Origin of the sequence: Nitratidesulfovibrio sp., assembly GCF_040373385.1 — a bacterium.
Classification (GTDB): Bacteria; Desulfobacterota; Desulfovibrionia; order Desulfovibrionales; family Desulfovibrionaceae; genus Cupidesulfovibrio.
This window is the reverse complement of the sequence record NZ_JBDXXH010000001.1, coordinates 364,018-420,690: the sequence shown is the minus strand read 5'-3', so window position 1 is coordinate 420,690 and position 56,673 is coordinate 364,018. Positions and strand designations below refer to the sequence as shown.

The window sequence follows — 56,673 nt, the reverse complement described above, 5'->3', positions numbered from 1 at the left end:
GGCCACGGCCGCATACCGCCGTATCGTGGCAGGCAACCTGTTGCTGCGCCTGGGGGGGCACCAGTGATGCCCCGTCTGGCTGCCGCGTTCCTTCTTGTCCTTGTGCTGGCCACCACGTGTCAGGCGGCCCCCGCCCGGCTTGTGCTGCATTGGCTGCCGCAGGCCCAGTTCGCCGGGTATCTGGTCGCCGAGGAAAAGGGATTCTACGCCAAACGCGGCGTGGACCTGACCATCGTCCCGGGTGGACCGGACGTGAACTCCACGCACCATCTGGCCGAGGGCAAGGCCGAATTCGCCACCATGTTCCTTTCCACGGCCATTGCCCGCAGCCCGGAAACCGATCTTGTCCACATCGGACAGGTAGTGCATCAGTCCGCCCTCATGCTGGTGACGCGCAAGGCGTCGGACATCCGCACGCTGCAAGACCTCAACGGCCGCCGGGTGGGCATGTGGGGCAAGGATTTCCAGATCCAGCCCAAGGCGCTGTTCCAGAGACTGGGCATCCGGGTGCAGGTGGTGGAACAGGCTCCGTCCATGGACCTGTTCATGCGCAGCGGGCTCGATGCCGTATCCGCCATGTGGTACAACGAGTACCATACCCTGATGTCCTACGGACTCGACCCGGACGACATGGTCACCTTCTTCTTCCGCGACCTTGACCTGAACTTTCCCGAAGACGGCCTGTACTGCCTGCGCGCAACCTGGCAGCGCGACCCGGCCACGGCGCGCGCCGTGGTCGAAGGCAGCATGGAGGGCTGGGCCTATGCCTTCGCCCACCCGGAAGAAGCGCTGGATATGGTGATCCGCCGCATGAAGGAATACCGGGTAAAGGCCAACCGGGCACACCAGCGCTGGATGCTGGCCCGCATGCGCGACATCATCCTGGCCGGGGAACCCCGTCCCGATCCGGAGCTGACCCGCTCGGACTACGAACGTACGGCGGCAGTACTGGTGGAACAGGGCTTTGCCGCCACCGCTCCCGGCTATGCCGATTTCGTGATGGACGCACGGCCAGACGCGGCGAAAACCGATCCCCTCCCTGGCACCGGTGGCCACCCATGAAGCGCGCAGGCATCGCCACCCGACTGGCCGCGCTGATACTGGCCAGCACTGCCGTCATTCTCTCACTGGTGGTGGGGTATTCATTCATGGTGTCGCGCGAGGGGATGTTGGACCTTGCCCGGCAGAATGGCGCGCTGGTCGCGGAAGCAACGGTACACCGCATCGACGCCCAGTTGCGGGCCACGGCGAAGGTCACCGACACCGTGGCCGCCACGTTGCAGGACGCACCCATGGACGAGGATTTCCTGCGCGATCTTGCCCGCCGCACCCTGTTCACCAACCCCGGCATCTACGGCACGGGCATAGCCTTCGAGCCGCAGGCCTTCGAGCGGGGGCGGCATTTCTTCGCCCCCTATGCCTACCGCAAGGATTTCGCCATCACGTCCACCACCCTGGGCAGCGCGGACTACAACTACTTTGCCATGGACTGGTACCAACTGGCCCGCGAAATGCGGCGGCCGGTGTGGACCGAACCCTACTACGACGAGGGCGGCGGCAACGCCCTGATGGTGGCCTATTCCGCCCCGTTCTCCAGACGGACCGCGCACGGATTGCAACGCGCTGGCGTCGTCACCGCCAACATCGACCTCGTCTGGATGCAGCGCATGATTTCGGAAGTCCGCGTGGCCCGGACGGGCTACGTCTTCGTGCTGTCGCGATACGGCACCTACGTCGCCCATCCCAACCCCGACATGATCATGAACGAGACCATCTTCACCCGCGCGGAGAATCTGGGCATCGCCTCGCTGCGGGACCTGGGGCGGGAGATGGTGGCCGGTATGGGCGGGTTCATGGAATTTTCGGACCTGCCGGGCATCGGGGCGGCCTACGTATCCTACATGCCGCTGCCCGATCAGGGGTGGTCCGTGGGCGTGGTGCTGCCAAGGGACGAAGTACTGGCCGGGGCCAACCGCGCCACCCGCATCATGACCGGCATCGGCGTGGGCGGCTTCTTCCTGCTGGCCGTGGTCATCCTGCTGGTGTCGGGCACCATAACCCGGCCCCTGCGCCTGCTCACGCGGGCGGCGGCAGGTGTTGCGCGGGGCGATCTGGACCATCGCCTGCCCGCCATCCCCACCGGCGACGAGGTAGGCGATCTGGCCGCATCCTTCGGGCGCATGCAGGCCTCGCTCAAGGAGCACATCGCCACGCTTACCGCCACCACGGCGGCCAAGGAACGCATCCAGTCCGAACTGCGCATCGCCCACGACATCCAGATGAGTATCCTGCCCAAGACGTTCCCGCCCTTTCCGGAACGGACGGAACTGGACGTGCATGCCACCATTCTGCCCGCGCGCGAGGTAGGCGGAGACCTGTACGACTTCTTCTTCGTCACGCCCCACCAGTTCTGCTTCCTTGCGGGGGACGTGTCCGGCAAGGGGGTGCCCGCCGCCTTCTTCATGGCAGTGACCAAGACCCTGATCAAGGTGGTGGCCGAGCGGGAGCTGACACCCGGCGACATTCTGGCAAAGGTCAACGACGACCTCGCGGCGGACAACGAGTCGTGCATGTTCGTCACGCTGTTTCTGGCGGTGCTGGATACCCGCACCGGCGAACTGCGCTACGCCAATGCCGGGCACAACCCGCCACTGGTGCTGCGCCGTCACGGCGGGCCGGAGTGGACGCAGGGGATGGAAGAGCCGATGGCCGGGGCAATGCCGGGGATGGAATATTCCACCGGCACGCTCACGCTTCACCCCGGCGATGCCGTTTTCGTGTTCACCGACGGCGTGACCGAGGCCATGGATACCACGGGAGCCCTGTATTCCGAGGAACGGCTGTTCGATACGCTCGCCACCTGCCACGGGGCCGCTGCCGCCGAGATGACCCGTACCGTTTCCGACGCAGTGTCCGCCTGGGCCGAAGGGGCCGAACAATCCGACGACATCACCATGCTGGCCGTGCGCTACCTTGGCCCGGACGGCACGAAACAGGAAGGATGAACCATGGAAATCGCAACGCGGATCGCAGGCTCTGCCGCCATCCTCTCCGTGAACGGGCGCATGGACGCCGTTACCGCTCCCGAATTCGAGAAAGCCTGCTTGGCGCTGCTGGAGCAGGGCCACGCCACGCAGGTGGCGGACCTTGCAGCCCTCGAATACATCAGCTCCGCAGGGCTGCGCAGCATCCTTTCCTCCGCCAAGAAGCTGAAGGCGGCGGGCGGCGGGCTGGCCTTCTGCGGGCTGACCGGCATGGTGGACGAGGTGTTCCGGGTTTCCGGCTTCATGAAGATGTTCCGCGTCCACCCCACGGTGGATGCGGCGCTGGAGGGATAATGGCCGCCCCCGTCTCGTTGCGCATCCCCGCCACGATGGAAAGCCTGGAACGGGCCCGCCTGTTCGTGCACAAGCAGGCCGCCTTGCTGGGCGTTGCTCCGGAACTGGCCGCCCGCCTGGATCTGGTAGTGGAGGAACTGCTGGTGAATGTGGGGAGCTACGCATACCCGGACGGGGGCGGTGATCTGGAGGTGGACTGCGTGTCCGACGAGGACACGGGCCGCTTCTGCCTGATCCTGCGCGACTGGGGCGTGCCCTTCGACCCGCTGGCACGGGAAACCCCCGACATCGAAGCCGGCATCGATGACCGGGACCCCGGCGGGCTCGGCATCTTCCTCGTCCGCGAGATGGCCGACCACTGCGCCTACCGCCGCACGGGCGACACCAACGAATTCATGGCCTGCTTCGCCACCACGTGAGGAAACATGCATCACGATTCCATTCATCTGCGCCTGTACGCCGACATGGCCTGGCTGCCGCTTGCACAGGGCGTGGCCGAACAGGGTGCCGCCGTCTTCGGGCTGGATCACGGCAAGACGCTGCGCCTGACCATGGCCGTGGAAGAGTTGCTGGCCTACCTTGCCGGGCAGTCCCCCGGTGACATGCTGGAAATCACCATCACCCGCCGGGCCTGCCACATACTCACCGAATTTGCCTTCGCTGCGCGCGATGCAGACCTGTGGGCCATGAACATCACGGCCTGCGGCATATCCTGCAGCGAAGAAAGCATGCAGGCCATGGGACTGCTGCTGGCCGCCCGCATGTGCGACGGGTTCGAGGTGCGCCGCCATGGCGGCCAGGTGGTGCTGAGCCTGCGCATGAACCGCTCGTACCCGGGGCTGGATGGCGAGCCCGTGGAGCACGTTGCCGCCCGTGGCGCGTTGCAGGTACGGACGGCGGACGATCCGGCGCGCATCAAGGAGGCCTGCCGACTTGCCTGCGGCCTGTACCCGCCCGCCCTTGTGCCCCCCTCGTTCGCCACGCCGGGCATGGTGGTGGACCAACTGCGCGCGGGCGACCTGCACGCCGCGCTGGCCGAGGACGCCGGGGGCGCCGTGCGCGGCTTCATCGTATGGATGCAGCGGTCCGAAGCCAGTGTCAGTTTTTGCGGCCCCTACGTCTTTGCCCGGGACGACGCACAGACGGCACGTGCCCTGACCGACCACCTTGTGGCTCAGGTGGCCCGCACAACCGCAAACGGCATCATCAGCGACCTGGCCACGGCAGACCTGCCCCCCGGAGAATTCGAGGCGTTGGGGGAACTACCCTTCACCGGCAACGACGACGTGCCCGCCCCGCTACCGGTATGGTACCGCGGCCTGCGCGAGGACAACGGCGTTACCGTATGGGCGCATGCCGGGTTGCGGCCTTTTCTGGAGCAGGCCTATGAACGACTGTTCCTGATGCGCGACATCCGGCCCACCCAGCCGGCGGGTGAACACCGCGACGCGCGCTCCGTCTTCGCAACGTCGCTCCGGCCACAGGCCAGCGTTGCCCTGATCACCCCCATGCTGGACGGCGCCGATGCGGGCGAGAACATCCGGCTGCACGCCGGAATGCTGCGCGCCGAAGGCTACCGCAACATCCTGCTGCATCTCGACCTGTCTGCGGGCTGGCAGGCCGACCTGCCCCCGCTGCTGGAAGAGACCGGATTCGCCCCTGTCATGGTTCTGCCCTTCGCCAGCCGCGCAGACGTGGTGGTGTACCAGCATGTGCGCGTTTGAACGACTGGTGCCGGAACACGTCCGGCGCTTCGAGGCATACACCCCCAGCAGGCCCGACCATGAGCTGATGCGCATGTACCGGGTGGACCACCTGCACCGGCTGAACAACAACGAGAACCCGCTGGGGCCGCCGCCGGAAGCGGCGCGCATCGTGCGCGGCTTTCCGCCGGAGCGGGTGCCCATCTATCCCAACGGCGATGCATGGGACCTGCGCCGCATCCTTGCCGGCCGGTTCGGGCTTGCGCCGGAACAATTCGTGGTGGGCAACGGTTCCTGCGAGCTCATTTCCAGCGTGATCAAGGCGTTCTGCACCACGGGCGACAACATCGTCACGGCGGACAAGACCTTTGCGGTGTACGAATGGGTGGCGGAATTCTCCGGCGTGGAGGCACGGCTGATTCCGTTGCGCGACTTCGGGTTCGATGCCGAGGGCATGCTGGCCGCCCGCGATGCGCGCACCAAGATCCTCTTCGTCTGCAACCCCAACAACCCTACCGGCACATGGTGGGACGCCGCCACGCTGACCCGTTTCCTCGACCGGGTGAACGGCGAGCAGATCGTGGTGCTGGACGAAGCCTACGCCGAATACGTGGACCGGCACGACTTTCCCCATGGCATCAGCCTGCTGGACAGGTATCCGAACCTCGTGATCTTCCGCACCTTCTCCAAGATGTACGCACTGGCCGGGCTGCGCATCGGCTACCTGTGCGGCACGCAGGAAGTGGTGGACATCATCCGCCGCACCCACGTTGTCTACTCGGTCAACTCCCTTGCCCAACAGGCTGCCGCAGCCGCGCTGCATGACGATGCCGCGTTCATTCGGCAGACGCGCGAAATGGTACGCGAGGGCAAAGGCCTGTTGCGCGAACTGTGCGACGGCCTGGGGCTGGATATGCAGTACGGCGAGGGCAACTACGTGATGATCAGGGTGCCGGAAGCAGACACCCTGATCTACCGAAAGCTGATGGCCCGGGGGGTAATGATCCGCACCATGACCGGGTTCCGATTTCCCGGCTGGATACGGGTCAGCGTGGTGCAAACCCCTGTGATGGAAGAGTTCTGCCATGCCTTGCGGGCAGTAGTGGGGGGCCGAAGGTAGGCCCCCCCCCACCCCGAGGCAACCATCGGGCACAGGTCCCCTGCGCTTCCGGTTGGGGACATCGATCCACTCCATCTCCACCCACCTGCGATCGACAAACCTGTCCACCTCGCCTTCGGGCACGCGCAGGCCGCTGCGCAGCCCGAGGCGTACCGCCGCGACTTCACCAGCACGGGTCAGGTTGTAGACGTGCCTGCGGGTGCATCGTCATTTTCCGCGCGTACTCGGACGGGGTGCCGTGGAGCAGGTGGAAGGCGCCGGGGCCTTCCGGTGCCATGGCCAGCCGGGCTGGCAGGCCGTGCTTGAAGCACGCGGAGTCCACCTTCAGCAGGCGCAACCAGCCGGGGATGCGCCTCCGGGAGCCGAGGAAGCATTCCTGCGGGGCGTAGGCCAGCGGAACCGGCTGGCTGCCCTTGCCCTGCGCGAGAAAATACGCCCCTTGCTGGCCGCGCAGAAGGCGTAGACCTCGCGGGTGCGCTGGCCCATGCGCCGGGCATGCTCGCTGCCAATCGAGGAGGGAAAAGAACGAAAAGGCCCGGTCACATCTGCTGCGAAAGGCGGCGCGCCCGGGGTCTCAACGCCGGGCTGGACCGGGCCATCCGCCTGCGGTTCCGCCAGTTCCGATACGTCTACCTCCCGAAGCAGCCGTGGCGAAAACGCCTGCGACTGCCGGTCCAGGTTCACCCGAAGCCGCAATCATCCGCCTGACAAAAGAAGTCCCCGGAACCAATTCCGGGGGCTTCGTGCAGACTGGGAGGTGTGGCAAGCGTTCGAGCAGAAGTAGCAGCCATTGCACTGCGAGTAGTGCTTTTTGGCCTCTTTGACCGCATCCTGGCAGTTCGTGACGTTTCCGAGATACAAGGCATTGGCCCCCTGCGGCATGTACGAACAGCCGTCCTTATGCACCTCGTGGTCCCCGTTGCTCTGCACGTTCTTGTTCACATACTAGGCGAACATGGGCTCCTCTCCGGTTAAGGTTTGGAGCCAGCTACCACATGCACTTACATCTTTATATCTTTGGCTGGGCATTCCCTTCCCTTTTCAATGGGCAACCCGAACGCCCTCGGCACACCTGGCCTGAGATAATCGGACAAGCCAAGTTCCCCAAGGATAGTGCGGCCCGCCAAGTCCCATTCAGCAGTTCTTGGCTCCGTCTGGATATCTGCCGCATCAGGGCAAGATGCAGCGACAACTCATCCGACTCGGAGAATGGAGGGGCTTGCCTTTCGCCGTATCCAAGGCCGGATTCTGACCATGAAACGTTCCACTCGCCGCAACGCGGGAAAGAACTGTGGGAGCATTCGGTATCGGAACATGGAGACGTAGGTTGGCACCCGCAAACGGGAAGGGATGTGCCGTCCTGCCCCGACGACGCTGACGAGGCCCACTTAGAAATCCGTATTATCCACGCGCAATGGATGAAAACGCCAAAGAGGCAGGGCATGGCTGCCCTGCCTCTCCTGGTGAGGTTCCTGGAGTAAACGCCCCTCCTGCGGGAGGAGGTTCCGCAGAAGGAACAGGGTTCCGCTCTGGCGGGGAAGGAGCGAGGCCGCGGGCGGAACCGTGCGGTTTACTTTTGTACCGGGATGACCTCGTTCAGGCAGCGGATGGCGTTCAGGGTGCGGGGGTATCCGACGTACGGCAGGAGCTGGGTCACCACATGCATCAACGTAGCCTTGTCGGTGCCCACGTTCAGGTTGCCCTGGATATGCCCCTTCAGCTGCGGCTCGACGCCCCCCAGTGCCACCAGCAGGGCAAACGTCAGCAGTTCCCGGGTTTTGATGTCGAGACCGTTCCGCGTATAGTAATCGCCGAAGCAGTTCGCCGACAGGAACTGCTGGATATGCATCTGGTCGGGGGGCGACTCCCGGTACATCCTTTCGATGCGCTCGCCGAAAATGGACTTCTGGAGCGCAAGGCCCTTTTCGTGCCGCGTTTCCGACGACGTCGTGGACTGTGGCTCAAGGGGAAGCGCCACCCCGCGCGCCGAAAGCACCTTGTTGGTGGCCGAGATGAAGTCGAAGGCCTGGCCCATGCCCACGTACGGCACCGCCTGGTAGACCACTTCCTTCGCTTCGACCGGCGTTACGCCGGCATTGAGCGCCGCCTCCAGCAGTATCCTGTACTCGTTCAGGGATTGCATGGCGATGAGCGAGGCCAGGATGGCCATGCTTCTCGTTCTGGCGTCCAGCGCTCCGTGCCGCAACACCTCGTCAAAGGCGAAGTTGCCGAATATCTCCACCAGCTCCGGATCAGTGGATGACAGCGGTGACGAGTAGCCAGGCAGAAGTGCCTCATGGTTCCGGACGGCTGCATCGCTCAGGCGTGGCGGCACCGCCTGCCCGGATTGGTAGCTGTGATATTCTTCATCCGTGACCGGTTGTAGCCACTGCACTGGCCCGTCCTGAGGATTGGTGCTGATGGCAAGATGCGCGAACCAACTGTCCGGCGTGGCGCCATGCCAGTGCTCCACTCCGGGTGCGATCTTGACGACGTCGCCGGGGCGCAGCAGCCGGATGGGCGTTCCTTTTGCCTGATAGTACCCCTGGCCCCTCGTCACGAGCAGTAGCTGTCCACCGGGATGCTTGTGCCAACTGTTGCGGCAGCCGGGCTCGAAGGTGACGTTGCCAATGGGGCTGTTGAAGGTCTTGTCTTCATCCACCAGCATGCTGAGCCAGACCCTGCCGGTGAAGTGCGGGCTTTTCAATTCGCTTCCTTTCGGGAACACTCCAACCGGGCTGTCCACGCGCACCTCTCCTGCGGCGTTCGCCTCCGCCGGGCCACATGCGAGAAAAAACATCGCGGCCACGGCCGCCAGAATCGACATCATCATCCCTGTCATACCTCCTGCTGGGCCTGTCACGGGCTAAACGGCGACCAGTTCGTATGTGCCGCTGCCCATGCCCATGATTTTCATGTATTCGAGTTGGCGCAGGCCGCTACGGCTTTCGATGCGCTCCACCAACGTCTGCCTTTGCGGTGCGGGCAGCGCGTACACCATGTCGATGGAGGCCTGATCCACGGCAAGGATATCCGTCGAAGCGAGAATGCCGATGTCCGGAGTGACCACCGGGGCGGCGGTCACTCCCGCGCAATCGCAATCCACGGACATGTTCCGCAGTACGTTGATGTAGGTGATGCGCGGGCCGAAGTGGTCGACAATGGCCTTGCCCCCCTCCACCATGCGCTCCATGAAGTTCGGGCCGCCGGGCCACTGTTCCTGACCTTCGCGATGCAACTGCGCCTTCCCCACCTTGCCGGAGGCGCAGCCGATGGAAATGTTCTTCAGGGAACCGCCGAATCCGCCCATGGTATGCCCCTTGAAATGGGTAAGCACCAGCATTGAATCGTAATTCATGATGTTTCTGCCCACGGCCAGATCCTTGAACCACTTGCCGCCAACAACAGGCAGATGCACGTCGCCATCCGCGTCCATGATGTCCACGGGGCTGAAGTCCCACCCGTTCGTAGCCAGGGTTTGCCGGTGCCCTTCGGTGGTTTGCCGGGGGCTGGGGTACAGCACGTTGCACTCCACGATGGTGGGGCTGGGCACGTCGGGCAGCAGGGCCCTGACCCATTCGCGCGGTATGATGTTCGGCCCGTTGGGCTCACCGGTATGCAGTTTGACCGCCACCTTGCCCGTCATGCCGTGGTTGACCCTGGCGTAGATGTTCCGCAGTCCTTCGGCGCTCAGATCCTTGGTGAAGAAGACCGGCGATGTGCTTTCGGGTGCGGCAAAGGCCACCCCCGTTGCGGCTGCGCCCGACAGGGCCAGGGCCCCCACGGCCAGAGTGCTGCCTTTCAGGAAAGTACGGCGCGAGATATGTCCGGACATGGGCTTCTCCTTGTGCTAACGGGCAACATGGCTCCATTGCCTTGCAGGATAGGCCACGGGCATCCGGGGGAGTAGACATGTTCCTGCCTATTCCTTGCCTGATCCTCCCTTGCGGGCTCCAGGGAAGTCTTTCCCCATCCTCTTCAGCCATCGCTGTCACAGTTGTTGCTTCGCCCACAACAGGCGGCGGTCGACCCCTGGCGCGGGCGGCAAGGCGGTGCTTTCGGCCCGACGCACGAGGCCCCCGGACTTAATGGATGAATCCGGGGGCCAGCAGGGGGTCATGCGTTGCGGGAGTATCAATCAGATTCGCCTGTGTTCAAGGTTGCCCTCCACGTGGATCGCGGCCAAGGGGCGGGCGGGGCAAACGTATTCACACGCGCCGCAACCGTTGCACCGCTCGGCATCCACCACGGGCTTTTTGGGTTCGTCGTCCTTCCCCACGAGCGTGATGGCCCGAGGCGGGCAGTTCCGCGCGCACGCCGTGCAGGCCACCTTGTCCGTGGTCGCGATGCACCGGTCAAGGTTCACCACGGCCCGCCCAATCTGCGTGGCCGTCTTCTCTGCCGCACTGATGGGACGAATGGCCCCAGTGGGGCAGACGGTCGAACATTGCACGCAATTCACTCGGCAATAGCCGCGTTCGAAGGCCAGAGTGGGTTGCAGCATGCCGCTGCCTATGTCGAAAGCCTTCAGAACCTGATTGGGACAGGCGGAAACGCAAAGCTGACACCCGGTGCACCGCGCCGAGAAGGCACGCAGGGATCGCGACCCCGGCGGGGTTATGGGGGTCTGGCGTTCTGGCCCCTGCTTGCGGACCAGGGCCGGGACGCTCTTGTCACGGCTTCTGGCCAGAGCCGGAACGGGCGCGGCAAGGCCGATCGCCGCCGCAAGCATGCTGCGGCGGACGGGGTCTGGCTGTGTGGCCCTTGTGGGCCTGTCGGTCGGCTTCCTCCGTGTCGGCACATAGCTGATGGCCGAGTGGCGGCATGCGCCAATACAATTGAAGCAACTGACGCAACGGCTGCCGTCGATGGTTCCCGAGGTGGCATCGATGCACGAGGCCTTGCATCTCCGGGCGCACAGCCCGCAGTTTGCGCACTTCGCCATATCCAGGCGGGGCCTGATCAGGGCAAGGGGGCTCAAAAGGCCAAGAACGGTGCCCACCGGGCATAGGGTGTTGCACCAGGTACGCCCTAAGCGCCATGCAAGCACCCCGATGACGGCGAGGGTGGCGGTTGCCGCCGTCAGCGCGGCCATCCCCTTCTGCCATACCGGGGTGGGAGCCACATCGTAGTTGCCTGCCCGCTCGGAAGCCCAGGCCAGCGCGTTACTGCCCGTTGCCCAGATGGGGGCCAGAAGGTCCGTGGCGATGCGCCCGAAAGCGCTATATGGCTCAAGGATTGCGAAAACCAGCGGCACACCAGCCAGCAGGGCCAGCACGAAAGTTCCCAACACAAACAGCCGCAACCCTGTCCGTGGGGGCGCGTACCTGAAGCGGTATTTCTTGCCCCGCGCGGCAATGACATCCTGCAACACTCCAAGCGGGCAGAGCACGGAACAGTATACGCGTCCGAATACCAGCGTAAGGGCAAGCAGTCCGGCCACCACCCCCAGGCTGCCAGCAAGCAAGGCCGGGACAAGTTGCATCCGGGCCAGCACGGCAAGCGAAGGTGAAAGCTCTCCGCTAACATCAACGAACAGAAGGCATATTCCGGCAAGACACAGCGTGGCCAGAATCACTCGTATGGTCCTAAGCATGGCTTACCCTTGCCGTATCCTGAGGTTTTCGACGAATTTTCCCAGGCGGGCCATTTCTTCCGGAATGGGGATCATCTGCGGACAGTGCTCCACGCATTTGTTGCACCCGGTGCACCGGGCGGCCTGACGCAATTCCGGCACCGCCCGCCCGTACTCCACAAGGAAGGCGCGGCGGGCCCGCTCATACTCCGGATCGCGCTGCCCTTTGGGTACCTGTTCGTCGTCGAGGCAGCGGTTGTAGTGCGCGAACACGGCGGGAATATCCACGCCATACGGGCAGGGCATGCAGTAGCCACAGGTGGTGCAACGGATATTCGACTGCGTTAGGAAGACATCCAGCGCCTTCTTCAATACCAGGAGTTCCTGCTCGGAAAGCGGCTCCAGCGGCGCGAAGGTGCGCAGATTGTCCTGCAGGTGTTCCATGTAGGTCATGCCGCTGAGAACACTGAGCACGTTGGGCAGGCCCGCAGCATAGCGGAGGGCCCAGGACGCCCCGGTGGCCTGCGGGCGCTCGGCCTGAAGAACGGCCAGGGCCTTCTTGTTCAAGCGCGCCAGCCGCCCCCCCAGCAAGGGTTCCATGACCACCAGCGGCAAACCGCTGGCCAGCATCTTCTCGTATGTCCACTGGATGGGCGCGGGATTCTTGGAGACGAACCGCGCGATGTTGGGCGGCGGGTCGTATTTGTGGAGCAGGTCGTGGTAATTCAACTGTACCTGGGCGAAATCCCATTGCACGGGACGACTCAGGATATACTCCAGCATTTCCTTGTCGCCGTGGAACGACCACCCCAGGTTGCGTATGCGCCCCTGCTTCTTCTGCTCCAGAAGGTAGTCGAGCACTTTTTCTTCTTCGTAGACCTTCTTGTAGTTGTCGACGCTCTGAAGATTGTGCAGCAGATAGTAGTCGAAGTATTCAACTTGGCACCTGCCGAGCTGCGTCTCGAACATCTCCTTGGCCTGCGCCAGGGTGGGGTTAAGCCTGCCCGGCATCTTGGTGGCCAGGTAGAAACGCTCACGGGGGTGCCGCTTCAGGGCTTTGCCGATCATGACTTCGGACATGCCCCGGTGGTAGGTGTAGGCCGTGTCGAAATAGTTGACCCCGTGCGCCAGAGCATAATCCACCAAGCCGAACGCGACGGCTTCATCTATTTCCGTGCCGCTCGGGCCGGATGCATCTGGTAGCATGGGAAAGCGCATGCACCCGAACCCCAGAAGGGACACCTTGTCACCGCTTCCGGGATGTACACGACAGGTCATCCTGTCGGTGGGGGGCTCCGGCAACAGAGCTTCGAAACTGGGCAACAGCCTGAGTTTGTCGAGGCTGTACAGCACGGCCCCGCCTGTTACTCCCGCCCCTGCGGCCTTCAGCAGCGTGCGCCGGGAAACGCCCGGAGCGCGCTCCTTCTGCTTGGCGGCTTTGTTTTCACCATCGACTTTTTTCTTCTGCATCGGCGCCTCTCTCGGACTGGTATGCTCGTCGTCCGTTTCCTCGACTTCATTTGAATGCGGGATGGACTCTTCGTCGGAACCATTGGAAGCCTTGCGACATGTGGACTGCCGGATGCAGCATCCACGTTCGAAGTGGATACGGCGGGATGAAATGGGTGCGTACCCTTCCCCTGCGCCCCGCCGATCAGACGTGAAGGTTCCGCGTGAAGAACTCCGACAGATTTGCAACTGCGGGAGTGACGAATTGGGGCTTGTCGTACATGTCGATGTGCGTCGCGCCATCAACGATGAAAAGTTCCCTGGGGTCTTTGGCCTTTTGGTACGCTTCTTCACTCCAGAACAGGGTGACCGCCTTTGAGCCTGCCATGAGCAGGATCGGGCACGGCGAAATCGTCTCGACCTGTGCCGAAGGGGAAGAAGGCCATCTGCTGGGCCAGACTGGAAAAAATGTACCTGTTGGGTGAATTCGGATGCTGGGCGCGTTTCGTCCGGCAGTATTCGTACCCTTCACGGTAGAGGTCGGACGTGGTTTCAGTGAACTGCGCGTCCGAGTCGGGGACCACCGGCATGTAGCGTACGGCTTCTCCCCGCGCCTCTCGGGTACGTTGCGCCCCGATCTCTCCCAGTCGTTTCATGCGATCTTCATATGAGATGGAACCCATGCCCTCTCGACGCGCGGCCCCCAGATCGAACATGCTGACTGTGGCGACAGCCCTGACCCTGAGTTCCGTCTGCGCCGAACTGATGGCGTAGCCTCCGCCTGCACAGATGCCCAGCGATCCGATGTTGTCCGGTTCGACCTGGGATGGTTGCTCAGGAAGTCTATCGCGGAACTGATGCCCCCGAGGCGAGCGGCGGGAACTTCCATCAGCCGGGGCTCGCCACCGCTCTCCCCCTGGTACGAGGCGTCATACGCAAGGGTGACGAAGCCCTGTTCGGCAAGCTTGAGGGCATACAACCCGGAGGTCTGTTCCTTGACCCCGCCGAAGGGATGGGTGACGACGATGGCTGGGTACTTCTTGCCTGCGTCGAAGCCCGCAGGCTTGAACAGGTTGCCAACTACCTTCGTCCCCAGGTTTCTGTTCGGAAACGTGACGCGTCCATCCCGATGCTTCCGTTGGAATATCCGACCACCATCGGCGCCGTGGGCGTCGGTTGAAGTTCCATGGTCGCGGCCAACGCGTTCGCAGGGACACCCAGTCCGCTGCCCACGGCCACAGCGCCGGTCAGGGCACACAGGGATGCCTTGATGAACGCGCGCCTCTGCATGTCATGCTTGTTGTCGGTATCCATTTTACCTCCGGGGCCTGCCGTTCGCGGGTGTGTTGGCGCTCGGCTGGCTGCGCGGCCCCGTGGGGGCGCGAAAGACGTTCACGGAGTTCCGCGAAGTGGTCGCGATGGCCTCAGGCGGCTGCCATCTTGTCCTCCAGCGCATTCACCAACGAGCGAGGAGCGAGCCCCTCGGCCACGGGCGTCCCTTCAAGGAAATGCGACGGCGGAGACGCCGCTTAAATTCCGCTGCCCAGCGCATGGGCGTGGGACATGGCCCGGCTTCCGACGATATCTCCCTTCTTCCACGCGCCAACGCCAAGAACCACGCCTTGCTCCTCCACCTCATCAAGACAGTAGAGAAAGCCACGAAATTCCTCGATGGTGCGCGCCATCATCATCTCGTCGCCATCAGCTGCGCTGACGATGAAGTAAAAGTCCTTGCCCCTGATCTCGGTGTACTTGGCCACGGTCCTGTCGATGAGGGTCTTCAACTGGCCGTTCATGGTGTAGAAATAGACCGGGGTGGCCAAGACGATCACATTTGCGGCGATCATCGAATCGAGAATGCCCGCCATGTCGTCCTTCAGGATGCATTCTCCGTCGTGTTGGCGGCAATGCTCGCACCCCAGACAATGGCCGATCTTCCTGTCGCGCAAATAGACCGTCTCCACCTCGTGCCCCGCGCCGTGCGCGCCCTGCATGAACTGTTCGCACAGCAGGTCGGAATTTCCGCCCTTGCGGGGGCTGGACGCCAGAATCAGCACCTTCTTCATTGCATACCTCCAGAATTGGCCAGAACGGCTATTTCTGAATTCCCGTCGCACGCAGCCATGCGGCGACCTCGTCTTTCGCGGAGGCAGCCCGGCTGCCCCGGACGGCAAGCCCTTCGACCACCGTCGAATTGGGGCACAGCGCCCTGACATCCCCCATGCTTCTGCCCAAGGCGCTTCCTTCGTGGGTGATGAACGGGGCAACGATCTTGCCCGACAGGTCGTGCTCGGACAGGAAGGTCATCACCGGCGGCGCGATGGTGCCCCACCAGTTCGGTGAACCGATGAACACCACGTCATACGGTGCGATGTTTTCGACCTTGCCGCGCAACGGAGGCTTGTATCCCGCTTCGAGTTCCTTCTTGGCCTGCACCGTCGTCGCCTTGTACTCGTCGGGATACGGGACGACAGTCTGAATCTCGAAGTTCTCCCCGCCGACAAGGGACTGGATGTGCGCGGCGATGGCGCGGGTATTGCCGGTTCTGGAGTAGTAGGCGATCAATATTCTTGGCATGCTGCCCCCTTTGCCTTCCTCTCCCGCCACAGTGTTTGCCGCCAGGGAGGAAAGCGCCGCAGGAAAATGGCTGGCGAACAGTCCCGCGGCGACGAACTTCAGGGTACGGCGCCGTTGCTCGCGGGCAACCCGGTCTATGACGTGCTGGTCTTTCATTGCGGCTCCTTTGTGCGCAATCGCGTTTTTTTCACTGGAAGATATACCCACGGCTTCGGCCGCCCTCCAGATACGATCCTGCCTGCTTGTTGCCTATTCCTCTTTTCACCGGAATGGACTGGAATTCCGGGAGTCCATCCGCAAGCGCCGTTGCGGGCGCAAGCGAAGGATTCCGGCAGGCTGCCCCCAGAAGAATTTTTGCGAAAAGGAGCCAACCCGTGCGCACTCCTTACTTCCACGAGGCGTCACGGCGAAACGCGCCGCACGATCCGGGCCGCCTGACATGCCGCGCGCATGACGGGGCGGAAATGGGGGGGGGCGGATGATGCAGGCGGGGACGGGGCGCGAAGCCCAGGACGTGTGACGGGATGCCATCTGCCCCGGAATTGGGCTTTCTGGCGGGGCAGACAGGGTGTGCGGGGAGCCGGGCAGGCGGGCGGGTATCCGGTGTATCGACATGCCCCGCCAAGCATCATGATGCAAGGGGGGGGCATTCCCCCCCTCGATGCATTCGCTACGTATGGCTAGACATCACGGGCGGTGATGCTCTCCGCCGTGGCGCTCAGCAGCCTCGGGTCTGCTGTTTGCCACCGCAGCCCCTTGATGTCGCGCAGGGGCGGCGCACCGAAGAGGCGGCTGTATTCACGATTGAACTGGGAATTGCTCTCGTAGCCGACCTTGAACGCCGCCGATGCGGCATCCAGATGCTCCGCGAACATCATTCGCCGCGCTTCGTGGAGCCTCAGCCGCTTCTGGAACTGCAACGGACTCATGGCCGTCAGTTCCCGGAAATGGCGATGAAAGGCCGAGGTGCTCATCCGGGCGTACCCCGCCAGATCCTCGACGCGCAACGGCCGGGTGTAGTTTTCCTTCAGCCATTCGATGGCCAGCGCAAGGGTGTTGCTCTGGGTGCCTATGGCCCCGAGTTGCCTCAGGCGGGGCCCCTGATCACCGACAAGCAGGCGGTAGACGATCTCCTTCTGGATCAGGGGGGCAAGAATCGGAATGTCCTCCGGCACGTCCAGAAGCGCCAGCATCCGCTGAAACGCACTGAGCATGCTTTCATTGACCCGGCTCACGGCCATGCCCCGGCTGGTCTGTTGCACCCGGGGCATGGGCAGCTTGCTGTCCACCAGAAGCTGCGAAATCATCCGGGGGTCAAGCTTCAGCATCAGTCCAAGATAGGGTTTTTCCGGGCTTGCCTCGATAACCTGGGCAACTATGGGCAGATCCACCGAAGCGATCAGATAGTGGTCCGCGTCATAGGTGTACAATTCCTCCCCCAGCAGGACACGCTTGGCCCCTTGGGCCACTAGGCACAGACTGGGTTCGTGCATGTAGCTGGTCTGTTCGGTAGGGGCCTCCCAGCGCCCCAGTGAAAGGGCCGGGATGGGGGTGATGACGCGATGCGCCTTTGCGGTGAGCCGCCCGATGGTCTCCGCCAGCGACTGGCGCAAGGCGGTCATGTCCTCGGAAGCTGCCGGAACGGATTCGCTGGTGAGTTCATGCTCTGCCATGGGGGTTCCTCCTTGTTCTGGCTGAATTCTAGCACAAGCCTGCGCGAGGGAATACGGCGCCGCGTTCAACCGCATGCCGGGCATGCCGCCATCTCCTGTGGGCTTCACGATGCGTTCACGCACCGCTTTCCGCCACATGGTGGAGTGTCCACCTGTTGTTGAAGTACCTGGCCACCTACAAGATGGCCTTGGCGATCCAGTCCGGGAACATGGCCATGCCCGGCAGTACCTCAAACATCGCCAGGGTCCCCGCGCCGACGATGGCGGTGATGGCCGCCGTTCCGAACGTGCATGCCGCCAACTCGGTCCGATTCCTATCCTGACATGCGGCCATCGGCCTGCTTCGTGGTTTTCCACCAAGCGTCGAACAGTTGCGACTCGTTGTCCATGTCGACCACTTCACCGATGCGCGGGGTCAGCAGCCTGAAAGGCTTCTCCGCGCTTGCAGCGGCAATCCTTTCATAGGGGGCATCCCAGGCATGGTTGGATATGCAGAACCGCCCGGAGTGGACCGGCAGCAGAGCCCGCGCGCGAAGGTCCATCGCCCCCTGAACCGCTTCTTCCGGCATCATGTGGATGTTTTTCCAGTTCGGGTCGTATTGCCCATTTTCCATGATGGCCAGGTCCACCGTGCCGAATCTCTCGCCAATCTGCGCAAAATGAGGGCCGTACCCACTATCGCCACTGTAGAACACCCTGCGCCCGGCCGTTTCGATCATGAAGCCTGCCCAGAGTGTCTTGTTGCGGCTGATCCAGCGGCCCGAAAAGTGCCGCGCCGGCAAAACGTGGACGAGCAGGTTCCGCCCGGCCTGTACACTTTCGTACCAGTCGGCCTCGTGGATGATGGCCGGATCGAATCCCCATTCCTCCAGGATGGCACCGACGCCCAGCGGGCAGACGACGGCCTTCACCTTGGGGCGCAGGGCGGTCAGCGTCGCATGGTCCAGATGGTCCCAATGGTCGTGGGAAATGATAAGGCAGTCGATCTCCGGCATCGCGTGGGCTGCGTAGGGGTAATCTCCGCCAAAGGCCCTGTTCATGAAAAAGAACGGAGCCGCATAGGAGCCGAACACGGGGTCGATCAGAACGGTGTGGTCGCCGGTGCGCAGGAAAAGCGACGAGTGCCCCAACCAGACCGCGGCCTCGTCACGCCCCGCCAATGCCCTTAAATCCGTGCCGACCATGGGCAGGGGATGGTCCGGCTTCAGCCGGTCCTTGGGCACGAACAGGAAGTCCCACATGGAGGACACCTTTCCCCCTTCGCCGGTGAAGAGTTCTGTGGGCAGTTGGTTGTGAAACTCGCCGCCTGCATGGTTCGGCGAAGTCCTGATGCGTTCCAGCCGTTGCCCATCAGGAAGCGGGCCGATCTTGGGCTGGAGCGCGCAGGACCCCGCCGCCGCGCATGACAGGCCCACCAGCGTCAGCATCCTTCGCCGCGTCAGTTTCATACTGTTCCACGTCATCGTGTGTTCATCCCTGTTGCCGCGCAGTGGCCTGGCGGCTTTTTCCCATGCGTGCTGCTATTCGAAGTCGCACGCCGCCGAAACCGCGCTCCACGCCGCGTATTCCGCGCGGCGTTCCGCGAGATGCTTGTCGATGGTGCTCACTGCGGCCTTGCCCGCCAGCAGCCGCAAGGGAGGATTCGGGGAGGTCACGGCCTGCATCACGGCCTTGGCGAACCTGGCCGGGTCGCCGGGCTGCTTGCCGTGCTGGGAGACCATGAGATTGTACAAGGCGGCGCGCTGCTCCCGGTAGTCGTCGATCTCCAGATCGGAGAAGGCGAATGAGGTCGCCGTGTTGAAGAAGTCGGTGCGGAAGGCTCCCGGCTCGATGATCATGCAGCGGATGCCGTATGGCGCGAGATCAACGTGCATTCCCTCCAGCCAGCCTTCGAGGGCGAACTTGGAGGCGCTGTAGACGGAGCCGCCCCCCACGGCGCGAACGCCTGAGGTGGAGCTGACTCCGATGATCAACCCCGACCGCTGGCTTCGCATGATCGGCAGGACCTCGCGGGTCAGCTTCATGGCGCCGAAGAGGTTGGTCTCCATCTGCTTGCGGATGAGCGTCTCGGACATTTCCTCGAAGTATCCGATGAGTCCGTACCCCGCGACATGGGCCAGAACGTCGATGCGCCCGAAGCGCTCCATTGCGGCCGCCACCGCGGCGCGAACCTGCGCGTCATCCGTGACGTCGAGCTTCACGGGAAGCAGGTCGGGAGACTCGCCGAGGGCCTGGATGACGGATTCGGGATTGCGCGCGGCCGCAACAACCTTGTTGCCCAAGGCAAGGGCTTCACGGGCGGTGGCTGCGCCAAGCCCCTTGTTGGCTGCGGTGATGAACCAGACCTTTTGTGTGTCGTTGCTCATTTTCTATTCCTCTCGCTTTTGACGTTGCGTTGATAAAAACTATCCACGGAGCAAAAGGAAAGGTAGACACGATCCTGCCCGATTCTTGCCTGATTCTACCTGCGACGATGCCTCCTGACAGCGACCAAGGGGAACCTGCGAAACCAGAGGCCGCAGGGGGGCGGGTCCTGTTTTTCTGCAATTCTCCGAGAGTGATCGGGGCGCGCGTGCCCCCCACTCCAGAGCCGCACGAGAAAACGAAAAGGCACAGAGCAAAAGCCAACCTGCTGCCAATCATGCGAGTGTGTGTGGCACGACCACCCCAGGAAACGAAACGGGGCAGCGTGGTTATCACGCCGCCCCACCAGAATTGCCTAATCCAGACTCTTGCGGAAGCACTGCCAGACCACCTCCTGCCGCTCATCGCCCCCCCGCCTTCCAACTCGGCGCCTCCCTTTCCTGAACGCCGGGAATGGGAATCTGCCGCGGGCATTTTTCAAGCCCCCCCCCCCGCAGGCGATGCACTGCGGGACAAAGCCTGGTTCGTCACCGGTCACCGTACCGATCGTGAAGGAGAACAGAGGGGCTTCGCTGTCTTGCCCTTCCCCCAACGCTTGCCGCGCATCAGCTACCGGCATGTCTACCGAAGAACCGGCTGGCGTATTTGCTTGCCTTTCCCTGCACTGCAAGAAACGCAGCCGCCGTGAACAACAGCATTATCCAGGTCATAGTCCACGGCGTCCCGTTGCTGAACAGGGCAAGCAGCACGGACGAGACGATGCCGCTCCCGTATTGCAGCGCGCCGATCAACGCGGAAGCCGAACCTGCGATATGGGGAACCTCGTCCAGGGCTGCCGCCGTTGACACAGCGGCGACGATTCCGTTCATCGAGAAGAATATGAAGACCATCCCGACGATTATATACATGCCGAAAAGTTCTTCCCTGACAAATACAGCCATGGCAATCATGGCTAACAATGATACTGTTGTCGCAATCTGCAACAACATGCGCAGGGAAAACCTGTAGACAAGATGCCTGTTGAAGAAGCTGATGATCATGACTCCGATGATGTTGACCGCGAACAGCCATCCGTAGTGCTGCGGGTCTACCCCGAAATGGGTGATGTACACTCGCGGCGATCCGGCGATGAATGCATACGCGGCAACGTAATAGAATGTCACGCAAAGGGTGAACCGCATGAACACCTTATGCCGCAACAGGAAATAATAATTCGTGAAGGCGCTCCCTATCGAAGCGGGCGTTCTCTTTTCGGCGGGCAGAGTCTCCGGCAACCAGAACAGCGAGACGAACATCAGCAACCCGATCACCGTCAGCAGCCAGAATATGCTGTGCCAACTGCTGACCCGAATGATTTGCCCCCCCATGAGCGGACCGATGATCGGCGCTATGGCCATGATGATCATCAGGGTCGACAGCATTTGCGCCGCCTGGGTACGGGAGTACAAATCCCGAATCATCGCCCGAGCCAGCATGGGGCCGGTGCATGCGCCAAAAGCCTGCACGATGCGCCAGAAGACGATCTGCGTGATCGTTTGCGACATGGCGCAACCTGCGCTTCCTATCGCAAAAATCAACATGCCGATGAAAAGCGGAGCCTTACGGCCCTTGCTGTCACTGATCGGCCCCCAGAGAAGTTGGGCGAAGGTGAACCCCACCAGAAAACCGGTGATAGTGAATTCTGTGTCGCCGTGGAGTTCCTTGGCCATTGTCGGCATTGCCGGAAGGTAAATGTCGGTCGATAGCGATGTGAATGCCATCAACGCACCAAGAATGGTCAGAAACAGCGCGCCAGCGACGATTTGTGCGTCATTTTCCGAGGGCTTGAGAGTATCCATAACGTGCTTGCTTCTGTCCGTTGGTTTGAAGTCACTATGCGCCGTCGACGTTGTCGACGCTGTCGGCCATCCCGAACTCCATGGGCGCTCCCACCCGCCTCCGGGTGAACCTTCCGACAACATCCGGCAGGCGGGCGGCTCCATTGCCGGGTGTCGTCGACCATGGCCCCGGTCCGGGTCACGTCTACAGTTCCTGATCCGTGGGCCGGAAGAGTATCTCGTTGATGTCCACGTCATCCGGCTGGCTCATGGCGAACACGACCATGCGCGCGAAGGTCTCGGCCGGAATGGCATACTCGGCATAGAACTGGCGGATGCCCTCGGCTACGTCCGGCTCAGTCACGCTATGCATCAACTCAGAGGAAACCGCGCCCGGCGAAAGCACCGTGGTGCGGATGCCATACGGCTTCACCTCCATGCGTAGCCCCTCGGAGATGACCCGCACGGCGGTCTTGGTGGCCGAATATACCGCAGAGCCAGGGTGGACCTTGTGCCCGGCCACGGAAGAGACGTTGATGATGTGCCCAGACTTCTGGCGCTGCATGTGCGGCAGCGCGGCAGCGATGCCGTAAAGCACACCCTTGAGGTTCACGTCGATCATGCGGTCCCAGTCGTCGAGTTTGAGGCGTTCCAGTGGCGAGTGCGGCATGAGCCCGGCGTTGTTGAGCATGACGTCGACGCGGCCGAAGATGCGTACGGCCTCGTCCACCAGCGCCTTCACCTGTGCGGCGTCGGTGACGTCCGTGGCCAGGGCCAGGGCCTTGCCTCCGCTGGCGGTCAACGCATCCACAAGGGCCTGCAGGCGATCCACACGCCGCGCGCCCAGCACGACGGTCGCCCCCTGGACGGAGAGGGAGCGCGCCGTGGCTTCGCCAAGCCCGCTGCTCGCGCCGGTGATGACCACAACCTTTCCTGCGATGTTGCTGTTCATGGTGGTGTCTCCTCTCTTACGTATTTAGTTGCCAGTACGCTTGGCGAAGTCCGAGTCCGCCGGATAGCGGTCCCCGGCGATCTCAATCCTGGCCAGCGCGGCGTTCAGTTCACGCAGATCGCTCTCGGTCAGCACGATGTCCGCGCCTCCCTGGTTCTCCTCCACGCGGGCCATCTTGGTGGTGCCGGGGATGGGCACGATCCAGGGCTTCTGAGCCAACACCCAGGCCAATGCGACCTGCGCTGGGGTGGCCTGCTTGGCCGCCGCCACGGACTTCACCAGTGCGACAAGCGCCTGGTTGGCGTCGAGGTTCTCGGGAGAAAATCGGGGCACGATGCTGCGGAAGTCGTCGCCGCCAAAGGTCGCGGTCTTGTCGAAGCGCCCCGCGAGAAAGCCCTTGCCCAGCGGACTGAAGGGCACGAAGCCGATGCCGAGTTCCTCCAGAGCGGGCAGTAACGTCGCCTCTGGCTGGCGCCACATCATGGAGTATTCGCTCTGAATGGCGGTGAGCGGCAGTACGGCATGTGCCCGACGGATGGTCTGCACCCCGGCCTCGGAAAGGCCCCAGTGCTTCACCTTGCCCTGACGCATCAATTCGCCCACCACGTCGGCCACTTCCTCAATGGGCACGGCAGGATCCACGCGGTGTTGGTAGTAGAGGTCGATGGCCTCCACCCCCAGGCGTTTCAGCGAGCCCTCCACAGATTGCCGGATACGCTCGGGCTTGCTGTCCAGGGTCTGCTTGCCATCCACGTTGTACACGCCGAACTTGCTGGCGATGACCACCTTGCCCTTGAAGGACGCCAGCGCCTCGCCCACAAGGCTTTCGTTATCCCCGTATACCTCCGCAGTGTCGAAGAAGGTCACACCCTTCTCCACGGCCCGGCGGATAAGCGCGATCATCTCGCGCCTGTCAGCCGCCGGGCCATAGCCGTGGCTCATGCCCATGCAGCCAAGGCCGATAGCCGAGACCTCCAGACCGTTCGTTCCCAGTATTCTCTTTTCCATCTGCTTGCTCCTTGTTCGGGCCTTTCGGCGGACAGCGCGTTGAAGCAGCGCACGTGTGAAAGCTAACCACGGCAGGCGCTGAGGATAGACATGATCCGAGCGTATTCTTGCCTGATTCTCCTGTTCAAGAGGCTACGGGGGGCTCGGACTCCAAATCCAGCCTGTACTGGGGCGCGGGGAATGGAGCCGGGGCCGAGGCGATGGCCTGGCCCAGCCAGCAGATGGTCTTGCCCAGGTGCTCCATGTTCCGCATTCCCTCCGCGTCTTCCAGCACCTGCCCCCTGTCGCGCCCGACCCCGAGGTTCCAGTAGGTAGAGCCGGGAACGACCATGGAAGACAACAGGAACATGTGGTTGATTGTGTCGAAGACATGGGTTCCGCCACCACGCCTGACCGCCACCACTGCGGCACCGATCTTCCCGCTGAGCAGCCCGCCGTTGGCCAGGCCCACGAACCCGACCCGGTCGATGAAGGCCTTCAGTTCGGGGGTGACGTCCGCGAAGTAGGTCGGAGACCCGAGAATGAGGGCATCGGCCGAGTATATCCGCTCCAGATGGTCGTTCAAGCCGTCCTTGCCGATGCTGCACCGCCTGTCGCGATTTTCGAAACACTTGAAGCAGGCAATGCAGCCCCTGACGGGTTTGCCGCCAACCTGAATGTAGTCGGTGCTCCACCCGGCGACCTGCAGTTGTTCAAGCACCTTTTCAAGCATTATTTGCGTGTTGCCCCCCCGGCGGGGGCTTCCGTTTATGGCTACTGCCTTCATGTCGATACTCTCCCTGTTGGTGGGGCAATCGGACGGATTCTCCCGATTGCCAGATGACACCCTAATTACTGGCGGCAACAGTGAGAGGGATAGACGCAATTCTACCTGATTCTTGCCTGTTTCTCTTCGAGGGGTGGGTTAACGGAATGGAGGCTGCATTCTCCGCCCACGCGTTATCCATTAAAATTCAAATATATATTACATACTTGGATTGACTTATATTTTGCCCCAAACTGCCCCAAAGCCCTGTGTGTCAGGGCTTTTCTCTTTCCAAGGAGACGCCATGGACAGCCTTCAGTACACCTCTCCTGAGGTCACGGACCTCGCCAAGGCCCTCATTGCCGTGCAGCACACCCTGCAACCGGCCATCAAGGACCGTGAGAACCCGTTCGCCAAGTCCCGCTATGCCACCCTCAACTCCGTCATGGACTCCTGCCGCGATGCGCTGCTGGCCAACGGCATCTGGGTAACTCAGTGCCCGGTCCCGGCAGAGGCTGGGCGCCTCGGCCTTGTCACCAAGCTCACGCACGCGGAATCCGGCCAATGGCAGTCGTCGCTACTGGTCATGCCCCTGCCCAAGGCCGACCCGCAGGGTTACGGCAGCGCCATGACCTATGCCCGCAGGTATGCGCTTTCGGCTATGCTCGGCATGGTGACGGAAGACGATGACGACGGCGAGGCAGCATCCCGAGACAGGCCCGCACGACAGAGAACGCCTCGCCAGCCTCGGAATCCGCAGCCTTCGGTCGTCTCAGCCCAACAAGCCACGCCCGCAGCCCCTCCACCTCAGCCCAAGCCTGCTGAAAAAACACATCCAGCCTTGGCGTCACTGCCACGGCTGGATGGGGTAAACTACTCGACGGCCACCGCCCAGGATGGCCGTCTTTGCATTCTGGCATCGGGCAACACGTCTGCCCGCAAGCAACTGCTCTCGGCTGCCGGGTTCAAATGGAACGCCGAGCGCAAGGTCTGGTGGCGGTACGCCGAGACCGCCTGATCCACACACCACGCCAACGGCGGGGATTCCCCCGCCATGGGGGAACCTCGTTCACTCGATGGAGTCCCCCATGACAGACACCCCGCAATCCCCCATGCCTCCGGCACTGCCGGACCCTCTCTCCCTCCTCGCCGAATCCCTGCTGGCACGCGAAGTCCACACCACGCTGACTCAACTGGGCGACCGCAACACCTACGTCGGCATGTCCGACATCGGCGCCGCAACGGAATGCCTGCGCTCGGCGGCTGCCCGCAAACTGGCGTCGCCGGGCACGCAGCCCCACACCACCCCGCCTCCGCATGTCGGTTCCATCCTGAAACGCCATCTCCCACTGCATCGGGGCCACTGGCAGGAAGCCGGGATCACCGACTCGCTCACCAAAAGCGGCCACCGCGTCATCCCACAACTGGAAATCAGCGCCTCCTTCCACGGCGTGCCCATCAAGGCCCACCTCGACATCACCCTCATCCACGAAACCCCGACCCCCGTCATCCGGGTGCTGGAGCTGAAGAGCAACGGGCACCTGCCCGAAACCCTCTACACCTCCAACGAGGTGCAACTCTACGGGCAGATCGGCCTGCTGGAGAGTACTTGGCATCGCCCCTGCTGCTCGCTTCGGGACGAAGACGACCAGCCGATCTTCACCCGCAAGACCTTCCCGGAGGCAGCCCGTCTGCTTTTCGGTATCGACTTGCCGGACACTTCGGAAAGCGTGGCCATCGAAGGCTGGGTGCTCTCCATCTCCATGGCCGACGCCAAGGCCTTCGGACCATACACACCTAACCGGACCATGCTCGGCATCTGCTGCAACACTGCCGCCGACCTGTGGCAGGCAGTCAACGCCGTCAAGGCGGGGCAGTTGGCGCTTGACGACCTCCCGTATTGCCGGGGGTTTCATCCCCTGTGTGACTGGTGCGACGCCAACCCCACCTGTCCCAAGTTCCGTCCCATCCGGGTTGACGGCATGCCAGTGGACCTCGGTCCCGCCCATGCGGCGGACCTCGACCATCTCGCCAGCCTGAATGAACGCAAACTCGCCATCGAGGGCGATATCGCAGCGATTGAAGGGCGCATCCGCACCGCCTTCCAGCGCATCGCGGCGGTAAGCGACAGCATGGCCCGGGACTGGATAACCGCGGGCAGGCACCGCTTCCGGGTGGCATCCATGCCCGGCAGACAGACCATCGACCAGGCGGCCCTGCAGGAGGAACTGGAGGCCCTGACCGGCGATCCCCAAACGGCGACAGACATCCTGGACCGATTCCGCATTCTGGAACGACTCCGACCTACACAGCACCCACGAGGAGCACACACTCATGAAAGCGACATCCGCCATGCGTATCTTCCCCTTCTCCCGCAGCATCCACCTCGTCCGGGATATCCACACCAACGGCGTCCGCCACCACTGGAAGGCGGAAGCGGAACTCTACCTCCTCAAGGTCAGCACCTGGACCGGGGATGACGAGGAACCCCATCCCTCGCGGGTCACGGTCCATACCATCGGGTGGGGCCGGTGCATCGACGAGGACCCGGTACAGGAGATGTGGCGACAGGCCGCGGAGAAGATCGAAAAAGACCACTATCACTTCCACAACGGAATCTAGGACGCCCCTCCCCCGAGGGGCGTTCCGCTTTTACGGAGCACGCACATGAACGACACCATCCTGAACTGCCTCATGGCCATCAACCTCGACGTGAACATCTGGACCGCCCGGCGCAAGCTGACCCCGGCTGACTTCGGCGGCGCGGACCTGCCGCCGGAGGAGCTTGCCTCGCTCGGCAGCAAGCGCATCTGCGATCCCGAGGAACTGAAGATATTCGGCACGCTGAAGGCGCGCGCGGTGAACCTGCTCGACCGCCACGGCGTGCGCTTTCTTGGCGGTTGGGGCATTCCGGAGGAAAAAGCCCCCGTTCTTGTGGAAGAACTCGACCGCATTCGGGGCGAATTCCTGGCAGCCAGGGATACCTTCCTCACCCGGTACGATGACGCCGTTCGGGACTGGATAGCCCGGCACGGCGAGTGGGAACGCATCATCGCCGACTCCACGGTCAGCGCGGACTACGTGCGCAGCCGCATGGGCTTCCGTTGGCAGGTCTACCGCATCGTGCCGCCTGCTTCAGGCGATGCGGAGCCGGTGGCCCAGGGGCTTGCGGAAGAGGTGCGAGGGCTTGGTCGGACCCTGTTTGACGAGGTGGCCAAGGCCGCCACCGAGGCCTGGCACAAGTGCTACGCGGGCCGCAGCGAAGTGACCCACAAGGCGCTGTCCCCCTTGCGGACCATCCACCAGAAGCTGGCCGAGCTGACCTTCGTGGAACCGAGGGTGGCCCCGGTGGCCGACCTCATCGATACGGCCTTCGCCAATCTGCCCAAGCGGGGCAGGATACAGGGGGCGCACCTGCTCATGCTGCAGGGGCTGGTGGCCCTGCTGCGCGATCCGTCCGCGCTCATGGAGCATGGACAACGGATCATGGAGGGGCATCGCCCGTCCGATCTGCTGGATGCTCTGCTGCGGCAGGATGGGAGCACGGAGAATGGACGGATAGCGTCCGCAGACGAACCCGAAGGAGGAGAGGACGACATGCCCGACCTTGGGGACGACCTTGCGCAGGATGGCATCCCCCGCGAGATCATGCCCGACCTGCAACCCGTCCTGCCCAATTGCGGCTTGTGGTAGGTGGCTGGACAGGCCACGCCAACCCGTTTACCTATCGAAACGGTTAACTTGATTTCAAGCTACTTGCGAGCACGCCATGACAACCCCTTCGCCCACACCGCCCATCGACATCGCCCAACTCGACGCCCTCAAGGCGCGGCTCGACCGGCATCGTCCGCTGCCGCCCGACATGGTGGCCGACCTGCGGGCGGACATGGTGCTGCGGTATACCTTCCATTCCAACGCCATTGAGGGGAACACGCTGACCCTCATGGAGACCAAGGTGGTGCTGGAAGATGGAGTGACCATCGGCGGCAAGTCCATGCGCGAGCATCTTGAAGCCATCAACCACAGGGAAGCCATCGGCTTTCTGGAAGAGGTGGTGCGAGACGGACGCGGGTTGGACGAACGCACCCTGAAGGACTTGCACCAACTGGTGCTTCGGGGCATTGCCGATGACGCGGGCCGCTACCGGACCCGCAACGTCATCATCTCCGGCGCGGGGCACACCCCGCCCGATGCCCTGCATGTGCAGGAACGCATGGACACCTTTTTCGGGTGGTACGCGGATGCGGCGACGCGCCTGCACCCCGTGGAACTGGCCGCGCGCGTCCATGCCGACTTCGTGGTGATCCACCCGTTCACGGACGGCAACGGGCGCACCGCCCGGCTGCTGATGAACCTTGAACTGATGCGGGCCGGATACCCCACGGTGATCATCCCGGTGGAACAGCGGGCCGCGTACTACGAGAACCTCGACGCCATCGGGGTGCGCGGCGACTACGCCTCCTTCCTTAGGCAGATCGGCGCGCTGGTGGCAGCCAGCTTCGAACCGTACTGGCGGCTGCTCGGCACCGCCGCCTGATCATCCGATACACACCAGCCACGAAAGGCCCCGGAGCACCACGCTTCGGGGCCTTTTCGCATCCGGAGGACAACATGCTGGATACACGCGCCGTGATGCGCTCGCTGCCGCTGGTGGCGAGCGTGCTCGGCAGGAAATACGGCGTCACCGTGACCATCGGGGGCACGGAGGCCTACACGGACGGTAGCGCGATCCATCTCCCCGCCTTGCCGGTGGACGTGCCCGATACCTTCCTCGCACTAGCCCGTGGCTACATCGACCATGAGGCCGCCCACCTGCGGGATACCGACTTTGCTGCGCTGAAGGCCGCGAACCTTACCCCGCTTGAGCACCATGTCTGGAACATCATCGAGGACTGGAGGGTGGAGAACCGGCTGGTTGCCTCGTTCCCCGGCTGCCGGGGAAATTTCGACTGGCTCATTGGCCACTTTTTCGGCGGCAAGGCGACCAAGACAGCGGACGATCCCGCAGCCCTGTTCCTGAACTGGCTGCTGCTTACGGTTCGGGCGTGGGACGTCCCGGCCATCGGGAAACGGCGCGACACCATCGCGGCACATCTCGATAAACTCTGCCCGGGCCTGCTTACCCGCATCGCCTGCGTGGTGGAAGCGGTACGTACCTCGTGCGCATCAACAGCCGAGGCCATTGTCCATGCGCGGGCCATCGTCGCGGAACTAGGCAAGGCCACGCAAACGCCGCCACCCGCGTCAGGTAGGAATCTGGACGCCAATCAAACTGGGAACGCCCCGGAGGGTGGGTCTGGCAATGGCAACCAGCCCACGGCATCACCGTGGGAACGGATACGGACCCTGCTGCATGCCCAAGGGGACGAACTTCCGCAGGAATTCGGTGCAATCCTTGGTGAGGCCCTGAAACGTGAGGCACCCGCAAGCGATAGACTGCCCGTGAACGTGGCTACCGTCACTCACAAGGTAAGCTGGGACCTGCACCCTGACGATATCGCCGAGGCCAAACGGGCATCGACGGCCCTGCGGACGCGGCTTCATGGCCTGTTGCAGGCTGCGACCATCAGCCGGACCCACGGGGCACGGAGCGGGAGACTCGACCCGCGCAGGCTCCACCGCATCGCCACGGATGACGCCCGCGTCTTCATGCGCAAGGGAACGCGCGTCGGCATCAACACCGCCGTGCATCTGCTTCTCGACTGCTCCGGGTCCATGACTACGAGCATCCGGCTGGCCAGCACGGCCTGTCATGCCGTGGCCTCGGCCCTTGAGACCATCGGCATCAACGTGGCCATCACCGCTTTTCCGGCCAGCCATGACCCGGCGTCAACGGAACAGAAAACAGTGGGCCGCCTGGTGCGGCACGGACAGCGGGTACATTCGAGGCTCCTGATGTCTGCCGTGGGGACCACCCCACTGACCGAGTCCCTGTGGTGGGTGATGCAGGAAATGCTACCCCTGCGTGAGGCCCGCAAGCTCATCCTGCTGCTGACCGATGGCGATCCCGATACGCCAACATGTGCCCTGGAAGCCATCCGGCACGCCGAACGGCTGGGGTTCGAGGTCTACGCCATCGGCATCGGCGCGGTGAACATCCTGCAGCACCTGCCGGGACGGCACCGGACGATCAACACCATGACCGAACTTGTCCCGGCGATGTTCGGCCTGCTCCAAGGCGCGCTGGTCGGCAGGCGCGCGACATGAAGCAAACACAAACAACACCGGCAACGAGAAACGGGGAGGCACCACGCCTCCCCGTTCTTTTTCAACACCCCGACAAGGAGGTCGTATGCGCTGGATGTACTTGTGCCGGTTCTGGCCGTGGAAGAGGTGCCTTCTGCCGCCTGCGGAATGCGTGCTCTTCGCGGACTGCCCGAAGGTCCGCATCCCAAGGAGGATAAAGATATGAACTGGGGATCAATCATCGCCATAGCCATCGCGGTACTTAACGTCGTCAAGGAGAGCATCGATGACTGACCACGAATCCAGGAACAAGGGAATGAACAGGGCTTGGGTGTTTCTTGGCGGCTGCCTGGCCGGTGTAGCTGGCGTGTTCGTGGCGGCCATCATGTCAGACACACCGGCAAGTATGGAAGGTAGCAAGGAGCGCGAAGAGGAAGCGCAACTGGCGCTGCCGGAGGGTGAGGCAGAAGGAAGCTAGGACAACCGGCAGGGGGGCTGCGGCCCCCCCTATGCCACAAACATGCTTTGCGGGCACTGCCGTGGAACCGCCAACAACTTTGCCTGGAACCTACCCTTCACGACGGAGTTGCAGCAACTGACGCCCCTTGTCCGTCAGTCGATACCGCTGCAAGCGGCTATTGGGCTTGTCGGGAACGGTCATCTCGATGAACCCATCCGCCAGGGCCGGTTTGAGATAGCGCTCCCGGAAAGACTTGCGGCCTTGCAGACCAAGTGCATCCTGCAACGCCTCACGGGGCATTTCGCCATGCATGGCCTGCAATAGCTGTTCGACTTGGGGGGTGACTTGAGGGGCGACTTGGGGGGCATCTGGAGCAACGGACGCGCTCACGGCATCGAAAATCATCGTGAGCATGAACTCGATGAAGGGGGCACTGTCCGTCTGCCGCGTACTTTCCTGCCACGCCTCATAGTACTCGGCCTGATGCGGGAAGATCAGGTTCTCCACCGGGAGATCGGCGAACAACCCACTCCAACGGGCCAGAATGAGGCTCTGCCACAACCGCCCCATGCGGCCATTCCCGTCGGCGAAGGGATGGATGAATTCGAATTCGTAGTGGAACACGGAACTTGCGACCAACGGGTGGGCATCGCTGGTCGCCAACCAGTGAAACAGATCGCCCATAAGCGCGGGCAACCGGTCCGCCGGAGAAGCCAGGTAGATAACGTGGGAACCTTCCGGCACGCCGACGCCACCCCGGCGGTAGCTGCCTGCCTCGTCGATCAGGCCGGACATCAGGATGCCGTGCGCTTCCAGCAGGTCCTTTTCGACGACTAGATTCCAGTCATCAACTCGTACGCGGCAAGGGCATTGCGCACTTCCTGAACCTCACGGGGAGGCGCGATGACCCGTTTCCCGTCGAGGATGGCGGTGATCTGCGCTTCGCTGAGTTGGTTGCCTTCTATGGCGAGCGACCCGCGTATCGTGCGGATACGGTTGATACGCCGCAATCGGAGTGTCGCCGCCTGTTCGCGGAGAATGGTCAACCGCCCCACGGCTTCGCTGATCCGGCCGACAAGGGTTCACTACCCAAGGTGTATGCAGTGGGGGCGCGTTGGCAAGACGAAACGAAGGGCCGTGCGCCCTTGAATGCATGAAAGCGGGAACCCAACGAGATATCATGAAGGCTCTCCGCTCTCGTCGGGCGACACAACCAACGGCCGTCGGCACGAGGGTGCAACCCCGTTCACGCATGACCGGCCGATACACGAACCTCGACGCGGTGCTCGGCCCCGTCATCAACGAGAAGGATGCTGTTTCCTTCCTGGTCGGTACCATCCACGCGCAGGCGCACGCCGCTTCCTTCGTCCGAAGACCGCAGAACCTCCAGATGGTACACCGCACCGTGATATCGATAATGCAGGGTGAAACCGGCCCATCCTTCGGGCAGACAGGGCGAAACCCGCAACCTGCCGTTTTCCAGACTGATGCCCAGCAACGATTCCACGATCAGCCGGTACATCCACGCTGCGGAGCCCGTGTACCACGTCCAGCCGCCGCGCCCCACGTGCTGGGGGGCCGCATAGACATCCGCAGCAACCACGTAGGGTTCCACCTTGTAGACGGCGGTGGCTTCGCCGGACAGGGCATGGTTCACCGGGTTGATGATGGTGAAAAGCTCCCACGCGCGGCGGCCGTCCCCCATGTGGGCAAAGGCCATGGCCGCCCAGATGGCGGCGTGCGTGTACTGCCCGCCGTTTTCGCGCACACCGGGGGCGTAGCCCTTGATGTAGCCGGGGTTTTGCGCGGATGTATCGAACGGCGGATCCAGAAGCTGGACCAGCCCCTGCGTGCGCCGGACAAGGTGCTCATCCACGGCACCCATGGCCATGCTCGCCCGCTCCTTGTCCGCCGCCCCGGAAAGGACAGCCCAACTCTGCGCGATGGAATCTATCCTGCCCTCGGCATTGCCCGCCGAACCGAGCGGCGTGCCATCGTCGAAATAGGCGCGGCGGTACCACGCCCCGTCCCAGCCGTGCCGTTCGATATTGGTGCGCAGGGTGTCTGCCTCGTTCAGGCAACGTCCGGCAAAGGAAACGTCGCCTCGCGCTGCGGCAACCTCTGCAAAGCGCGTCAGCACCTCGTGCAGAAAGAAACCGAGCCACACGCTTTCCCCCTTGCCTTGTTCGCCCACGCGGTCCATGCCGTCGTTCCAGTCGCCGGAACCCATGAGCGGCAGGCCGCGCTCCCCGAACGCAAGGCCGTGCATGATGGCCCGGACGCAGTGTTCGTACAGGCTGCCTGTCTCGTCGGAACGCCGTGGCTGGTCGTAATAGGAATCCTCGTCCGGTTTCACCGGGCGACCTTGCAGAAAGTGGACGTATTCATCCAGAACGCCCGTGTCCCCGGTGGTCAGCACGTAGCGGCACGTCGCAAGCGGCAGCCAGAGGTAATCGTCCGAACAGCGGGTGCGCACGCCACGCTCCATGGGCGGGTGCCACCAGTGCTGGACATCACCTTCCCCGAACTGGTGCGCCGCGCACAGCAGCAGATGGTCGCGCACAAGATGCGGCTGCGCATGGACAAGCGCCATGACATCCTGCAACTGGTCGCGAAAGCCGAAGGCCCCGCCGGATTGGTAGGTGGCGGCTCGCGCCCACAGGCGGCAGGCCAGTGTCTGGTACAGCAGCCAGCCGTTGGCCAGCACGTTCAGTGATTGGTCTGGTGTCTCCACGTGTATGGCGCCAAGCGTGCGCGACCAGTATTCCCACACCGTGGCCAGCGCGGCGCGCGCGACCGTGGGCCCGCGAAAACGGGCCACCAGTTGCCGAGCCTCGTCGGGGGTACGTCCCACGCCAAGCCGGAACACGATTTCCCGTTCCTGCCCGGCGGCCAGGTCGAACCCCACCTGCATGGCGGCGCACGGATCAAGCCCCACGCCCACCCTGCCGGAAAGCCGCTTGCGCAGCATGGCGGCAGGGGCCTCGTGCGTACCGTTGCGGCCCAGGAATTCGACCCGGTCGCCAGTCACGGTGCGCGAGACCTCATCCACATCGAAAAACGCCGTCCTGTCGGCGAACTCCGTGTTGTACGGGTTGCGCGCGAACAGCGCGCCGCTGTCCGGGGCGATTTCCGTCGCCACGTGCATGGCGGCCTTGGGCGGCAGATCGCCAAGCACCCATTCCACATACCCGGTGGCGGACAGGCGCCGGGTGCGGCCAGACATGTTGCGCACCTTGAGAACCGTGAACCTGACCGCCGCATCCATCGCCACATAGACCCACATCTCGGTGCGAATGCCGCGCTCGACATGCTCGAACACGCTGTAGCCAAACCCGTGCCGGGTGACGTACGGCGTCGTCCCGCGACGTGGCAGCGGTGTGGGCGACCAGAAGTGGCCGCGCTCCTCGTCGCGCAGGTAGAACGCCTCTCCCCGCGAATCGCTCACGGGGTCGTTGCCCCACGGGGTAAGCCGGAATTCGTGGGCGTTCTCGCTCCACGTGCAGGCAAGGCCGCTTTCCGATATCACGGTTCCGAAGTTCGGGTTGGCCAGCACGTTCACCCACGGCGTGGGCGTCAGTTGCCCGGGGGCGGTGGTGATGACGTATTCCCGGCCATCGGGCGTAAAGCCGCCAAGGCCGTTGTAGAAGGCCAGGTCATCCCGGGGAAGCGGCGCTTCCGCCACCGGGTCCGGACGGTGGGTGCGCGTGACGACGAGCCTGGGCACCGTCATGGCCACACTGCCGCGCCCCTCTATCTGCTCTTCCAGCGTTCCCATGCCGTCGGAGATGATGACTCGCGCCACCGACTGGATCAGGATGCGGTCTTCCTCCGCAATCCTGTCGGCCGACCGGACAAAGATGCCGCCGGGGCGATCGGTGACGCCCGCCTCGATACCGGCGGCGATGAGCCCCATGATCTGGTCGTTCAGCACCTGCCTGTATCCGGCATGGTCCTCGTTCCAGATCACCAGGTCGACGGCCAGGCCCTTCAGGCGCCAGTAGGCGTGGGCCTGCACCATCTGGCGCACCAGTTCGATGTTTGCCGGGTCCTCGATCTTCAGCAGCACTATGGGCAGGTCGCCGGAGATGGCATAGCCCCACAGGCCCGACTGCCCCCTTGTGTTCCGGGCCAGGATGTCCTCGTCGGCCCGCAGCGCGGGGTTGGCATGCAGTACGGAACCGGCAAGACGCCCGTAGAGTTGCGCATCGGCTTCAGAGGCCCCCAACTGGCGCAACAGCACCTGCCCGTGCGTCCACGTGAGATCGAAAACGCGGTCCGCAAGGTGTCTGTCGTGGTACTTTTCCACCAGAACCACAGCCGCATCGCGGGTTTCCCCGATACCGGTCACCATGTCCACGGTTGCCACCTGTCCCGGCTCCAGCGTGATCCGGCAGCGAATGGCCACCACGGGATCGAGCACCGATCCTTCGCTGTCCGACAGGGCGCCCGACGCATCCTTGCCGCTGACTGCCTGCGGGGCGGCAAGGGTGTTCCCCCGGCCGATGAAGCGCATGCGGTCGGTCTCGTAGGAGACTGCCTGTGCTTCCACCCCGCGCACGGCCATCATGTGCAGCATCCACGGAACATGCTCGTCCTCGGCCCGTGGACGCCGGGTGCACAGGATGCCCTGCTGCCGCCGGAGTATCTCCGTCTGCACGAAAAGATTGCTGAACGCCGGATGCAGTGCGTCGGCGGCTGGCGGGGCCAGCACCACTTCCGCATAGCTGGTCACTTCCAGCTGACGGCGGGCCCATGACCGGTTGGTGATGCGCATGCGGCGCAGTTCGATGTCGTCTTCGGGCGAGACAGCTATTTCGGTGTGGATGTCGTAGCCACGGTCGCTGCGATGAAATTCCGCGCGCCCCTCTGAAAAGACGGCCTCGTAGCGCTCCGCGCGCCTGAGGGTGGGCTGGTGGGCCACGGACCAGAACTCGCCGCTGGCCACGTCGCGCAGGTAGCAGAAGGTGCCCCTGTTGTCGCAGGTGCCGTCCTCTCGCCACCGGGTGACGGCAAGGTCGTTCCAGCGGCTGTAGCCACCGCCCGCGTTGGTGACCATGACGTGATACCTGCCGTTGGACAGCAACTGCACTTCTGGCTGCGGGGTATCCGGGCTGGAGAAAACGCGAAGGGGCATTTCCTGCGTGCCGGAAGCCATGCGCAACTCGGACAGTTCGGTCGTGTGCGCGTAGCTTGCCGAGGCGGTGGGAATGCGCTCCTGAAGCAGCAACAGGGTTGCCTGGAATATGGAATCGGACTCGAAGCGCTTCTGCATCGGGCGGTCCAGCAGCACGTGCGACAAGGCCAGAAAGCTCATGCCCTGATGATGGGCCATGAAGGAACGGACCACGGAATGTGTCTGCCCGCGTGGCAGGCGCGAGGGGGTGTAGTCGATGGCCTCATAGAAGCCGTAGCGGGCTTCAATCCCCTCCGCCGAAAGGCGTTCCAGATTACGGCACGCATCGGCGGGGGCCACCATCAATGCCAGCGCCGTGGCGTACGGCGCGATGACCAGGTCTTCGGCAAGCCCGCGCTTCAGGCCCAGCCCGGGCACTCCGAAGGCCCGGTACTGGTAGTTGCGGTGCACGTCTATGGCGTTGTACCCGCACTCCGAAATACCCCACGGCACGGCGCGCACCCTTCCGTATTCCATCTGCCGCGCCACGGCGGCCGCGCAGGTCTGGTCGAGCAGCGTGTTCGCATAGCTCGGCATGACCAGCATCGGCATCAGGTATTCGAACATCGAGCCGCTCCATGACAGGAGAATCGGCTCCCCACCGGCAATGGTGAGCAAACGGCCGAGGGCAAACCAGCTTTCCTGCGGCAACTGCCCCTGCGCGATGGCCACGAAACTGGCAAGCCGCGCCTCCGAAGCCAGCAGGTCATAGCAGCTGACGTCGCGCCGCCGCTCGTCCACGTTGTAGCCTATGGCCAGCAGGTGCAGCGATTCGTCGTACAGCAGCCCGTATTCCATCCGGGCCATGACGCCGCACTGTACGGCCAGATATTCGATGGCCGCGATGCGCGCGCGGGCGTGCCCGCTGGCCGTCGCCACAAGGCGTTGCAGTTCGTCAAGCCTTGCGAGCTGTTCCAGCGTTGCACCGTTCTCGGAATACCGGGTGAACATGGGCTGAAACGCCGCCTCCAGTTCCGCCAGTTCCCGCAGCGTCGGCACTTCGTCAAGGCGCGAAAAATCCCCGAAGGCATACAGCGAAGGCACCAGTTCCGCCCATGGTGCAAGCAGGGCCAGTTCATCCAGGGCGTCGCGGCACTGCCCGTGAAAAGCGCGAATCCACCACGCCAGCAGGCTCTCGGCCCCTGCGGCGGCGGGCCCCATGTCGACGTCAACGGCCAGTGCCGACGACGCCAGCCGTTCAAGGCTGTGCCTGAGGGCCGCAAGGGTGTTCGGACGGGCGCGGACCGCAGCGTCCATATCCCGGCGAAGCTGCGCCAGCAGGACCGGCGCCACCCCCTTCGAAACAGTTGCGGCGGCAGCATTCGGGGCGGCGCCCGTGGCGATGTCCAGCGCGATGCCCAGGGTATCCGCAAGCCCGTCGAGCACGCGCGCGTCCAGTATCCTTTGGTCGGCAAGACCACGCAGCCCCGCCCGCAACGTCAGCAGGTGCCCGGCAAGGTTGCCGCTGTCGACCGAGGATATGTAGCGGGGCGGCAACGGGCTCAGGGTCTGCGTGTCGTACCAGTTGAAGAAGTGCCCGTAGTGGCGCTCCAGCCGGTTCATGGTCTGTAGCGTGCTGGTCGTGCGCTCCACGAGCCGCCCGGCGGAAATGATGCCGAAATCATGGGCGGTAAGGTTGGCCAGCAACGCAAGGCCCATGTTGGTGGGTGAAGTGCGGTGCGCCACCGCCTCCACGGGGTGTTCCTGATAGTTGTCCGGCGGCAGCCAGTTGTCCGCAGGGCCCACGAAGGTCTCGAAAAATGCCCATGTCTTGCGCCCGATCTTACGGAGAAAGATGGTCTGCGCCGCCGTCGGGCGTTCCCGAAGCCGGGCAAGAGGACGATCGAGCCACCACACGATGGCCGGTGCGGCAAGCCACAGGCACAGGACCGGCGCAGCAACGGCAAGCGGCGGAGAACCGGCCGGGCCTGCCGCCACAAGGGCGGCCATGGCGGCTGCCGCCGCGAAAGGGGCGAACCACATGGTCCGGTACAAGCCGACGAACCCCGTGCAACCGTCCTGCTCCTGATCGCCGGACGGATTCCATTGCAGCAGGTTCCTGCGCGAGACCAGCATCCGCCATGCCGTGCGCAGTATGGCATCCAGACTGAAGAACGCCTCGTAGGGCAGGCATGCCAAGGTGAACAACGCCTGCGAGAAATACCGGGGAACCGAACGGACAACGGCCACAAGGTGCTGCCTCGGCGTGATGTCTGCGGGTTTGCGGACCGCATTGGCCACAAGGGACAGCAGGGAAGGCAGCAGGATGATGCCCGCCGCCGCCACCGTCCAGAACCAGGCCGATGGCAGCATGGTCCAACCCGACACCAGCAGAAGCGTCAATGCCGCTGCCATGAGGCTGCGCCGCAAGTTGTCGAGGATCTTCCAGCGCGACAATACCGAAAGCGGATTCCTGCGCATGCGCGAATCCGGGCCGGGAATGCCCGGAAACAGCCAGCGGGCGATCTGCCAGTCACCGCGAATCCAGCGGTGCCTGCGGTTCACGTCCGCGCCGTAGCGCGAGGGATAGTCCTCGTACAACTGCACGTCGCTCATCAACCCGGCGCGGGCGTAGCAGCCCTCCAGCAGGTCGTGGCTGAGTATCCGGTTGTCGGGAAAACGCCCTCCCAGGGCCTGCTCGAACGCATCGACATCGTAGATCCCCTTGCCGATGAACGAGCCTTCGCCGAACAGGTCCTGATACACGTCCGAAACGGCGCGGGTATACGGATCGATGCCGATCTCGCTGGCGCACATGCGCCCGTACCGCGACCGGTTGGCGCCCGACAGGCTGGCGGTGACCCGTGGCTGAAGGATGCCGTACCCGGCTACCACGCGCTGGCGAAGTTCGTCGTACCGGGGACGGTTGAGCGGGTGCGCCATGGCCCCGATGAACCGCCAGGCCGCTTCGCGCGGCAGTTGCGTGTCGGTATCCAGCGTGATGACGTACTGCACGCCGGACAGGCATGCCGTTTCACCGACAACGAGCGCAAACCCGCCTGTATCCCCTTTCCGCAGAAAGACGTTCAGGTCCGACAGCTTGCCACGCTTGCGCTCATGCCCCATCCATACCCCGTCCTGCGGGTTCCACCGCCGGGGGCGGTGGAACAGAAAGAACACATCGCCATCGGCGCTGGGGTATCGCGCGTTCAGTGCCTCGATGTGTTGCCGGGCAAGCTGCACCAGGGGTTCGTCCTCCGGCATCGTTTCTTCGGCGGCATCGCGCACGTCGCTAAGCAGGGCGAAATGGAGGTGGGCGTGGTTGTTGGCCAGAAAGCGGACTTCAAGCGCCTTGGCCAGGGCGTCGATGCCGTCCGGGTCGGTCAGCATGGTCGGCACGACGACCAGCGTCCGCGCGCTTGACGGTATTCCCTTGGAAAAATCCATGCGCGGCAATGGGCGCGGCGTGGTCAACAGGGTGGCCAGCCAGTTTGCCAGGGCCACCGCAAGGTGGCTGGCACACAGGGCCGCGAGAAGTACGAACAGCCCCAGCCCCCAGCCATCCAGTCCGTCCGCGCGCGCCCTGCCCACCAGGCACACCGCGAAAAACGCCGTCATGGCCACGATGCCGCCAACGTAGGCCAGCAAGGGAACCCTGCCCCCTGCCCTGCGCAGCAGCGCCGCAGCCGACAGGCGCATGCCCACCGCCCGCTCGAACCGGGCCGCTCCCGCATCAATCAGATGGAATCCCACATGCGCGGAGCGGTCGTCACCGTCATTCAGGGCTGCCGCCTCGTCTGCCAGTTCCACCGCCTTCCGGGCCACCTCGCCTTCGGAAAGCCGACCACGCTTGGCCGCCTTTTCCACGACATGGCGGTAACGGTCGCGCGTGGCGAAATCCATGCCGCCGTACACACCGGCGGGGTCTTCACCCAATATCCGCTCGACGATGCTCATCGACTCGATGAACTCGCGCCAGTTCTTCGCGCCAAGGGTCCGCAGGCTGCCGATGCTGTTGCTCATCGTTACCTGATCGGCCGCCTGCTGCTGGGTCTCGAAACGCACCACCTGTTCGATGGTCAGGCCCGATTCGGACAACCGCTGCTCGATCCACGTCAGCGGCAGGGCCAGGGCGTGCCCTTGCCCCTGCAACCGGCGGGTCAGCTCGGCCACGAAGGAACTCGCCATGGGCGGGTCGGAGCGGGCCATGTCGGCAATGGCAAGAATCAGGTTGCGGGGTTCTCGCGCGGCAACCCTTGTCATCAGGTCGGCCCAATGGTCGGCGTGCGCCCGTTCCGACCTGTGCATGGCAATGCGCGCGGCAACGCGCCTGAGGTTCTCTATCAACGCCAGGCGCAGCATGATGGGAATCGCCCACAGTTCCCCCAACTTCAGGGGGGTAACCGTCTGGTAGGCGGTTACGAAGCGGTGGATGATTTCCGGGTCGACCCTTCCGTCGCCATGCGAAATCGTCTCCAGGGCTATGTCGTACACCCGGGGCAGCCCGGCCGAAGGGCCGGTGGCAAGGTACGGCAATTCCCGGCTGTACCCCTTGGGCAGGTGGCGGTTGGCCGTGCGTATCTGCTCCTCGATCACGTAGAAATTGTCGAGCAGCCATTCCCCTGCGGGCGAAATCCGTTGGTCAGCCCTGATGTCTTCCGTCAGCAGGGTGTGCACATGCAGCAGCAGGCGTTCGTTCGCGGCCAGCCTGTCCAGCAGGCGGTCGCGCGACCGGCCCGGCCGCAGGCTGTGCAGGTCCGCGAGCAGTATGCCGCGTTGCTCCATCTGGTCGGCGCTGAGCAGTTCCGAGCGGAGCGGCAGTTCGTTCTCGTCCGGCTGCAACGCCTGCTCCATCCCACAACAACGCATCCATGCACGGGCAAGGGCACTGCGAACGGTATTGGTTTCCTCCTCCATTCCTGAGTCTCCTTCCGCATGGGCGGAATCACAGCGGGCACACGGCAAAAATGCGCACCGACGCATGGTGCCAGCGACACAGGCACCGCGCGGGCGCAGGCGCAACGCAACGCCATTCCGCAGGGCGTCCGCCCCCCAGGGGGAGCATTGGCGGCGGCGTGCTGCAAGGAAACGTCACGCGGCGTGAACGGCGTCGGGGCGTGCCCCCTGCACAGGCCAGGGGGCACGGCAAACGGACTGGTGCGAGCGGACTGCTCCGCCCCGTTACTGTTGACCCTTGACGTGCATGTCGTTGCGGACGGACTTCACGCCCTCAACCTTGCGCGCCACCTGGACTGCGGTGTTGATCTCGGCCCGTGATCCGACAAAGCCGCTCAACTGTACCACGCCCTTGAAGGTTTCGACGTTGATCTCGGCAGACGTCAGGGACGCCTCCTGGAGAATGGCCGTCTGCACCTTGGCGGTGATGGCGGTATCGTCAAGGTATTCACCCGTTCCTTCCGAGTTCGATGTCGATGCGCAGCCAAGGGCAAGGGCCATGATGACTGCGACGAACAGCGTCATGCATCTCTGGAACTTCATGGGACTACTCCTGTGTGAACGATGATGCAGGGTTTTCGCGGCAGCAGCCGCATTTCTCCAAACCGTGTCGCGCATGGCGTCATGCAGGGAAGCAGGCGTCGATGCATGTTCCCGCATCGCCGGCAACGTCAGGTTCTGGTTCGGTGTACGTCGGTCATGCCCGCTTGAGCATGCGCAGGCAGAGAATCAGGATGACCGCGCCAACGGTAGCCATGAGGATTGCCCCCAGCAGCCCGCCACCGCCAATGCCGATGGCGCCGAACAGGACACCACCGATCACCGCGCCGACAATGCCGACAATGAGGTCACCCACGAGGCCGAAACCGCCCCCTTTCATCAGAGTGCCCGCCAGCCAACCCGCAACCAAGCCGATGATGAGAAACCAAAGCAAGTTTTCCATATTGCGCTCCTGCAACTGTTTCGAGTTATGGACCATCAACCCGGAAATCATCCGGCCACCGGACAAACCGGCTTGCCCCCCGCATGCAGTCTGCGTGGACACCGGAATTACAGGCGATGGCGCTGAATGATCCGGACAACGACCACCATCACGATCACGACCAGAAAGAAATTGATGAAGCCGGTCATGGAAGATGACGCCCCCAACCCCATCAGCCACACGGCCACGAGCACGACTGCGACAAGTTCCAGCATGTCAATGGCACCCGGCTTCCGTTGGCGTTCAGGGACTATTCGGAGCATACCCAACCTAGCACCCTCACGGATATCTTCCGTTCGATGCCACACATAGGGAATTTTATTTCGCGCTGTATCCGCGTGGTGAGGGGGATGAGACGGAACGAGGGCTGACGGACCGGTGCAATGTGCGCTACCGTACAGATAAGTCGCGCCAGTTGACGCATGTTGCCCTTACGAGACTACCCCTCAAGGAGGCTGATATGCAGGAGACACCCTCACCCCGCCAGAATCATCTTCTGGCCGCGCTGCCCAGAGACGTTCAGGAACGTCTGTTCACCCATCTGGAACTGGTGCCGATGCCGCTCGGCAAGGTGCTGTATGAATCCGGCGACGCCATGCGCCACGTCTACTTTCCGACCGACGCCATCGTGTCCCTGCTATACGTGATGGAAAGCGGGGCATCGGCGGAAATTTCCGTGGTCGGCAACGAGGGACTCATCGGAGTTGCCGTGTTCATGGGGGGGGAGAGCACACCCAGCAGGGCCATTGTGCAGAGCGCAGGGCATGCCTATCAGTTGCCGGGGCAGCGTCTGAAGGACGAATTCAACCGCCATGGCGAGATGCTGCAATTGATGCTGCGGTACACCCAGTCGCTCATCACGCAGATGGCCCAGACTGCCGTCTGCAACCGCCACCACTCGATAGACCAGCAACTGTGCAGGTGGCTTCTTCTTTCTCTTGATCGCCTTCCAAGCAACCAGCTGACAATGACGCAGGAACTCATCGCAAACATGCTTGGTGTCCGCCGTGAAGGCGTTACCGAGGCCGCAGGAAAACTGCAAAAGCTTGGCGTCATAGAATATAGTCGAGGACGAATAACAGTCTTGGACAGGGATAAGCTTGAACAATTGAGTTGTGAATGTTATGCTGTCGTAAAGAAGGAAACTGACCGCCTTCTTCCGTACATGATGGCTGCGCGCCTGGGCTGACAGCCTGCCAGGCGGCGGGCGATGGCGCCTGCGGGGCAGAGACCGCCGCCCAGCACGCCGTGGTGCACAGACAACCGCCCGACGACCATTCAGGTTGGGGCATCGAGATTGTTGGCACCTTTCTCGTGTCGTTCCTTGGCTGCCTTGTGCCAAAGGATACGCGCATGACCGCCTCACTTCCCCATTCAGGCGTCAACAGTCTGATCGAGAGCCTGACACACAACGAACGCAACGACATCATTACGGGTTGCGAGACTGTGGACATGGTTCTGGGTACCGTTCTTCACGAACCGTTCCAACGCTACCAGCACGTATACTTCCCCCTTGCCGGATTCATATCACTGGTTGCGACACAGGGTGAACACCAGCGCATGGCTGTAGGGCTGATCGGCAACGAAGGGATGCTGGGCACGACCTTGATCCTGGGGAGTCATTCTTCCTCCATGAAGTCCATCGTGTCTGGTGCGGGCAGCGCCCTGAAGATGAGCACGATGCACTTTCTGCATGCCCTGCACGCCAGCTCCCGCCTGTTTCAGGCTCTTCAGTTGCGCCTGTCCGTGACGATAGACGATTTGTCAAAAACGGCGCTGTGCACACGGTTTCATCCCATCGAACAGCGGCTGGCCTATTGGCTGCTGCTGGCGCAGGACCGTGCGCACGCCGACAATTTCTACCTCACGCACGAATCGCTTGCCGACATGCTGGGGGTGCGCAGGAGCGGCATCACCGTTGCCGCCGGGGCTTTGCAGGCCAAGGAACTCATCCACTACACGCGCGGCCACATCCGCATTCTGGACCGTAGCGGGCTGGAGGCGGCATCCTGCGAATGCTACAGGACACAGCGGCTGTTCACCTGAGGCAACGGCTGGCATCGCAAGATGGCAGCCCGGCAGGCCCCCCCGCAACGTGCCGCGCGCATCACCGCCTGAACGACATCAGAAAACTGATGGTTGCTGGCTTTCTGCCGAAAGACGAAACAGGCATCCGCACCACGAAAAAGATCACCGCGCACCATGTTCATGCTGCGCGGCGACCTTCGACCGAACGCCTTACATCAGAACGTAAGGGCCTTTGCCTTGACGCTCTTGACCCCGCGCACGTTCTGCGCGAGTTCGACGGCAAGGGCACGTTCTGCGCCGCTGCCCAGCTTGCCGCTGAGCGTGACCACGCCCTTGCTGGTGTTCACCGTGATGTTGGAACCGGAAACATTGCTGGAATACAGGAGCGTGGACTTCACCTTCGTCGTGATCCAACTGTCTGCGATGTCGCTTCCAGCCTCAGCCGCAGTGTCCTTGGCAACTTCAACAGCTGTCGGCTTGGCGCTGCCGACCACCAACTGGTTGTCCACCGACACGACGCCCGGAGTGTTCACGGCCAGGCGACCGGCAAGGTTCTTGGCGGCCATGCTTTGGGCAGTGCCCCGCAGCGTTACCTTGCCCCGTTCCGTTACCACATTGGTGGCCAAGCCTTCTGCGTGCTTGCTCCACAGCAGCTTCGACTTGATGGAGGTCGTGATGTTGGCGTCGTCTATCATGTCACCGTAGCCGCGCGTCGAATTCGACACGGGCGGAGAGTAGTCGGACTGAACGACTATCTGATTGTCCACCTCTCGGATGCCGGCGACGCCCATGGCGATTTCCCGTGCCAACTCCTTGTTGACGTCTTCCGCAACGTATCCGGTCAGCGTGGCTTTGCCGTCCTGCACCGCGACATTTATGGTGCTGGCGCGCAGGTACGGGCTGAGGGCATACGTCGTCCAAATCTGGGCCTCTTGCCGGGCGTCGGTTACATTCTGGGATACGGCCTCGGCAGCCATCGCGCCGACAGGCGCAGCCATGGTCAGCGCGACGGCCGCCGCGAGGAGATAATTGCGGCATTGCTTGTACATGTGGGTCTCCGTCATTTACATTTTGAATGCGGCCGAAAGCTGCATGTTCATTTCCATGCCAAGGGAACTCACCAGCGATGCCTGCCGCGCCACCCTGGCAAACGGCAGGCATCCTTGGTTCACTTCGTGCTGTTCTTGTCAAGGAATCTCTGGACCTGTTTTTCGGCCTCTTCACGCGAGATGGCGTATCGCTCCTGCACCAAGCCAGCCAATTTTTGGGCATGCCCTTCGGATTGCAGCAATTCATCGTCGGTCAACTCGCCCCAGGCAACCTTGGCCGCACCGATCTGCTGTTGCCACTTGGCCTTGATCTCATCCATGCCGGGCAGACTCATGACGTCTCCCCTTCACGCTCCGTGACGAGAAATTCGCCCCTGGCGGACCGCAGCAAGTCCCGTATTGCAATGTCTATGTCGATCTGCCTTGACGCATCCGGGAATTTACCCGCGGGGGTGACCTGGGGGCACTCGCCCACGGGTAACGGCAGGGGTTTCGGCGGCGCCCTGTTGGGTGCTGTTTCCTGCCTGAACGCCTTGACGCGTTTCTGAATGTTCGTGGACAACTCTTGCTTTGTCGGAATGTTCATGTGGTCCTCCTGAAGAATTCTTTTCTCGCGACATCGCGAGGGGCTGGACCATCATAGTTGCAAGACTCGTCCACTTCGTCTGTGCGCTGGCACACGCATTTGCAAATTAATGCAACTATTTTATGATACTCACTCTTTAAAATAAATTGCTTAATATTTTAAAGCATTGCAAATCCAAAAACAAAAAGCATCACAATTGCAAACGATGACAATGATACATTCGCCGTGCCCATTCCCAATTCCCATCTACAAGAATACGACAGATCCATGACGCATGCGCGCAGGCAGACGTTCATGGACATACTTGACATGGTGGCGGAAGCCGACGACAGAGGCTGCCCTCGTGGGATGGTATTTTCTCACGACATACAGCGGGGACGAACCCACTGCCTTGCCCGCATGCGGGGCGTGTAGTGAGAGGGGGGAATGGCGAGGCCCCCCCCTTTCCGCAATGACGAAAATTCGAGAGCTTGCAGTGAACGCCACAAGCCTCTGGCTATTTTGGTGGGCTACCTTGCTCCAAAGAGCCACTCCGACGACGATAGACGTCCGCGCACGCAAAAAGCAGAGGGCGCGGAACAAGACCGGGGAGGCATTCAGATTGGCACAACGGGGTGAGGCATGCTCGTGTGCCGTTGGCCCTTGTGCCGCAAGGCGTTTGAAGAAAGTTTAGTGTCGAATTTAGCGCGCAGCGTTTTGGGTGCTTTTGGGCGAAACGCGCAGAAGAGTGTGCGCCGATTGGCACGATTCATCACAGGCATGGAAGAAAAACGGGCGGCCCCTTTGGACCGCCCGTTTGTGTTTTGCCTGTGTTCTGTTTTTGCCTTCTAAACAAGGCAAAATGCGATGAAAATCCTGCGCGATTCTGCCGCGCCTGCGCGGCATTCTGCGTCAATTTAGCTCGCGTCCAACCCAGACAGCGCGGCCTATGATGCGGATTCCGTTGGACAAGTCGCCGCGCGCGTCCACTTCAATCGGCGGATAGTCGGGATTGTAGCTCGACAGGATGATCTTGCCCGGCACGGCGTTCACGCGCTTGAGGTAGACGACATCCTCGACGCCCACGGCGTAGACCTTACCTGCCCTTGGTTCCCGCTGGCTTTGGTCAATCAGGACCACGTCCCCGTTGAGCACATACGGGTCCATGCTGTCGCCATCCACGCGCATCAGGACCATGCTGGACGGTGCCCCCTTGCGCAGCAGGAAGTCGGTGCGGAATGCGTAACGGCGTTCAATGTCCCCGCCTGTCTCGAAGGAACCCGTGCCCGCGCTCAACCGCGCCTCGACCATGGGCACCATGACCAGTTCGCAGTCCGCACATTCAATCACATCACCGGCTTCAGACGGCTTTGCCACAACCCTGGCTATAGGCTCGCCTGCTCGCAGCGTCCCCGCGCGCGCAGGTTCGACGGTAACGCGGTCTGCGTCGTGCATCGCCCCTGACCCGAAGAACAGCCAGTTGGCGCTGATGCCGAATCGTTCCGAAATCGCCTCTATCCATCCTGTCGGTATTTTAGCTCTTTTCTTTGCCGTGCCTACTGAGGACGGATGAATTTCCAGTATTCGCGCCAGTTCGGATTCGGAGCGTGCCCCAACGGCCTGGAGGATTCGCTGGAAACGAGCTTCAAAGGATTTCGCAGTATCCACGGTGAACTCCGAAAGCCAAAGTCCGAATGCGTGTTTTGCAATCCGCGTTTAAAGCCAAACAGTTAACGCTTAAATGCAAAAACAGAACACCGAATTTGGTTTTTGACTTGACCGCAGCCTGCTTTTGCCTTTAATTGAAGCTGCGGGCGGTAAAGAAATCATCGTAGCTGTTTGACCTTAGCCGTCCGCCTTGAACGGGTCAACGTCCGGAGCGTTAGAGATTCCGGACGGCAACCCCTCAACATGACGGACGGCATCTTGTGAGCACGGTTCAGCTTTCCCTCTTCAACGACCAGCCAGCCCGCCTTGCCGGGCTGAATGCCACGCTCAAGGCATCCATGCAGCGTGCCGTCGCTTCGTGCGGGCTTTCCCGTGCGCAAGTGGTGGACCGAATGAATGCCCTGGCGTCGGATTCTGGCGTCAAGCTGACCACCGGAAACGCCCGCCTGCTGTCGCCCGCCACGTTCGAGAAGTGGCTCAACCCCGCTGACCGCGAACACCTGCCCTCGGTGCTGGCCCTTGAAGTCTTCTGCCTTGCTGTGGGCAGCGTGCAACCCTTGGCTCAACTGCTGGGGCTGCTCGGCTGCGGGGTCATGACCGCCGAGGACAAGCGCCTGCGCGATTACGGGCATGTGTGCTGGGAAACCAAACGTCGCCGCAAGGCGGTCCGCCAACTTGAAATGGAGCTTGAAGATGACCTGGGATTGGCGAATCGGCACCGGTAAGGAACGCCAGACCTACCACATTCTTGATTGGCTGCGGCGCAATCGCATCCGTCAGTTGGTCATTGCGGAGGAACTCGGCGTCAACACGTCCCTCGTGTCCAGCACGATATGGGGGCGGCGGAACAACCGGCGCGTACTGCGCAAGCTGCTGGACCTTGGCTGCCCGGCGCGGTTCCTGAATCTGCCCGACGACATGTCTTCCCGCGAGGCCGCGTAGGGGGCCTCCATGGAACCGGTGAAGGAAGGATACACCACGCTGGAGCTTGTCCCGCTTCTCGGCATTCAGGACCGGGCGGTACAACTGCGCGCCAAGCGTGAACGCTGGGAATCCCGCCAGCGTGAAGGCCGGGGCGGGGGCAATGTGTGGATCATCTCCTCCATGCCCAAGTCCACACGCAAGGCCCTGCTGGACGGGATGTTGCGCACGGCGGCGCAGGAGGCGGAAAAGAACCTGCCCGCGTTGCCGCCGCTCGATGCCGCAGACCCGCGCCGGGCCATCGCCGCCCGCATGTCCCCGCTGAAGCACTGCTCCAACCGCCAGCGCGAAATCGCCATGGCGCGCCTTGCCCTTATCCGCGAGGTGGAACGCCTTGCCGTGCTGACGGGCGTGGACGCGGCCATCATGAAGCTGGTGCAGGACGCTGCCGACGGCACGCTGCCCGCGCACCTGATGCGCGCGGTGCGCGACGCCAACGACCGCTTCGGCAGCGGCGACAAGCGCGGCCTTTCGCGGCGCAGGCTGTACGCATGGCGCACCCTGTACATCAAGGGCGGCGAAGACGCCTTGGTGCCCAAGCACAAGGCCAAGGACATGACGGTGCCGCCGTGGGCGGACGCCTTCCTCGCGTTCTTCCGTCTGCCGCAAAAGCCGTCCCTGACGCAGGCCCACCGCGACCTGTGCCGCGCCTACGCGGACGGCGCGCTGACGGGCACGCCGCCGTCCATCCACGCGGTAAAACGCTGGGCGGCCAAGGTGGCGCTGCCGGAACTGGAGCGGGGCCGCAGGACGGGCAACGCCCTGCTGAAGCTGCAACCGCACAAGCGCCGCTCCACAAAGGACATGCTGCCCGGCGATTGCTACACGGCAGACGGCACCACCTTCGACGCCGAAATCCGCAATCCGCACAACGGCCAGCCGTTCAAGCCGGAAGTCACCATCGTGCTGGACATGGCCACCCGGCGTTGCGTGGGCATTTCGCTGAACTACGCGGAAAACGCCCAGGGCGTGCTGGATGCGTTGCGCATGGCCTGCCTGTTCGGCGGCATTCCGGCCATGTTCTACTCGGACAACGGCCCCGGCTACGACAACCTGCTGCTGACCGCCCCCGGCACGGGGATGTTGGCCCGGCTGGGCATCGAACGCGCCGCGTCCATTCCGGGCCGCCCGCAGGGCAAGGGCCTGATGGAGCGCGCCGTGCCCACCTTCTGCGACCCGGTGGCCAAGCGGTTTGCCACCTGCACGCACCGCGACATGGACGCGGACGCGGCCAAGAAGGTCTACAAGATCACCCGCGAAGCCCTGAAGCGCGGCGCCCGCACGGCCCTGATGCCCACGTGGGACGAATTCAAGACGGCCATGCTGGAGCGCGTGGCCGAATACAACGCCACGCCCCACCGCGCGCTGCCCATGACCACCGACGCCAGCGGCAAGCGCCGCCACATGTCGCCCGACGAGGCGTGGCAGCACTTCCTTTCCACGGGGTGGGAACCGGTGCGCGTTCCCGCCGACTGCTCCAACGATTTCTTCATGCCCGCAGAGCGCCGCATCGTGCGCAACGGCGAGGTGCGCTTCGGCGGCGGCATCTACTACGCCGACGACCTTGCCCCGCACCACGGCGACGCGGTGATGGTGCGCTACGACGTGTGGGATGCCAGCCGGGTCTACGTCTGGACCATGGACGGCCACAAGATTTGCGACGCCGTGCTGGACGGCAACAGCATTCCCTACTTCCAGCAAACCCGCATCGAAGCCGCCCGCGCCCAGCGCGAGGCCGCACAACTCAAGCGGCTGGAGGCCAAGGCGGGCCGCATCGCGCCCGGCGCAACCCTTGTGCTGCCCGAAGCTGGCCACCCCCACGTCATCACCCTGGTGGCCGACAGCCTTGCCCCGCGTGAACCGCTGCCCGCACGGGCAGACGAACCCGCCGCCCCCAACATCGCCCCCTCCATCACGCTGGACGTTGCGCCCCTGCGCGCCCCCGCCCCCGAACAACAACCCCGCCCGTGCTTCGCGCACGGACACGAGCGGTACGAATGGCTGATGCGCCACAAGGACCGCTGGCTGGACAAGGATGAACCGTGGCTGTGCCGGTACGTCGAAACCTTCGAGTACGCCGACAGCCACGACCGCTACGTGCACGAAGGCATCGCGTGGCCGGGCTGGAAGGCCCTCGCCCATACCGAGAACTAGGAGACACCATGCGCAAGCAATTCGTCAGGACGGAAAACTACACCCGGTTCACCGCAGGCATTCAGGCGGTGGAACAGCGCGGCGCGGCGGAGGCCGGGATGATGCTGGTTCACGGCGCGCCGGGCTTCGGCAAAAGCCACACGGTGGGGCATTGGGCCGCCGAAACCGGGGCCGTGTTCCTGCGGGCCAACGTGGACTGGACCCCGAAGTACTTCCTGACCGAACTGGCCAAGGAACTGCGGGTGGACCCGCGCGGCACGGCGCAGCAACTGTTCGGGCGCTTGCTGGAACACGTGGTGGAAACGCAGGCCCCGCTGGTCATCGACGAGGCGGAATTCACCCTGTCCTCGTCCGCCGCCGTGCTGGAAAAGGTGCGCGACCTGTCCGACAGGGCCGAGGTGACCGTGGTGCTGATCGGCATGGAACGCATCCAGCAGAACATCGCCCGGCACAAGCAGATCAACAGCCGCATCGCGCAGGTGGTGGAATTCCGCCCCGCCTCGCTGGCCGACGTGGCCCATGCCTGCGGGCAACTCTCGGAAGTGCCCCTGGCCGATGAACTGGTGGCCGAGGTGCATCGCCTGTCCGCCGGGCGCATGCGCGAAGTGCTGAACATCGTGGCCACCATCGAACGCATCGCCAAGGTCAACGAACTGGCCAAGGTGGGCATGGCCGACGTGGCCGGTGTGCCCCTTTCCTACGATTGGCAGGCCCGCGCCCCGCGCATGGCCAACACCGGCAGACAGGGCCGCGCCCCCCGCACGGGGGCGCAGGCGGCGGGGGGGCGTTAGATGGCGTGGTACGGCACCCCCTTGCTGCAACAGGTGGCGGACCAGCCGCGCCTGCTGCGTGAACTGGTGGCGGCTCTCGGCACCTCGCGCGAGGGCACGCGGCTTTCCTGCAAGGCGCTGCACAAGCGCGGCTACGCCACGTTCGAGGACGGCATCCTGACCATCACCGATGCCGGGCGCACCGTCCTGGCCAACGGCATCGAACTGCGCTCCGGCCCCGACAGCAGGAACGTTTCGACGCGGGCGGGTAACACCCTGCGCGCCAAGGCGTGGCGGGCCATGCGCATGCGCGACGGCTTCAGCCTGGACGATTTGCTGACCATGCTGTGCGACGGCAGCGAAGCCTACGCGGAAAAGAACCTTGGCGACTATATCCGGGCGCTGGCCTGCGCGGGCTACCTGCTGGCGCTGCCCCGCCGGGGCAATGGCCCGCACCCGCAACGCTACCGCCTGCGTCGCGACCGCAACACAGGGCTGGAGGCCCCGGCCTTCAACAAGGCCACCCGCACCCTGACCGACCTCAACACCGGTGAAGTCTTCCGCATCCCTACGCGGGCCGAACTGGCGCAACAGGGGGCCACTCATGACGCATGACTGGCTGGAACTGCTGCGCCACGCCGCCGCAGACCGCACCAAGGCGGCGGTGGCCCGCGAACTGGGCGTGTCCCGGCCATCGGTCAGCCTGCTGCTGGCCGGGCGCTACCCTGGCCGCACCGACCGCATGGCGCAACGCATCCTCGAAACCTACGGGCGGGTGGCGTGCCCCTTTCTGGGGCGTGAACTGACCGCGCTGGAATGCGCCCGCCACAACGGCCCCATACCGACATCCAGCCCGGCAGCCCTGCGCCACTGGCGCGCCTGCCAGGCCTGCCCCCACAGACCCCAACCCGAACAACCCAACGGAGGAAACTGACATGGCGACTGCCGCAAAGAAGCTGAAGAAAGTGCAGGAATCCAACGTGTCCCACCTGCCCACGCCGCCCACGCCTACCGTCAGGCTGGGCAAGCAGACCTTCGCCGCCCCGGCCTCGCTGGGCGAACTGGTGCTGCACGGCGCGGCCCTGAAGAACGAGATCGACGGGCTGAAGGACAAGCTGGAGGAAGTGAACGCGAAAATTCTTGCGGAGGTGCCGCGCTGGATGGACGGCAACGGCACCCTGCACATCGTCATCGCGAGCGTGGACTGCACCGTGTCCCTGCGCGATTCCGTGGCCATTGCCGACGTGGGCACCCTGCGCGAACTGCTGGGCGACCGCTTCCCCGACCTCGTGAAGGAAAAGGCCACCTATTCGCCCGAACCCAAGCTGGTCAGCCTTGCCCTTGATGGCGACGACCCGATGCAGTTTGCCGTGGCCAACTGCCTGCGGATTCAGGAAGCCAAGGCCACCGTGAGCTACAAGGCCGCGTAACCCCGCGAAACCGCCCTTACGGGGGCGGTCGCCGGGGCGTGGCGGCCCCGGCCTGACGAGCAGCCAACGAGAAGCCCCCGCTGCGAGCGGGGGCGATGAGGTATAGCCGTGGCAATGCTAAGTGTCAGTTTTTTCAGGTTCGGGCTTTTTCTTTTTCGCAGGGGGCGTGGTGGAGCCGATGCGAGTTACAACATCATTTTCGTCATACATTATGGCGAGATATTTCTTTTCCCCTTGGAAACCCTCGACCGGCGTTCCCACAACTTCCCAGATGCCAAAGGTCAGAACATCCATCACGCCATGTCCGATTGCACGGCCTGCGGATGGCTCATTCCCGAGTTCATATGCGTACACGTCATGCCGGACCCCATCAGCTTCTCTGATTTCAGCAGGTGCCCCTAAATGTAGTTCAACCTCACCGCGTGTGGCTCCCACACGAATCGCACCAAGGTCAGGGTCTTTTTTGCCGGACATGGCCATTCCAACACTGCACCCAGAAAGAAGTGCGAGCAAAACAACAGCAAGCAACGCTCTCATCATCCACCCCTCTATTTTTATATCGAAAGAGCAGCATTTTCCTAGTCTTGTCAATCTCTCTAACGAAATTGGTCCGCCCACTGTCTATGCATATGCCGAACAGTAAATCTCGGTGCCAAGTTGGCTACAACCTGCTGGAGGTGGCACATGGCGACTTCTGACGCCCGGCCCGAAGGCCGCAATTCACTGCTGGCCAAGATTCACATTGCCCGGAAGGACTTGGCCCTGGGCGAGGACGTTTACCGCGACCTGCTGGAACGGGTGACCGGGCAACGCTCCGCATCCGGCCTGACGGACAGGCAACTGGTGGCCGTGGTGGCCGAACTGCGGGCCAAGGGCTGGCAGCCCAAGGCGGCACCGCGCAAGGGCCGCAAGCCGCGCGTGAAGGCCGGTGGTTCCGCCCTGCTGGCCAAGATGGAGGCGCTGCTGGCCGACAACGGCAGGCCGTGGAGCTACGCGGAAGCCATCGCCCGGCGCATGTTCGGGGTGGAGAAGCTGGAATGGTGCGACGCGGACCAGCTAAAGGCCGTCATGGTGGCGCTGGTAAAGGATGCGCGCCGCCGCGAGGGCAAGGAGGAAGAGGCATGACGCGCGATGCCTTGCAGATCATGCAGCACGAGGACAGCATGCCCGCCATGGCCCGCGAGATTGCCGGGCTTATCGGCATGCCCGATACCCTGCGGCTGGTGGAGGCGCTGGGCGGCACGACGTTCCCGGTTCCCAAGCGGGGGAACAAGCTGGGCGAACTTCGCTTCAGCATGCTGGAGCAAGCCGTGGGCGTGGTCTCCTCTGACATCCTGTGCAAGCAGTACGGCGGAACCAACCTGTACATACCCCGCTGTGCCGATGCGTTGCGCAGGGCGCGGGATACGGAGATAATCCGTCATTTCGATGCCGAGATACGGACCGGGCGCACCGGAACGGAAGTTGTCGCGGAGCTCGCCCTGCGATATAGGCTGTCTGACAGGCGCGTCTGGCTGATCTTGAAGGGAACGGATATCGCGCCAGACCGTCAACCTGCCCCAGCACAGGGGCGGCTGGTGTAGAGGGGCATATGAAACGTAGTATACTTGTGGCGTTGTTCTTCGTGCTGATCGCGAGCGTTGCCTATGCTGGCGACAATAAGGTTCCGCTCTATAAAGATTTTTATCATGGAATGACAAGAAGTGACGTGAACAAACGCGCAAACGTCGTCCCTTGCCTTTTTGAGGACGGCTCAGATTCTTTGTGCGTAAATGATGCGATGTTTGCTGGTGTAAAATGGAAGCAGGCGTTTAATTTTTCTGATGGAAAACTTACTCATATCACAATTGCCAGCAAGCTTAACGATAAAAATTATTCTTCTACGTTAGGAGCAATTGTAAAAAATAATTTTGTTCCCGCATTGATGCGGATGAAAAATGAAACTTGTGATTTTAGTCAAGTATATAATAGCATGGATAGGTCTAAGGCAGAGGCATACATAAATGAATTTGAAGCACGCGGACTGCGGTCTGAGAGCATACTCTACATATTTCTTGAGAAAGATGTTATTGCATCTGCAAAAGGGTCCACAAATATTTCAGAAATTATTAAACAATCTCCCGTAACAATGCGACAGGTTGAAATGGAGATATTCAATAGCGATGGGGATTCGTGGCTTGCCGTGCGTTTCCTGGCTCCAAAAATGTCGCATGGTATTCTTCTAAAGCAAATGGAAGACAGTACGGAGACCTTCTAGCTCCCCACTGAACCCCTTCCCCCTGTCTCCGCCCCCGGTTGCTGCCAATATGGCAGTGACCGGGGGCGGCTGCATTGTGGCGGCTGCCCTGACGAAACGTGTTGCACCTGTTTCGCAAGGGAGGCCGTCGTGTCCATCCTGTCCCGTCTGCGCGGCATCCGGCATACGCGCATGCTGCTGTGCAGCCTGATTGCCGTCGCGCTGTGGCTGTTCCTTTGGCACGCCTCGCCCAGGGAGGCGCTTATCGTCACCTACAAGCTCACTCAGGTCATGCTGGCCGCAGTGGTCACCTACTGGATCGACCGCTGGCTGTTTCCCTACGCCCGGCCCGAAGGCTACCTGTGCGAGGAATGGCGCGACCGCATCGGCTCCGGCGACTGGCCCGATGGCGTCGATGACTTCCCGGTGGTGACGGAATCCAAGACCCTGTTCATGGTCGCCTGCCTGCGTCGCAGCTTCCTGATGGGCGCGGCGATGCTGGCCGTGGAACTGGGACTCTAGCCATGGGCGCGCCGCATGTCCGCAAGACCATTCGCCTGCCCGGCGGCTGGTCCCTACAATTGTGTGCCCCCGCTTCCTCCGGCCCCCGCTGGGCCAGGGTTTCGGCCTATTTCGCGCTCATGCTGGGCAGCCTGCTTTCGGTCCTGTGGGAAGCGGGGCGCGCCGTGGTGATCGTCGTGCTGGCCACGCTCTTGCTGGGCGTCTGGCTGGGCGACTTTGCCCGCGCCGCATCCATCCCCCGTGAGGCGCAGGCGCACCGCTCCGTGCTGGTGCGCGCGGCCCGGCTGGAATGGGGCCTTGGCGCGCCGGTGGCCACCTTTGCGGCGCAGGTGCAGCAGGAAAGTGAGTGGAAGCCCGACGCCGTGTCCCCCGTGGGTGCGCAGGGGCTGGCGCAGTTCATGCCATCCACCGCCCGCTGGCTGCCCATGGTCATGCCCCAAACCGGCCAGCCCGCCCCCTTCAATCCCGCGTGGGCGTTGCGCGCCATGGTCGCCTACGACCTGTGGCTGCACCAGCGCGTGCGCGCCGCCACCCCTTGCGACCGCATGGCCATGGCCCTTGCCGCCTACAACGGCGGGCTGGGCTGGGTGCAGCGCGACGCCAAACTGGCCGCTGCGCGCGGGCGCAACCCCGCCGCGTGGTGGGGCAACGTGGAGGCCGTCAACGCCGGGCGTTCCGCCAACGCCTTCCGCGAGAATCGCGGTTACCCCCGGCGCATCCTGCTGACGCTGGAACCGGTCTACGAGGCGGCGGGCTGGGGCGGGGGAAGCTGCGATGGGGGGCATTCCTGATGCTGGAAACCATCGCCGGATTCCTGTCCCCAAAGCCGCGCCTGCTGGCGCTTGCCGCCGGGGCCGCCGTGCTCGCTGTACTGCTTGCCGTGGCCGGGGTGCGTTGCGTCCTGCTGTCGGCCAGCCTCAAGACCGAGCAGGCCGCCCACGCCGCCACGGCGGAACGTGGCCAGCGGGCGCTGGCCGAACTGCGGGCCGAGCACGCGGACGAAAACACCGTCCGCGCCCTGGCCGTGGCCGATGCGGAGCGTACCGCCCGGCGCAAGCTGGAGACGGAAACCGCCCGCGCCAACACCCTTGCGGCGGAACTGATGCAGACGCGCACGCGCCTTGCCGATGCCCGCCGCGAATTCTCCCGGAGGATTGCCGCCCATGCCGCGCAAGACACTGCTGTTGCTGGCCCTGTGTTCGGCCCTGATTTCGTGCGCCTGTACAACGAGGCAATCGGCCTCGCCCCT

56 protein-coding genes and 1 other RNA gene (2 of these 57 cut by a window edge) are annotated in these 56,673 nt (G+C 63.2%); 31 read left to right on the top strand and 26 right to left on the bottom strand.

Features of this window, described 5'->3' with window-relative positions; genetic code table 11:
* The 7 genes in view from ABWO17_RS01785 to hisC are tightly spaced (at most 6 nt apart) and all read left to right on the top strand, a layout consistent with a single transcriptional unit that may run on beyond the window.
* On the top strand, positions 1–67 hold the final stretch of the coding sequence (locus ABWO17_RS01785; protein ID WP_353115458.1) for an FAD binding domain-containing protein. 803 nt of this gene lie to the left of the window's left edge; only the last 67 of its 870 coding nucleotides appear in the window; its start codon lies off the left edge, out of view; its stop codon occupies positions 65–67.
* Positions 67–1,062 (top strand): ABC transporter substrate-binding protein, encoded by a 996-nt coding sequence (locus ABWO17_RS01780; RefSeq protein ID WP_353115456.1) that lies wholly within the window; start codon positions 67–69, stop codon positions 1,060–1,062. Before ABWO17_RS01785 ends, ABWO17_RS01780 begins: the two co-directional genes overlap by 1 nt.
* Positions 1,059–3,005: a SpoIIE family protein phosphatase gene (locus ABWO17_RS01775; protein WP_353115454.1), complete on the top strand. Its 1,947-nt coding sequence runs from the start codon at positions 1,059–1,061 to the stop codon at positions 3,003–3,005. Before ABWO17_RS01780 ends, ABWO17_RS01775 begins: the two co-directional genes overlap by 4 nt.
* A 3-nt stretch (positions 3,006–3,008) precedes the next feature.
* Positions 3,009–3,338, top strand: coding sequence for an STAS domain-containing protein (locus ABWO17_RS01770; RefSeq protein WP_353115452.1), 330 nt, complete (start codon positions 3,009–3,011; stop codon positions 3,336–3,338).
* On the top strand, positions 3,338–3,757 hold the full coding sequence (locus ABWO17_RS01765; RefSeq protein WP_353115450.1) for an ATP-binding protein: 420 nt from the start codon (positions 3,338–3,340) through the stop codon (positions 3,755–3,757). The genes ABWO17_RS01770 and ABWO17_RS01765 overlap by 1 nt, the downstream gene beginning before the upstream one ends.
* A gap of 6 nt (positions 3,758–3,763) precedes the next feature.
* On the top strand, positions 3,764–5,062 hold the full coding sequence (locus ABWO17_RS01760; RefSeq protein ID WP_353115448.1) for a hypothetical protein: 1,299 nt from the start codon (positions 3,764–3,766) through the stop codon (positions 5,060–5,062).
* Positions 5,049–6,161: a histidinol-phosphate transaminase gene (gene hisC, locus ABWO17_RS01755; protein ID WP_353115446.1), complete on the top strand. Its 1,113-nt coding sequence runs from the start codon at positions 5,049–5,051 to the stop codon at positions 6,159–6,161. Before ABWO17_RS01760 ends, hisC begins: the two co-directional genes overlap by 14 nt.
* A 163-nt stretch (positions 6,162–6,324) precedes the next feature.
* On the opposite strand, the gene ABWO17_RS01750 is transcribed toward hisC, so the two are convergent.
* The 6 genes from ABWO17_RS01750 to ABWO17_RS01725 form a co-directional block, all read right to left on the bottom strand.
* On the bottom strand, positions 6,325–6,555 hold the full coding sequence (locus tag ABWO17_RS01750) for a terminase gpA endonuclease subunit (protein ID WP_353115942.1): 231 nt from the start codon (positions 6,553–6,555) through the stop codon (positions 6,325–6,327).
* A gap of 1,176 nt (positions 6,556–7,731) precedes the next feature.
* Positions 7,732–8,994 carry a cupin domain-containing carboxymuconolactone decarboxylase family protein gene (locus ABWO17_RS01745; RefSeq protein ID WP_353115444.1) on the bottom strand — a complete coding sequence of 421 codons (1,263 nt, stop codon included), beginning with the start codon at positions 8,992–8,994 and terminating at the stop codon, positions 7,732–7,734.
* A 33-nt stretch (positions 8,995–9,027) separates the two neighbouring features.
* A complete protein-coding gene (locus ABWO17_RS01740) occupies positions 9,028–9,996 on the bottom strand; it encodes a DUF362 domain-containing protein (RefSeq protein WP_353115442.1) in 969 nt (322 codons plus the stop codon).
* A gap of 303 nt (positions 9,997–10,299) precedes the next feature.
* Complete coding sequence (locus ABWO17_RS01735; RefSeq protein ID WP_353115440.1) at positions 10,300–11,739, bottom strand: 4Fe-4S dicluster domain-containing protein; 1,440 nt, start codon at positions 11,737–11,739, stop codon at positions 10,300–10,302.
* Between the two features lie 21 nt (positions 11,740–11,760).
* On the bottom strand, positions 11,761–13,206 hold the full coding sequence (locus ABWO17_RS01730) for an aldo/keto reductase (RefSeq protein WP_353115438.1): 1,446 nt from the start codon (positions 13,204–13,206) through the stop codon (positions 11,761–11,763).
* 329 nt (positions 13,207–13,535) lie between these two features.
* On the bottom strand, positions 13,536–13,841 hold the full coding sequence (locus ABWO17_RS01725; RefSeq protein ID WP_353115436.1) for a hypothetical protein: 306 nt from the start codon (positions 13,839–13,841) through the stop codon (positions 13,536–13,538).
* 170 nt (positions 13,842–14,011) lie between these two features.
* On the opposite strand from ABWO17_RS01725, the gene ABWO17_RS01720 reads away from it, so the two are divergent.
* Positions 14,012–14,365 carry a hypothetical protein gene (locus ABWO17_RS01720; protein ID WP_353115434.1) on the top strand — a complete coding sequence of 118 codons (354 nt, stop codon included), beginning with the start codon at positions 14,012–14,014 and terminating at the stop codon, positions 14,363–14,365.
* 349 nt (positions 14,366–14,714) lie between these two features.
* Here the strand turns inward: ABWO17_RS01720 and ABWO17_RS01715 are convergent, their stop codons facing one another.
* The 10 genes from ABWO17_RS01715 to ABWO17_RS01670 form a co-directional block, all read right to left on the bottom strand.
* Entirely contained in the window at positions 14,715–15,251 is a 537-nt protein-coding gene (locus tag ABWO17_RS01715; protein WP_353115432.1) for a flavodoxin family protein, read from the bottom strand.
* 28 nt (positions 15,252–15,279) lie between these two features.
* Complete coding sequence (locus ABWO17_RS01710) at positions 15,280–15,918, bottom strand: flavodoxin (RefSeq protein WP_353115430.1); 639 nt, start codon at positions 15,916–15,918, stop codon at positions 15,280–15,282.
* Positions 15,919–16,442: 524 nt separating this feature from the next.
* Positions 16,443–17,435 (bottom strand): AraC family transcriptional regulator, encoded by a 993-nt coding sequence (locus ABWO17_RS01705; protein ID WP_353115428.1) that lies wholly within the window; start codon positions 17,433–17,435, stop codon positions 16,443–16,445.
* 175 nt (positions 17,436–17,610) lie between these two features.
* Positions 17,611–17,736, bottom strand: coding sequence for a hypothetical protein (locus tag ABWO17_RS01700; protein ID WP_353115426.1), 126 nt, complete (start codon positions 17,734–17,736; stop codon positions 17,611–17,613).
* A gap of 13 nt (positions 17,737–17,749) precedes the next feature.
* Positions 17,750–18,883, bottom strand: a complete 1,134-nt coding sequence (locus tag ABWO17_RS01695; protein ID WP_353115424.1) for an MBL fold metallo-hydrolase — start codon at positions 18,881–18,883, stop codon at positions 17,750–17,752.
* A 72-nt stretch (positions 18,884–18,955) separates the two neighbouring features.
* Entirely contained in the window at positions 18,956–19,801 is an 846-nt protein-coding gene (locus ABWO17_RS01690; protein ID WP_353115422.1) for an SDR family oxidoreductase, read from the bottom strand.
* A 603-nt stretch (positions 19,802–20,404) separates the two neighbouring features.
* Positions 20,405–21,637, bottom strand: coding sequence for a multidrug effflux MFS transporter (locus ABWO17_RS01685; RefSeq protein ID WP_353115420.1), 1,233 nt, complete (start codon positions 21,635–21,637; stop codon positions 20,405–20,407).
* A 184-nt stretch (positions 21,638–21,821) separates the two neighbouring features.
* Complete coding sequence (locus tag ABWO17_RS01680; protein ID WP_353115418.1) at positions 21,822–22,568, bottom strand: SDR family oxidoreductase; 747 nt, start codon at positions 22,566–22,568, stop codon at positions 21,822–21,824.
* A gap of 24 nt (positions 22,569–22,592) precedes the next feature.
* Positions 22,593–23,576 carry an aldo/keto reductase gene (locus ABWO17_RS01675; protein ID WP_353115416.1) on the bottom strand — a complete coding sequence of 328 codons (984 nt, stop codon included), beginning with the start codon at positions 23,574–23,576 and terminating at the stop codon, positions 22,593–22,595.
* A 124-nt stretch (positions 23,577–23,700) separates the two neighbouring features.
* Positions 23,701–24,342, bottom strand: a complete 642-nt coding sequence (locus ABWO17_RS01670) for a flavodoxin family protein (RefSeq protein WP_353115414.1) — start codon at positions 24,340–24,342, stop codon at positions 23,701–23,703.
* Between the two features lie 283 nt (positions 24,343–24,625).
* Here ABWO17_RS01670 and ABWO17_RS01665 point away from each other — a divergent pair, with 283 nt between their 5' ends.
* The 7 genes from ABWO17_RS01665 (at position 24,626) to ABWO17_RS01635 (ending at position 30,985) form a co-directional block, all read left to right on the top strand.
* Positions 24,626–25,339, top strand: a complete 714-nt coding sequence (locus tag ABWO17_RS01665; protein WP_353115412.1) for an ERF family protein — start codon at positions 24,626–24,628, stop codon at positions 25,337–25,339.
* 70 nt (positions 25,340–25,409) lie between these two features.
* A complete protein-coding gene (locus ABWO17_RS01660; protein WP_353115410.1) occupies positions 25,410–26,801 on the top strand; it encodes a hypothetical protein in 1,392 nt (463 codons plus the stop codon).
* A gap of 187 nt (positions 26,802–26,988) precedes the next feature.
* Positions 26,989–28,014 (top strand): DUF3150 domain-containing protein, encoded by a 1,026-nt coding sequence (locus ABWO17_RS01655; RefSeq protein ID WP_353115408.1) that lies wholly within the window; start codon positions 26,989–26,991, stop codon positions 28,012–28,014.
* 76 nt (positions 28,015–28,090) lie between these two features.
* Positions 28,091–28,858 (top strand): Fic family protein, encoded by a 768-nt coding sequence (locus ABWO17_RS01650; protein ID WP_353115406.1) that lies wholly within the window; start codon positions 28,091–28,093, stop codon positions 28,856–28,858.
* A gap of 74 nt (positions 28,859–28,932) precedes the next feature.
* Positions 28,933–30,528 (top strand): cobaltochelatase CobT-related protein, encoded by a 1,596-nt coding sequence (locus ABWO17_RS01645; RefSeq protein WP_353115404.1) that lies wholly within the window; start codon positions 28,933–28,935, stop codon positions 30,526–30,528.
* Positions 30,529–30,630: 102 nt separating this feature from the next.
* On the top strand, positions 30,631–30,801 hold the full coding sequence (locus ABWO17_RS01640; protein ID WP_353115402.1) for a hypothetical protein: 171 nt from the start codon (positions 30,631–30,633) through the stop codon (positions 30,799–30,801).
* Complete coding sequence (locus ABWO17_RS01635) at positions 30,794–30,985, top strand: PDZ domain-containing protein (RefSeq protein WP_353115400.1); 192 nt, start codon at positions 30,794–30,796, stop codon at positions 30,983–30,985. The genes ABWO17_RS01640 and ABWO17_RS01635 overlap by 8 nt, the downstream gene beginning before the upstream one ends.
* A 90-nt stretch (positions 30,986–31,075) precedes the next feature.
* Here the strand turns inward: ABWO17_RS01635 and ABWO17_RS01630 are convergent, their stop codons facing one another.
* The 6 genes from ABWO17_RS01630 to ABWO17_RS01605 all read right to left on the bottom strand — a co-directional run bounded on the left by ABWO17_RS01630 (position 31,076) and on the right by ABWO17_RS01605 (position 42,236).
* Positions 31,076–31,762 (bottom strand): Fic family protein, encoded by a 687-nt coding sequence (locus tag ABWO17_RS01630; RefSeq protein WP_353115398.1) that lies wholly within the window; start codon positions 31,760–31,762, stop codon positions 31,076–31,078.
* A 38-nt stretch (positions 31,763–31,800) separates the two neighbouring features.
* Positions 31,801–32,013 (bottom strand): hypothetical protein, encoded by a 213-nt coding sequence (locus ABWO17_RS01625; protein ID WP_353115396.1) that lies wholly within the window; start codon positions 32,011–32,013, stop codon positions 31,801–31,803.
* Positions 32,014–32,213: 200 nt separating this feature from the next.
* Positions 32,214–41,000, bottom strand: coding sequence for a glycoside hydrolase family 94 protein (locus tag ABWO17_RS01620; protein ID WP_353115394.1), 8,787 nt, complete (start codon positions 40,998–41,000; stop codon positions 32,214–32,216).
* 264 nt (positions 41,001–41,264) lie between these two features.
* Positions 41,265–41,582, bottom strand: a complete 318-nt coding sequence (locus ABWO17_RS01615; RefSeq protein WP_353115392.1) for a BON domain-containing protein — start codon at positions 41,580–41,582, stop codon at positions 41,265–41,267.
* Positions 41,583–41,736: 154 nt separating this feature from the next.
* Complete coding sequence (locus tag ABWO17_RS01610; RefSeq protein WP_353115390.1) at positions 41,737–41,982, bottom strand: GlsB/YeaQ/YmgE family stress response membrane protein; 246 nt, start codon at positions 41,980–41,982, stop codon at positions 41,737–41,739.
* Positions 41,983–42,089: 107 nt separating this feature from the next.
* Positions 42,090–42,236, bottom strand: a complete 147-nt coding sequence (locus ABWO17_RS01605) for a lmo0937 family membrane protein (protein WP_353115388.1) — start codon at positions 42,234–42,236, stop codon at positions 42,090–42,092.
* A 245-nt stretch (positions 42,237–42,481) separates the two neighbouring features.
* Here ABWO17_RS01605 and ABWO17_RS01600 point away from each other — a divergent pair, with 245 nt between their 5' ends.
* Together ABWO17_RS01600 and ABWO17_RS01595 are read left to right on the top strand one after the other, a co-directional pair.
* Positions 42,482–43,210 (top strand): Crp/Fnr family transcriptional regulator, encoded by a 729-nt coding sequence (locus tag ABWO17_RS01600; protein WP_353115386.1) that lies wholly within the window; start codon positions 42,482–42,484, stop codon positions 43,208–43,210.
* Between the two features lie 164 nt (positions 43,211–43,374).
* Positions 43,375–44,067 carry a Crp/Fnr family transcriptional regulator gene (locus tag ABWO17_RS01595; protein ID WP_353115384.1) on the top strand — a complete coding sequence of 231 codons (693 nt, stop codon included), beginning with the start codon at positions 43,375–43,377 and terminating at the stop codon, positions 44,065–44,067.
* A 197-nt stretch (positions 44,068–44,264) separates the two neighbouring features.
* Here the strand turns inward: ABWO17_RS01595 and ABWO17_RS01590 are convergent, their stop codons facing one another.
* The 3 genes from ABWO17_RS01590 to ABWO17_RS01580 all read right to left on the bottom strand — a co-directional run bounded on the left by ABWO17_RS01590 (position 44,265) and on the right by ABWO17_RS01580 (position 47,331).
* Positions 44,265–45,098 (bottom strand): BON domain-containing protein, encoded by an 834-nt coding sequence (locus tag ABWO17_RS01590; RefSeq protein ID WP_353115382.1) that lies wholly within the window; start codon positions 45,096–45,098, stop codon positions 44,265–44,267.
* Positions 45,099–45,217: 119 nt separating this feature from the next.
* The gene (locus tag ABWO17_RS01585) at positions 45,218–45,433 is read right to left on the bottom strand and encodes a CsbD family protein (RefSeq protein ID WP_353115380.1); all 216 of its coding nucleotides are present in this window, start codon (positions 45,431–45,433) and stop codon (positions 45,218–45,220) included.
* Positions 45,434–46,575: 1,142 nt separating this feature from the next.
* Positions 46,576–47,331 carry a LexA family transcriptional regulator gene (locus ABWO17_RS01580; RefSeq protein ID WP_353115378.1) on the bottom strand — a complete coding sequence of 252 codons (756 nt, stop codon included), beginning with the start codon at positions 47,329–47,331 and terminating at the stop codon, positions 46,576–46,578.
* Between the two features lie 260 nt (positions 47,332–47,591).
* Between ABWO17_RS01580 and ABWO17_RS01575 the strand changes: the two genes are divergently transcribed.
* The 8 genes from ABWO17_RS01575 (at position 47,592) to ABWO17_RS01540 (ending at position 52,735) form a co-directional block, all read left to right on the top strand.
* Complete coding sequence (locus tag ABWO17_RS01575) at positions 47,592–48,056, top strand: hypothetical protein (RefSeq protein ID WP_353115376.1); 465 nt, start codon at positions 47,592–47,594, stop codon at positions 48,054–48,056.
* Positions 48,025–48,273 (top strand): hypothetical protein, encoded by a 249-nt coding sequence (locus ABWO17_RS01570; protein ID WP_353115374.1) that lies wholly within the window; start codon positions 48,025–48,027, stop codon positions 48,271–48,273. Before ABWO17_RS01575 ends, ABWO17_RS01570 begins: the two co-directional genes overlap by 32 nt.
* A 9-nt stretch (positions 48,274–48,282) precedes the next feature.
* Positions 48,283–50,466, top strand: coding sequence for a Mu transposase C-terminal domain-containing protein (locus ABWO17_RS01565; RefSeq protein ID WP_353115372.1), 2,184 nt, complete (start codon positions 48,283–48,285; stop codon positions 50,464–50,466).
* An 8-nt stretch (positions 50,467–50,474) separates the two neighbouring features.
* On the top strand, positions 50,475–51,257 hold the full coding sequence (locus ABWO17_RS01560; protein WP_353115370.1) for an AAA family ATPase: 783 nt from the start codon (positions 50,475–50,477) through the stop codon (positions 51,255–51,257).
* Positions 51,258–51,851: a winged helix-turn-helix domain-containing protein gene (locus ABWO17_RS01555; protein WP_353115368.1), complete on the top strand. Its 594-nt coding sequence runs from the start codon at positions 51,258–51,260 to the stop codon at positions 51,849–51,851.
* Positions 51,841–52,170, top strand: a complete 330-nt coding sequence (locus ABWO17_RS01550; protein WP_353115366.1) for a helix-turn-helix domain-containing protein — start codon at positions 51,841–51,843, stop codon at positions 52,168–52,170. Before ABWO17_RS01555 ends, ABWO17_RS01550 begins: the two co-directional genes overlap by 11 nt.
* A gap of 1 nt (position 52,171) precedes the next feature.
* The gene (locus tag ABWO17_RS01545; RefSeq protein WP_353115364.1) at positions 52,172–52,666 is read left to right on the top strand and encodes a hypothetical protein; all 495 of its coding nucleotides are present in this window, start codon (positions 52,172–52,174) and stop codon (positions 52,664–52,666) included.
* 2 nt (positions 52,667–52,668) lie between these two features.
* Positions 52,669–52,735, top strand: an RNA gene (locus tag ABWO17_RS01540) — hammerhead ribozyme type II.
* Positions 52,736–52,783: 48 nt separating this feature from the next.
* Here the strand turns inward: ABWO17_RS01540 and ABWO17_RS01535 are convergent.
* Positions 52,784–53,203 (bottom strand): hypothetical protein, encoded by a 420-nt coding sequence (locus ABWO17_RS01535; RefSeq protein WP_353115362.1) that lies wholly within the window; start codon positions 53,201–53,203, stop codon positions 52,784–52,786.
* A gap of 147 nt (positions 53,204–53,350) precedes the next feature.
* On the opposite strand from ABWO17_RS01535, the gene ABWO17_RS01530 reads away from it, so the two are divergent.
* From ABWO17_RS01530 to ABWO17_RS01505, 6 genes are all read left to right on the top strand, one after another.
* A complete protein-coding gene (locus tag ABWO17_RS01530) occupies positions 53,351–53,791 on the top strand; it encodes a gp16 family protein (protein WP_353115360.1) in 441 nt (146 codons plus the stop codon).
* On the top strand, positions 53,788–54,249 hold the full coding sequence (locus ABWO17_RS01525) for a Mor transcription activator family protein (protein ID WP_353115358.1): 462 nt from the start codon (positions 53,788–53,790) through the stop codon (positions 54,247–54,249). The genes ABWO17_RS01530 and ABWO17_RS01525 overlap by 4 nt, the downstream gene beginning before the upstream one ends.
* 8 nt (positions 54,250–54,257) lie before the next feature.
* The gene (locus ABWO17_RS01520) at positions 54,258–54,923 is read left to right on the top strand and encodes a hypothetical protein (RefSeq protein WP_353115356.1); all 666 of its coding nucleotides are present in this window, start codon (positions 54,258–54,260) and stop codon (positions 54,921–54,923) included.
* Positions 54,924–55,052: 129 nt separating this feature from the next.
* On the top strand, positions 55,053–55,424 hold the full coding sequence (locus ABWO17_RS01515; RefSeq protein ID WP_353115354.1) for a putative holin: 372 nt from the start codon (positions 55,053–55,055) through the stop codon (positions 55,422–55,424).
* Between the two features lie 119 nt (positions 55,425–55,543).
* Positions 55,544–56,215, top strand: coding sequence for a transglycosylase SLT domain-containing protein (locus tag ABWO17_RS01510; RefSeq protein WP_502914862.1), 672 nt, complete (start codon positions 55,544–55,546; stop codon positions 56,213–56,215).
* A protein-coding gene (locus ABWO17_RS01505) for a hypothetical protein (protein ID WP_353115352.1) crosses the window boundary here: on the top strand, positions 56,215–56,673 show its 5' portion. The gene runs 237 nt beyond the window's last position; 459 of the gene's 696 nt are visible here — the first part of the coding sequence; the start codon lies at positions 56,215–56,217; the stop codon falls past the right edge of the window. The genes ABWO17_RS01510 and ABWO17_RS01505 overlap by 1 nt, the downstream gene beginning before the upstream one ends.

Excerpts from the sequence above, each read along its gene's own strand:
- ABWO17_RS01780 (WP_353115456.1), top strand. The coding sequence starts at position 67 with ATGCCCCGTCTGGCTGCCGCGTTCCTTCTTGTCCTTGTGCTGGCCACC.
- ABWO17_RS01775 (WP_353115454.1), top strand. The coding sequence starts at position 1,059 with ATGAAGCGCGCAGGCATCGCCACCCGACTGGCCGCGCTGATACTGGCC.
- ABWO17_RS01770 (WP_353115452.1), top strand. The coding sequence starts at position 3,009 with ATGGAAATCGCAACGCGGATCGCAGGCTCTGCCGCCATCCTCTCCGTG.
- ABWO17_RS01765 (WP_353115450.1), top strand. The coding sequence starts at position 3,338 with ATGGCCGCCCCCGTCTCGTTGCGCATCCCCGCCACGATGGAAAGCCTG.
- ABWO17_RS01760 (WP_353115448.1), top strand. The coding sequence starts at position 3,764 with ATGCATCACGATTCCATTCATCTGCGCCTGTACGCCGACATGGCCTGG.
- hisC (WP_353115446.1), top strand. The coding sequence starts at position 5,049 with ATGTGCGCGTTTGAACGACTGGTGCCGGAACACGTCCGGCGCTTCGAG.
- ABWO17_RS01745 (WP_353115444.1), bottom strand. The coding sequence starts at position 8,994 with ATGATGATGTCGATTCTGGCGGCCGTGGCCGCGATGTTTTTTCTCGCA.
- ABWO17_RS01740 (WP_353115442.1), bottom strand. The coding sequence starts at position 9,996 with ATGTCCGGACATATCTCGCGCCGTACTTTCCTGAAAGGCAGCACTCTG.
- ABWO17_RS01730 (WP_353115438.1), bottom strand. The coding sequence starts at position 13,206 with ATGCAGAAGAAAAAAGTCGATGGTGAAAACAAAGCCGCCAAGCAGAAG.
- ABWO17_RS01725 (WP_353115436.1), bottom strand. The coding sequence starts at position 13,841 with ATGAAACGACTGGGAGAGATCGGGGCGCAACGTACCCGAGAGGCGCGG.
- ABWO17_RS01720 (WP_353115434.1), top strand. The coding sequence starts at position 14,012 with ATGGTTGCTCAGGAAGTCTATCGCGGAACTGATGCCCCCGAGGCGAGC.
- ABWO17_RS01715 (WP_353115432.1), bottom strand. The coding sequence starts at position 15,251 with ATGAAGAAGGTGCTGATTCTGGCGTCCAGCCCCCGCAAGGGCGGAAAT.
- ABWO17_RS01710 (WP_353115430.1), bottom strand. The coding sequence starts at position 15,918 with ATGAAAGACCAGCACGTCATAGACCGGGTTGCCCGCGAGCAACGGCGC.
- ABWO17_RS01705 (WP_353115428.1), bottom strand. The coding sequence starts at position 17,435 with ATGGCAGAGCATGAACTCACCAGCGAATCCGTTCCGGCAGCTTCCGAG.
- ABWO17_RS01695 (WP_353115424.1), bottom strand. The coding sequence starts at position 18,883 with ATGAAACTGACGCGGCGAAGGATGCTGACGCTGGTGGGCCTGTCATGC.
- ABWO17_RS01690 (WP_353115422.1), bottom strand. The coding sequence starts at position 19,801 with ATGAGCAACGACACACAAAAGGTCTGGTTCATCACCGCAGCCAACAAG.
- ABWO17_RS01685 (WP_353115420.1), bottom strand. The coding sequence starts at position 21,637 with ATGGATACTCTCAAGCCCTCGGAAAATGACGCACAAATCGTCGCTGGC.
- ABWO17_RS01680 (WP_353115418.1), bottom strand. The coding sequence starts at position 22,568 with ATGAACAGCAACATCGCAGGAAAGGTTGTGGTCATCACCGGCGCGAGC.
- ABWO17_RS01675 (WP_353115416.1), bottom strand. The coding sequence starts at position 23,576 with ATGGAAAAGAGAATACTGGGAACGAACGGTCTGGAGGTCTCGGCTATC.
- ABWO17_RS01670 (WP_353115414.1), bottom strand. The coding sequence starts at position 24,342 with ATGAAGGCAGTAGCCATAAACGGAAGCCCCCGCCGGGGGGGCAACACG.
- ABWO17_RS01665 (WP_353115412.1), top strand. The coding sequence starts at position 24,626 with ATGGACAGCCTTCAGTACACCTCTCCTGAGGTCACGGACCTCGCCAAG.
- ABWO17_RS01660 (WP_353115410.1), top strand. The coding sequence starts at position 25,410 with ATGACAGACACCCCGCAATCCCCCATGCCTCCGGCACTGCCGGACCCT.
- ABWO17_RS01655 (WP_353115408.1), top strand. The coding sequence starts at position 26,989 with ATGAACGACACCATCCTGAACTGCCTCATGGCCATCAACCTCGACGTG.
- ABWO17_RS01650 (WP_353115406.1), top strand. The coding sequence starts at position 28,091 with ATGACAACCCCTTCGCCCACACCGCCCATCGACATCGCCCAACTCGAC.
- ABWO17_RS01645 (WP_353115404.1), top strand. The coding sequence starts at position 28,933 with ATGCTGGATACACGCGCCGTGATGCGCTCGCTGCCGCTGGTGGCGAGC.
- ABWO17_RS01635 (WP_353115400.1), top strand. The coding sequence starts at position 30,794 with ATGACTGACCACGAATCCAGGAACAAGGGAATGAACAGGGCTTGGGTG.
- ABWO17_RS01630 (WP_353115398.1), bottom strand. The coding sequence starts at position 31,762 with ATGTCCGGCCTGATCGACGAGGCAGGCAGCTACCGCCGGGGTGGCGTC.
- ABWO17_RS01620 (WP_353115394.1), bottom strand. The coding sequence starts at position 41,000 with ATGGAGGAGGAAACCAATACCGTTCGCAGTGCCCTTGCCCGTGCATGG.
- ABWO17_RS01615 (WP_353115392.1), bottom strand. The coding sequence starts at position 41,582 with ATGAAGTTCCAGAGATGCATGACGCTGTTCGTCGCAGTCATCATGGCC.
- ABWO17_RS01610 (WP_353115390.1), bottom strand. The coding sequence starts at position 41,982 with ATGGAAAACTTGCTTTGGTTTCTCATCATCGGCTTGGTTGCGGGTTGG.
- ABWO17_RS01605 (WP_353115388.1), bottom strand. The coding sequence starts at position 42,236 with ATGCTGGAACTTGTCGCAGTCGTGCTCGTGGCCGTGTGGCTGATGGGG.
- ABWO17_RS01600 (WP_353115386.1), top strand. The coding sequence starts at position 42,482 with ATGCAGGAGACACCCTCACCCCGCCAGAATCATCTTCTGGCCGCGCTG.
- ABWO17_RS01595 (WP_353115384.1), top strand. The coding sequence starts at position 43,375 with ATGACCGCCTCACTTCCCCATTCAGGCGTCAACAGTCTGATCGAGAGC.
- ABWO17_RS01590 (WP_353115382.1), bottom strand. The coding sequence starts at position 45,098 with ATGTACAAGCAATGCCGCAATTATCTCCTCGCGGCGGCCGTCGCGCTG.
- ABWO17_RS01585 (WP_353115380.1), bottom strand. The coding sequence starts at position 45,433 with ATGAGTCTGCCCGGCATGGATGAGATCAAGGCCAAGTGGCAACAGCAG.
- ABWO17_RS01570 (WP_353115374.1), top strand. The coding sequence starts at position 48,025 with ATGACCTGGGATTGGCGAATCGGCACCGGTAAGGAACGCCAGACCTAC.
- ABWO17_RS01565 (WP_353115372.1), top strand. The coding sequence starts at position 48,283 with ATGGAACCGGTGAAGGAAGGATACACCACGCTGGAGCTTGTCCCGCTT.
- ABWO17_RS01560 (WP_353115370.1), top strand. The coding sequence starts at position 50,475 with ATGCGCAAGCAATTCGTCAGGACGGAAAACTACACCCGGTTCACCGCA.
- ABWO17_RS01555 (WP_353115368.1), top strand. The coding sequence starts at position 51,258 with ATGGCGTGGTACGGCACCCCCTTGCTGCAACAGGTGGCGGACCAGCCG.
- ABWO17_RS01550 (WP_353115366.1), top strand. The coding sequence starts at position 51,841 with ATGACGCATGACTGGCTGGAACTGCTGCGCCACGCCGCCGCAGACCGC.
- ABWO17_RS01545 (WP_353115364.1), top strand. The coding sequence starts at position 52,172 with ATGGCGACTGCCGCAAAGAAGCTGAAGAAAGTGCAGGAATCCAACGTG.
- ABWO17_RS01535 (WP_353115362.1), bottom strand. The coding sequence starts at position 53,203 with ATGAGAGCGTTGCTTGCTGTTGTTTTGCTCGCACTTCTTTCTGGGTGC.
- ABWO17_RS01530 (WP_353115360.1), top strand. The coding sequence starts at position 53,351 with ATGGCGACTTCTGACGCCCGGCCCGAAGGCCGCAATTCACTGCTGGCC.
- ABWO17_RS01525 (WP_353115358.1), top strand. The coding sequence starts at position 53,788 with ATGACGCGCGATGCCTTGCAGATCATGCAGCACGAGGACAGCATGCCC.
- ABWO17_RS01520 (WP_353115356.1), top strand. The coding sequence starts at position 54,258 with ATGAAACGTAGTATACTTGTGGCGTTGTTCTTCGTGCTGATCGCGAGC.
- ABWO17_RS01510 (WP_502914862.1), top strand. The coding sequence starts at position 55,544 with ATGCTGGGCAGCCTGCTTTCGGTCCTGTGGGAAGCGGGGCGCGCCGTG.